We start from the raw sequence: 53,225 nt of genomic DNA, 5'->3' as shown, positions 1-53,225 counted from the left end.
ATCGGCATCGAAGCGCGGCTCCACCAGCGCCGAGCGCAGCAGCGCCACCGCCTGATCCCGGTTCTCGCTCAGGAACCGGGCCGAGACGCCCACCGCATCGGTGTTGGCCCGGAAGGAGAAGGTCGCCGCCAGATCGTCGCGCGCCGTGGCGAAGCCCTGCGCATCCAGATCGCCCGCGCCCTCCTCGATCAGCCCGGTCATCAGGTTCACCGCCCCGCGCTTGCCCGGTTGGTCGACGCTGGTGCCGCCCTTGAAGCGGATCTCCAGCGCGGTGAAGGGCAGCTCGTGCTCCTCCACCAGCCAGGCGGTGATGCCGCCGGGCGAGGTGACTTCCTTGATCTCGACTTCCGCCCGCAAGGGCAGGGCGAACAGGATCAGGGCCGCAGCCAGACGCAGCATCATTGGGTCTCTCCTTCAACCTGCGCCGGCACGGCAGCAGCGCCGCCCTGCACCGGAACCACCTGCTCGGGTTCGTCCTGCACCAGCCAGCCCGTCACCGCCTGCCTGCGGTCCAGCACCTCGCGCGCCGCCGCCAGCACCTCCTCCGGCGTCACCGCGTCGAGCACGGCGGGCCAGTCCTTCACGTCCTGCACCGTCAGCCCGGTGGTCAAAGCCTGACCGTAGCGCCGCGCCAGCCCGTCCACGTTGTCGCGCGCGTAGATGTCCGCGGCGCGGATCTGCACCTTGATCCGCTCGAAATCCTCCGGGTTCACCCCGTCCTCGAGGAATTGCGCGATCACCCCGTCCATCGCCTCCTCGGCCTCCTGCAACGACACCCCCGGCACCGGCACGATGGCGAGGCCGAAACTGCCCACGTCCAGCGAGCCGCCGTCATAGAAGGCCGTGGTATAGACCGCCTTGGCATCGCCGAACTGCAGCGCCTTGGCCAGAACCGAGGTCGTGCCGCTGCCGCCCAGCAATTCGGCCAGCAGCGTCAGCGCCGCCGCCTGTTTCTGGTCGCCCGCATTGCGCTCCGGCGCCAGATAGCTGCGGATCACGTAAGGCTGCGCCACGCGCGGATCGCTGAAGCTCAGCCGCCGCTCCGCCAGTTGCGGCGGCTCGGTCGGGCGCATCCGCGGCTGAAGGCCTTCCGTCGGCTGCAGCGGCCCGTAATGTTCCTCGGCCATCGCGCGCACCGCCTCGGGCGTCACGTCGCCCGCCACTACGAGGATCGCGTTGTTCGGCGCATAATACCGCTCGTAGAAGGCCAGCGCGTCGTCGCGGTCCAGCTGCTCCATCTCGTGACGCCAGCCGATGATCGGCACGCCGTAGCGGTGGTTCTGATACTGCGCCGCGCGCCGCTGCTCGCCGAACAGCGCATCCGGATCGCTGTCGGTGCGCTGGCTGCGCTCCTCCAGAATCACCTGCCGCTCGGTCGTCACGTCCTCCTCGGTCAGCTGGAGGTTCCGCATCCGGTCGGCCTCCATCTGCATCATCAGGTCCAGCCGATCCGCCGCAACCCGCTGGAAATAGGCCGTGTAATCCCAGGAGGTGAAGGCGTTGTCGTCACCGCCCTGCGCTTCCACCGTGTCGGAAAACTCGCCCGCCGCCATCGTGTCGGTGCCCTTGAACATCAGATGCTCGAGGAAATGCGCGATGCCGGAATGGCCCGCCGGCTCGTCCGCCGCGCCCACGCGATACCAGACCATATGCGTCACCACCGGGGCGCGGTGATCCTCGATCACCACCACCTCCATGCCGTTCTCCAGGGTGAAATCACTCACCGTCTCGGCCAGCACCGGCGAGGAAAGCGCGAGACCCGCAAAGGCGGCAAAGCCCAGTCGGCGCAGCAGCATCGAATATCCTTCCAGAAAGGTCAGCCCGTTCTGCCGTGCAAGCTACTGCCGGGGGCCGCTCACGCAAGCCCCGACCCCGCCGACCAACGGCCTTGTGAAGCCCGGCTCAGCCCGCCGCGCGGTCAAGCAGGTCGAGATAGAGCCGCGCGCTGCGCTCCGGGCTCAGCGCCTCGGCGACATAGTCGCGCGGCTTGTAGCCGGAAAGCCCGGCCCAGAACCCGTCGAACCGCTGTTCCATCTCGGCCAGGGTGAAGGTCTCGCCGCAGCGCCCGTCGAAATAGGGCACGGTCGAGGCCTTCAGCTCCGGCGGCGCGATCCGGCGCTCCTGCGGGTCGACCAGCTCGCCCTCGTCCCAGGCCAGCACCGGAATGCCCGAGGCCAGCGCCTCCTGATAGGCAAGGCCCTGGGTCTCGTGCTCGCAGAGGAACACCATCGCCCGTCCGCCGCTCAGCGCGGCGCGGAACTCCGCCAGCCGGTGCGCGCCATAGCGCAGCACCACATGGCTCAGCCCGCGCGCCGCCAGATGGCGCTGCAGGCGTTCCAGCACCAGCGGCGCCCGCTCCTCGCGATGCCAGCGGATCTTGTCGTAGATCACCACGTCATGCGTCTTCGGCGCCGCCGACAGGTCGGGCCAGTCCTGCAGCATGATCGGCACGAACATCGGCTGCACCCGGTCGCCCAGCTTCGGCCGCCAGATCCGGCAATACCACTCCGAGGGCTGGGTGAAGATGCGGATGTTGCAGCCCGCCGTCACCCGGTCCAGATCCTCGGGATAGGGCACGAAACCGGGGCCGAAGACCGCCGGGTTCGGCAGCTGCACCCGGTTGTAGACATCGGAAAAGCCGGCCATGCCGATCACCTGATCCGGATGCCGGCGGGCATGGGCGAAATCGTTGACATGCACCTCCATGCCCAGCGCCTCCAGCCCGCTGCGCAGGTTGCAGAAGGCGGTGTAGAAGCCGGTATAGAGCTGCCGACGCCGCAGGCTGCGATAGCCGGTGCGCGCCGCGAGATAGAGGCTCGACAGGCCCTGCCCGAAGGGCCGGTCCAGCGCCTTCACCTCGTAGCCGTGATAGAAGAGATCGATGCGACGTCTTGCGGTCATGATCCAAGGTCTTTGTAAAAAATGACTTTTGCTTCCCGGGGGAAGCGAGAAAGGATGATGGGGCTTTTGTCCCGAGGGGCAAGCCGGGCCGGCGCGCTTTCTCGCCGCGGCGCGGCTTTTCGCAGGGACGCGCCGCCGGGAAGGCGGATCAGCGCCTTCCGCAGGCGCTTCTCGCGTCCGTCACCCCGGTCAGGCGCAGAAAGTCTGCGGAGTTATTCTTCCACCGGCGGCGGCGGGGCCGAGACGTTGCGCACGCCGACGCTGCGCCAGCGCGCCAGCTCGGCCTGCTGGTCCAGCGACATCGGCCGGTAGGCCTTGTAATAGACGTTCACGTTGAACGCCCGCTCCAGAAGCCGGCCGTCGTTGCGCTGGCGGAAGGCGTAATCCTCGGTGGCCAGCACCTGCCGCACATTGCCCTCGACGCCGAAGCGCCCGGCCTGCGACACCAGCGTGGCGTCGCCCGCCGGGATGCCGCCGCCGGCCGAGGGGTTGCCGCCCAGCGCGATGATCGCATCGGCGGTCGGCGTCGGGTCGGTGCGGTTGGATGCGCCCAGCGTCGGCGTCGGCAGCGCCGCCAGATTCTCCGGCATCTGCAGGGGTTTCACCGGCTGGATGCCGAATTCGTCAGGCCCGTTGCCCGTCGCCCGGATGTTCATCAGCGAGTCATCATCCGAGCAGGCGCCGAGCATCAGCAAAGCCAGTCCCGCGACCGCAAAAGCGCCCCGTCCTGCCCGCATGCCTTGCCTCCTCAATCCATTCAAACCGTCTTTAGCGCAAAGCGCGCGCCCCGTCACGGGGTCTTTCCATCGCCTTTGCGACGCGCCGCAGCAGGCTTGCCGCCCCCCGCCTTGCCGCCCGTCTTCGCCTTGCCGCCCGGCTCGCCGGTGAACAGCACCAGCCCGATGGCGCCGGCGAAGATCGCGATGTCGGCGACGTTGAAGGCATAGGGATTCTCGAAGCCGCAGCAGGACATGTTCAGGAAATCCGCCACCGCGCCATAGAGCACCCGGTCGATCACATTGCCCAGCGCCCCGCCGATCAGGAGCCCGCCCGAGAGCCGCGCCAGCCTCGACGGGTTGCTGCGCGACACCCAGACCCAGACCCAGCCGGAGATCACCAGCGACACGACGATCAGCCCCCAGCGGATCAGGTCGCCCTCGCCGGCGCCTATGCCGAAGTTCACCCCCCGGTTCCAGGCCATGCGGAAGGTCAGGAACGGCGGGATGACGTCGATCCCGCCACGCTCGGCCAGGTTCAGCCCCCAGACCACGCCGACCTTGGTCAGCTGGTCCAGCACGAAGACGATCAGCGCGGTGAGCGCGGTCAGCCGCATCTCAGTGCCGGAAATGCCGCTGGCCGGTGAAGACCATCGCCAGCCCGGCCGCATCCGCCGCCGCGATCACCTCGGCGTCGCGCATCGACCCGCCCGGCTGGATCACCGCCACGGCGCCCGCTTCGGCCGCGGCCAGAAGCCCGTCCGCAAAGGGGAAGAACGCATCCGACGCCACCACCGACCCCACGGTCAAGGGCTGCGCCAGCCCCAGCCCCAGCGCCATGTCCTGCGCCTTGCGCGCCGCGATCCGCGTCGAATCCACCCGGCTCATCTGCCCCGCGCCGACGCCCACCGTCGCGCCATCATTGGCATAGATGATGGCGTTCGACTTCACATGCTTGGCGACGGTCCAGGCGAACAGCAGGTCGGCGAGCTCCGCCTCGGTCGGCTTGCGCTGGGTCACCACCTTCAGGTCCAGCGCGTCGACATGGCCCGAATCCCGGTCCTGCACCAGGAAGCCGCCGGCGACCTGCTTGAACATCAGCCCCTTCGCCATCGGGTCCGGCAGCCCCATCGTGGTCAGCAGCCGCAGGTTCTTCTTCGCCGAGAACACCTCGCGCGCCGCCGCATCGGCGCCCGGCGCGATCACCACCTCGGTGAAGATCTCGCAGATCTTCTCCGCCGTCGGCCCGTCGAGCGGCTGGTTCAGCGCGATGATCCCGCCGAAGGCCGAGGTCCGGTCGCAGTCGAAGGCGCGCTCATAGGCCTCGGCCAGCGTCGCCCCACGCGCCACGCCGCAGGGGTTGGCATGCTTCACGATCACGCAGGCCGGACCTTCCGAGGGGTCGAACTCCGCCACCAGCTCGAAGGCCGCGTCGGTGTCGTTGATGTTGTTGTAGGACAGCTCCTTGCCCTGCAGCTGCCGCGCCGTCGCCACGCCGGCCCGCCAGGTGCCGTCGGTGTAGAAGGCCGCCTTCTGATGCGGGTTCTCGCCATAGCGCAGCGTCGAGGCGAGCTGCCCGGCGAAGGCCCGCCGCCGCGGCGCCGGCTCCTTCAGCGCGCCGGCCATCCAGCCGGAAACCGCCGCATCATAGGCCGCGGTGCGCGAATAGGCCGTCAGCGCCAGCTTCTGCCGGAAGGCGAGCGAGGTCGCCCCGTCATTCGCCTTCATCTCGGCCAGCAGCGGCGCGTAATCGGCGATATCGGTCACCACGTTGACGAAGCGGTGGTTCTTCGCCGCGGCGCGGATCATCGCCGGCCCGCCGATGTCGATGTTCTCGATGCAATCGTCATAGGAGGCGCCCCGCGCCACCGCCGCCTCGAACGGATAGAGGTTCACCACCAGCAGGTCGATCGGCTCGATCCCGTGCGCGGCCATCGCCACCAGATGCTCGTCATCGTCGCGCAACGCCAAGAGACCGCCATGCACCATCGGGTGCAGCGTCTTCACCCGCCCGTCCATCATCTCGGGAAAGCCGGTCACCTCGGCCACGTCGCGCACCGCGAGCCCGGCCGTGCGCAGAGCCGAGGCGGTGCCGCCGGTGGAGATCAGCTCCACCCCCTGCGCCGCCAGCGCCTTTGCCAGATCCAGCAATCCGGTCTTGTCAGAGACAGAGAGCAGGGCGCGGCCAACGGGCACGAGGTTCGTCATCAGCTTTCTCCAGATCAGGGGCGGTCCGGCAGGTCTTCCCGGTCCAGGTCACGGATGGCCAGCGGAGTATCCTGTGCCTTCGCCAAGGTCCAGCCGATCCGGTCCTCAAAATCAACCGCCACGCCGGTGAGCACAATCTGTTTCGTCGCCCGCGGCTTCAGCCGCCCCCGCTGCAGATAGACCGAGGGCTCCAGCGTCAGACTGGCGCCCCCCTCGGGGCGGAACAGCCAGATTTCGCCGCTTTTCAGCGCAAGCGACACCACGCTGCCGCCCATCTCCAGCTCCGCCTCGACATCCGGGTGCAGGTGAAAACGCAGCGCATGGCGCACGCCGGCCCAGCCGCCGCGGGTCATCAGCTGCTCGAAGCGCTTGCGCTCCGCCCCGGTCAGCGCCGCCAGCGTGTCGGTCCCGCTCAATTGGCGACCATCCGCCGCAAGCAACAGGTCGCGCCGATGCGCCAGCCCATGCGTCGCCGACCAGCCGTCATGCGCCAGATGCAGGTGCTGCCCCTCCGGCGACAGGCTGCGGTCGGCGCGCAGCACCCGGGCGCGGTCGGCCATCGTCTCCTGCCCGCCGCTGGCCAGCCGCGAGGAGGAAAAACCCTCGATCGCCAGCGTCGAATGCGAGGGCGTCGCCCGCCCCGCCTTGCGCCAGGAGGGGCCGAAGGGCGCTCCCGCGCCGCAGCAGACGATCAGCGGCCGCCGCCCCGAGGTCAGCTCGAAGGCCAGGGTCGAGGCATGGCCCGACAGGCCCGGCGGCGGCGGGGCGGCGTCGACAATCACCGTGGTGCGCGCCGCCCCCAGCCGGGCGAAGCCCATCGCCAGTTCCAGTTGCGGCCCGCGCAGCACGGGCACCCCGGCCAGCGCCCGGTCCAGCTTGCCCTCGGCCCCGCGCCCGCCGCCGTGAAACCGCGCCAGCCCGCCATCGGCATGGCGCAGCGCCCGCAGCACCGGGACGATTCGCTGGATCGCCGAGCGATGCGCCGGCAGCGCCTCGCGCCCCGCGCCCTGCAGCGCCTGTTCGGCCCAGAGCAGCAGGGTCAGGATCTCCAGCAGTTCCTCGGGATTGCGGCTGGCGATGCCGCCCTCGGCGTCGATCTCGTCGGTGCAGTCGCGCGCCAGCGCCGTCACCGCCGGGTCGACATGCCGCTCCATCCCCTCCAGCGCCAGCCCGGCGTGGATCAGCCCGGCCAGAGCCTCGAAGCGCGGCAGGCCGGGCGCGGCCTTCGGCCAACGCCGCGCGAGGAACACCAACTGCCGCGTGGTGGCGCGCAGCCAGGCGTTCACCTCGGCCTCGTCGCGGCCCTGCAGCAGCAAGGGCGCATGGTTCACCCAGCGGATCAGCCGCCGCCCGGCCAGTTGCGGCTCCCAGCCCGGGCCGCGGCCCCGGCCATAGCGGGCGATCCATTCCGCGGTCCAGCGCTGCGCCCGGTCGCGCCCCGCCGCATCGCCCAGCGCCGCCAGATCATCAAGCCAGCCGAAGCCCTGCGCCTCGGCGGCGAAGGCGGAGCTCGGCGGCTCCACCTCCCACAGCGACTGGCGCGGCGCCTCGACCAGCTGGCCGGCAAGCAGGTAGGTTCCCGAAAGAAGCTGGCGGCCGCGGGCATAGGCGCCGATGCTGCGCGGCTCCGGCTGCGCCAGAAAGCCGCCCGAGGGCCGGGCATAGCCCGCCCGCAGCGCCGCAAGCCGGTTCATCAGCCGCGCCCTGCGCGCTGCAAACCCTTCCTTCTGGGTCACGCCTGCCATGCCTCACCCGCCCCGCAGTCCATCCCGCCCGGTTCCGGGTCTTTGCCCGACCATAGCCGCCCGGCTGCGACCTGTCACCGCAGAATGCGGCGTGGTCCGGCCGGGTTAACAGGTCGTGAACAGGAGTCGGAAAGTCATGCTATCCCAAAGGCTTGCCTGGATTTTCACGCGTGAAAATCAGCCCCGCCGCAGCCGCGCCATGAAGAACCCGTCCATCCCGCCGCGCTCGGCCCAGTAATCGGGCCGCAGCCGCAGCCCGCCCGCCCCGGTCCACCAGCCGGGCTCCACCCCGGCGATCTCGACCCGCTCCGCCACCAGCCCCGGATGCCGCGCCAAGGCCGCCTCCAGCTGCGCCTCCCCCTCCTCCGGCAGCAGCGAGCAGGTGCAATAGACCAGCCTCCCGCCCGGTTTCAGCATCCCGAGCCCCCGGTCGATCAGCGCCGCCTGAAGCTCCACCAGCGCGGCGATCTCGCTGCCATCCTTCACGAAAGGCAGGTCCGGATGTCGCCGGATCGTCCCGGTCGCCGAACAGGGCGCGTCCAAGAGGACGGCATCAAACAGCCCGCCGTCCCACTGCAACACATCCGCCGCGACCACCTCGGCCTCCAGCCCGCAGCGCGCCAGATTCTCCCGCAGCCGCCCCAGCCGCGGCGCGGAAATATCCACCGCCACCACCCCGGCCCCCGCCGCCGCCAGCTGCAAAGTCTTGCCCCCCGGCGCGGCGCAGAGATCGGCGACCCTCTCCCCCGGCGTCACCTCCAACAGCCGCGCCGCCAGCGCCGCCGCCGCGTCCTGCACCCACCAGTCGCCCGCCTCAAAGCCCGGCAGCGCCGAAACCTGCCCCGGCCCCGTCACCCGGGAGCTCCCGGTCGGCAACGCCTCCCCCGGCGCCTCCCGGCCCGGCTTCACCGACAGATCCAAGGGAGCACCCGCGGCCTGCACCGCCTCGATCGCCGACACGACCTCACGCCCCCACAGCCCCACCAGCGGCTTCCTGAGCCACATCGGCATCCGCTGCGGCGGCAGCCCGGCAAAGGCCTCCGGCTCCACCTTGCGCAGCACCGCGTTCACCAGCCCGGTCAGGTGCCCCGTCCGGTTGCCATGCCGCACCTGATCCACCGCCGAATGCACCACCCCATGCGGCGCGGCGCCCTCGACGGCAATCTCGACCACCGCCAGCCGCAGCACGTTCCGAACCGTCAGCGGCGGGCTCTTGCGCAGGAAGGGGGCCAGCACCCGGTCGGCCTGCTCCAGATGCCGCAGCACCGAACCGGCCAGCCGTTGCGCCCGCGCCCGCTCCTGCGGCGGGACGCCCGCCAGCGGCCCCTTGGGGTCGTCGAGCACCTGCCCCAGCATCTGCCCCTCGCCCAGAACGGCATCCAGAAGCGCCACCGCCGCGCCGCGCGCATCCATCGCCATCCCGCCGCTCCTTGTTTGGGTCCTGACGCGCGGTATATCATGACCCGAGAAGGCACAAGGAAGCGACCCATGTCCGAGGACCATCAGCCCCCCCTTCCCCCGCCGCCCAGCGCGCGCTGGCCGAGGCCGAGGAGCGCCGCCGGCAGGCCAAGGCGCTGGACCTGCCGAAAGAGCTCGGCGGCCGCGACGGCCCCGAAGCCGTGCGCTACGGCGACTGGGAGAAGAAGGGCATCGCCGTCGACTTCTGAGGCCTGCCCGATCCGCAGGCCGGCATGATCGCCGCTGCTTCGTCGGCGATGAAGCGCAGGGTGGAGCCCTTCAAGGCCACCACCCGACAGTTCGGCCCCGGGTCGCGCGCGCCGACAAGGGCATCGCCGTCGACCTCCGGGGCCTACTCGATCCGCAGATCGGCGTGATCGCCGGCGCCCTCGTCGGCGATGAAGCGGAGCGTCGAGCCCTTCAGGGCCACCACCTGACAGTTCGGCCCCAGATCGCGCGCGCCGAAGAACAGGTCGCGGCAGAACAGGCCGTCCCGCCAGCGCCAGGCCCCGGTCACCGGCTGGCCGAAGGCGCTGCCGGTGATGCCGCCGCCGGGCGAGACCTCCAGCGTCACGCCGAAGCGTTTCAGGGACTTGCCGGCGATCAGCCCGACGAAGGCCTCGCGCTCGCTCACCCTGTCGAAGCCCTCGGCCATCGCGGGCGTGGCCAGCGCCATGCATATCAGGATCGTTCGGATCATCGCAGCCTCCCTGTTGCCGCGCAGATTACGCGACACCGGTTAGCGCGGATGACTCAGAGCCCCAGCACGTCGATCATATTGTAGTGACCGGGGATCTTGTCCTGCCCCCAGAGCGCCGCCTTCAGCGCGCCGCGGGCGAAGATCGTCCGGTCGGTCGCCAGATGGCGCAGCACGATGCGCTCGCCCTCGGTCGCGAAGATCACGTCATGCTCGCCGACGATATCGCCGCCGCGGATCGAGGAGAAGCCGATGCTGCCCCGCTCGCGCGCCCCGGTGATGCCGTCGCGGGCGGCGACCTTGGCCTCGTCCAGCGTGACGCCGCGCCCCTCGGCCGCCGCGTCGCCCAGCATCAGCGCGGTGCCCGAGGGCGCGTCGACCTTCATGCGGTGATGCGCCTCGAGCACCTCGATGTCCCAGTCGGCATCCAGCGCCTCGGCCACCTTCTTCGTCAGCTGCACCAGAAGGTTGACGCCGAGGCTCATGTTGCCGGCCCGCACGATCACCGCGTGATGCGCCGCCCAGTCGAGCTTCTCCAGATGCGCGGGCTCCAGCCCCGTGGTGCCGATCACGTGCACCGCCCGGGCCTGCGCCGCCAGCGCCGCGAATTCGACCGTGGCCGCCGGCGAGGTGAAATCGATCACCGCCTGCGCCTTGGCGAAGGCCTCCAAGGGGTCGTCGGTGACGCTGACGCCGACCGCCGCGCCGCCCATCGCCTCGCCGATGTCGCGGCCGAGCCAGGCATTGCCCGCCCGCTCGACGCAGCCGACCAGCCGCGCCTTGTCCGAGGCGAGCACGGTGCGGACCAGCATCTGGCCCATGCGGCCCGAGGCCCCGGTGATGACGATACCCGGCAGATCGGTCATGGCAGTCCCCTCTTTTTTCGCCTCTCTAGCCGCTTCCACCGCGCCGCGCAAAGCCCGGCGTTGCGGGACGCGGCGAAAGCGCCTAAATGCACGCGCATGGCAAACAGACCCTCCTCCGGCTCCGGCCCGAACCAACGTCAGCTTCGCGTCGGCGAACTGATCCGCCGCACGCTGTCCGACGTGCTGAACCGGGGCGAGATCCACGATCCCGACCTCAACCGCATGTCGATCACGGTGGGCGAGGTGCGCTGCTCGAACGACCTCAAGATCGCCACGGTCCATGTCATGCCGCTGGGCGGCAGGAACGTCGACGAGGCGATCGCCGCGCTCAGCCGCAACAAGTGGGAGCTGCGCAAGGCGGTGTCGAAACAGCTGACGCTGAAATACGCCCCCGACCTGCGCTTCCGGCCCGACGACACCTTCGACCGGCTGGACGAGACGCGGCGGCTGTTCTCGGACGAGCAGGTGCAGCGCGACATCGCCGCCGAGGACGGTTCCGACGACGATCAGCCCAAGGACGATAGGGATGAGGCTTAGCATCCTCGGCGTCCTCCTGACGCTGCTGCTGCCTTCCATCGCCGAAGCCGCCTGCCGCGACATCGACTTCGACGGCCTGCCCTACACGATCTGCGAGGTCGGCATCGCCGACGACATCCGCCTGTTCCAGCAGGCGGCGGACGGGCGGCCCTATGGCAGCTTCGACCGGGTGAACGCGGCGCTGGCCGCCGAGGGCAAGCAGCTCGGCTTCGCGATGAACGCGGGCATGTATCACGCCGACCGCGCCCCGGTGGGGCTGATGATCGAGGATGGCGTCGAGCGCGCGCCCATCGTCACCGCCGAAGGGCCGGGCAACTTCGGCCTGCTGCCGAACGGCGTCTTCTGCATCGGCGAGCGCTTCGCGGTGATCGAATCCCGCGCCTTCGCCGCCGCGCCGCCCGCTTGCCGCTTCGCCAGCCAGTCGGGGCCCATGCTGGTGATCGACGGCGCGCTGCACCCGCGGTTCCTCGTGGACAGCACGTCGCTCTACATCCGCAACGGCGTCGGCGTCTCGGCGGATGGCCGGACCGCCACCTTCGCCATCTCCAACCGCCGCGTCACCTTCCACCAGTTCGGCCGCATGTTCCGCGACGGGCTGAAGCTGCCCGACGCGCTCTATTTCGACGGCTCGATCTCGCGGCTCTACGATGCGGGCAGGAACCGCTTCGACTGGGGCGGGCCGATGGGGCCGATGGTCGGCAGCGTCATTCCCAAGGGCTGACGCGCGCCGTTGACGCCGGCGCCCGGCTTCGATAGCAGGCGGCCTTCCGACAAAGGGGAATGAACATGGCACGCAAGCGCAAGGGCCGCGCCGTCTCGGGCTGGCTGGTGGTGGACAAGCCCGCCGGGATCACCTCGACCGCCGTGGTGAACAAGGTCCGCTGGGCCTTCGACGCGCAGAAGGCGGGCCATGCCGGCACGCTCGACCCCGACGCGACCGGCGTTCTGGCGGTGGCTTTGGGCGAGGCGACGAAGACCGTGCCCTACATCACCGACGCGCTGAAATGCTACCGGTTCCTCGTGCGGCTCGGGGTCTCCACCCGGACCGACGATGCCGAGGGCGAGGTGATCGCCACCTCCGACCTGCGCCCGGCGGATGACGAGATCGCGGCGGCGCTGGCGGCCTTCCGCGGTGAGATCATGCAGATCCCGCCGCAGTTCTCAGCGGTGAAGATCGACGGCGAACGCGCCTACGATCTGGCCCGCGACGGCGAGACGGTGGAGATCGCGGCGCGCGAGCTCTGGGTCGAGAGCCTCGAGATGATCGCCCGGCCCGACGCCGACCATGTCGAGCTGGAGATGGTCTGCGGCAAGGGCGGCTATGTCCGCGCCATCGCCCGCGATCTGGGCGCGGCGCTCGGCTGCCATGGCCATGTGCAGTGCCTGCGCCGCACCTGGTCCGGCCCCTTCGACGCCGAGGACGGCATCAGCCTCGATACGATCGACCGCCTCGCCCGCACGGAGGAGCTGGAAACCCACCTGCTGCCGCTGGAAAAGGGCCTCGCCGACCTGCCCGAACTGCCCTGCACCCCCGAGGGCGCGGTGCGGCTGCGCAACGGCAATCCGGGCATGGTGATCTCGGCGAACTGCGAATACGGCGACGAGGCCTGGGCCAGCTACCAGGGCCAGCCCATCGCCGTCGGCATCTACAAGGCGGGCGAGCTGCACCCGTCGCGGGTGTTCAACCTGTAGCGCGGATTCGGGGGGGTCTTTGCCCTGCCGCGCGACAGGGGTGGGGTGGAACCCCACCCTACGCCGGCTGTATCGCGGCTTCGGCCTAGCCGAAGCGCGGGGGTTTCTGGCGGTCGTGGTGGATGGTGACGATCTCCACCACATCGCCCCTGAGCCGATAGTGGATGCGATAGGGCAGCCCCGAGACCTGCAGCGCGCGGGTCGCCCCGTCGCCCCACTCCCGCCCGAGCAGGGGAAAGTCGGTCAGCATCTCGGCGCTCTGCCGGATGCGGTGGATGACCCCGAGCGCAGTGGACAAGCTGGCGGCAAAGGCGATGTAGGCTTGGATCTCCCGCAGGCGGCGTGCCGCCAAGGGCGCGAAGACGAGCCTCATTCCAGCCCGAGATCCTTCCAGAGCTGCGCGGCGGGGATGGCCTTGCCCGCATCGAGTTCGGCCAGACCTTCCGCGATCTCGGCCTGAAGCCAGGCCTCGTGACCGTCTTCCGGCCGCTCGTCAGGCTCTGCCGGCTTCAGCCAGCGATCCACTCCGGTCTGGGCAACGATGCGCATGTCGGTTTCTCCTGTCACGAAGATAGGCCGGTTGCGCCCCTCGGGCAAGCGCCACCCCGGGGGCGGCAGACGTTCCACCGCGCTGCGGAAATCCGGCCCATCCTCCCGGCCTCCCGCGGAAATGAGGGAAGCACGTCGTTCCGCTCCGGGCTAGGCTGGGCCGAGTCGCGGTTTCGCGACGGCTGCATCCGGAGGCTCCCATGACGAACGCGATCCGCACCACCAAGGGCCGGGGCCGGCTCTACGCATCCGTGCTGGAGACGGTCGGCGATACGCCCGCGATCCGCATCAACAACCTCGGGCCCGAGGGCGTCACGATCTATGTGAAGGCCGAGTTCTTCAACCCCGCCGGATCGGTGAAGGACCGCCTCGCGCTGAACATCATCGAGGCTGCCGAGCGCGAAGGCCGTCTTTCGCCCGGGCAGACCGTGGTCGAGGCGACCAGCGGCAATACCGGGATCGGCCTCGCCATGGTCTGCGCCCAGAAGGGCTATCCGCTTGTCATCACCATGGCAGACAGCTTTTCCATCGAGCGCCGCCGCCTGATGCGGCTTCTCGGCGCCAAGGTCGTGCTGACGCCGCGGGCGCAGAAGGGGCTCGGCATGTATCGCAAGGCGCAGGAGCTGGCCGAGGCGAATGGCTGGTTCCTCGCCAGCCAGTTCGAGACCACCGCCAATGCCGACATCCACGAATCCACCACCGCGCGCGAGATCCTGGCCGATTTCGACGGCCAGCGGCTCGACTATTTCGTGACCGGCTACGGCACCGGCGGCACGGTGAGCGGCGTCGGCCGGGTGCTGCGCGCCGAGCGGCCCGAGACGAAGATCATCCTGACCGAGCCCGCCAATGCCCAGCTCGTCGGCAGCGGCGTGGCGCAGGAGCGGGCGGTGGATGGCACGGTGGGCGCGACCCATCCGGCCTTCGAGCCGCATCCGATCCAGGGCTGGACCCCGGATTTCATCCCGCTGGTGCTGCAGGAGGCGCTGGACCGTGCCTTCTACGACCAGCTCATCCCCATCGCCGGGGCCGAGGGGGTGAAGGCGGCGCAGGATCTGGCGCGGCGCGAGGGCATCCTCACCGGCATCTCCGGCGGCTCCACCTTCGCCGTGGCGCTGAAGATGGCCGAGAGCGCCGCACCCGGCTCGGTCATCCTCTGCATGCTGCCCGACACCGGCGAGCGCTACATGACCACGCCGCTGTTCCAGAGCATCGCCGAGGACATGGACGAGGAGGAACTGGCGCTGTCGCGGTCAACTCCCGGCTATCAGCTGCCCTGAAGACTGGACCTCGCGCCGGATGCGGGCTACCTCCGCAACCGTCGGGAGGACCAGTGACCATGCAGAAGATCCAGATCGCCGAACGCCCGGACTGGCGCAAGGAGGCCGAAGAGCTCGGCTTCAGCTTTGCCGACATGCATGGCGAGCCCTATTGGGACGAAAGCTCGGCCTATGAATTCTCGCTGCGCGAGATCGAGGAGGATATCGAAGACCCCTCGACCGCGCTGCATGCCATGTGCCGCGAGGCGGTGGCCGAGATCGTGCGGAGCGAGGAGCTCTTGGAAAAGCTGGGCATTCCGGCCGAGCATTTCGATCTGGTGCGCGGAAGCTGGCAGGGCGGCGAGCCGGAGATCTACGGCCGCTTCGATCTGGCCTATGACGGCACGGGGCCTACGAAGCTGCTGGAATACAACGCCGACACCCCGACCTCGCTCTACGAGAGCGCCTCCTTCCAGTGGCGCTGGCTCGAGGCGCAGATTGAAGCCGGGGTGCTGCGCGAAACGGACGACCAGTTCAACGGCATCCACGAGGCGCTGGTCGAGCGGTTCAAGGCGCTCTTCGCGCCAGACACCGACCTGCATTTCACCGCCGTCGCCGGCAATCCCGAGGATTACGCCACCGTCGAGGCGATGGGCTGGGCCGCCCGCGCCGCCGGCATGGGGGCGCATTACACCGATCTCGACAAGATCGGCGTGACCAAGGAGGGCCAGTTCGCCGATGCCGAGGACCGGGTGATCGGCGTGCTGTTCAAGCTCTACCCCTGGGAAGACCTGCTGCGCGACGATTTCGCGAAACACCTGACCACCTCGGGCTGCCTGATGCTGGAACCGGCCTGGAAGGCGGTGGTGTCGAACAAGGGGCTCTTGCCGGTGCTCTGGCAGATGTTCGAGGGGCACCCGAACCTGCTGCCCGCCTTCTTCCATGACGACGTGGCAGGCGCGCTGCAGGGCGGCACTTCCACGGCGGCGGTGGCCGAGGCCTGGGGCCGGTCGCAGGACGCCTTCGCGCGGGGTCATGTGCTGAAACCCTTGTTCTCGCGCGAGGGGGCCTCCATCTCCATCGTGGAAGCAGGCAAGGTGACCGACCGCTCGTCCAATGCCGATTACGAGGCCCATCCGAAGATCGTGCAGGCCTATCATCCCTTGCCGGAATTCGACGGCTTCCGCCCGGTGATCGGGTCCTGGATCGTCGGCGAAGCCTGCTGCGGCATCGGTCTGCGCGAGGACCGGGGCCGGATCACCCAAGACCTGTCGCGGTTCAAGCCGCATTACATTCGCGACTGAAGGAGACCGCCATGCGCAAACGCTCGAGCCGTGTCGCTCTGGCCATCGTCGGAGCCGCCGCCTTCGCCCTCGCGGGCTGCCGCGAGGAGGAGGTGGAGGCCCAGGCCTTCCCCGACCTCGCCTCCTGCAAGGCCGAGGCCAACCGGGGCGGGCAGTTCTCCAGCGCCGATTGCGACGCCTCCTTCGCCGAGGCCGAGGAGATCCATGTGGAATCGGCGCCGCGCTATGACAGCCTGCAGGTCTGCGAGGAACAGCATGGCGTCGGCAATTGCGGCGACGAGAGCCAGGTGACCGGGTCGGGCGGGATGGGCGGCATCTTCATGCCGCTGCTGACCGGCTATCTGATCGGCTCGATGCTGAGCGGTGGCCGCGCGGCCCAGCCGCTCTACCGCACCTCCGATGGCCGTTTCACCAATGCGGCGGGCACCAGCACCTATTCCGGCAATTCGGGCCGCACCACGCTGGGCGCGAGCCAGTTCACCCGCCCCGCCGCCACCATCGGCCAGCCGCCGATGAGCCGCGCCACCGTCGCCCAGCGCGGCGGCTTCGGCGGCAGCGCGGCAGGCCGCAGCGCGGGGACCTGACCGGAGGCGCCGGCTTCGGGGGCATCGAGCCCCCTCGGCCGGCCCTGCCGGGGAATGACCTTCGGCGCGGCGCCCGGGGCGGGCCGGGGATGAGTATTTGGACCAAGAAGAAACCGCAGGGTTTCGCGGAGGACATGGGGTGATCACGCGGACGCATGTGAAGGGCGATGCGCCCTCGACCGCGGTCTATTCGGAGTGCGAGCGCTATCGCTATCTCCTGACCCGGACTTGGGAGCCAGCGGGGCGCAGGGCGCTGTTCATCATGCTGAACCCCTCGACCGCGACGGAATTCCAGAACGATCCGACGGTGGAGCGCTGCGAGCGGCGGGCGCGGACGCTGGGTTTCGGCGCCTTCCGGGTCTGCAACATCTTCGCCTGGCGCGACACCGATCCGAAGAAGATGCGCGCGGCGGCCGATCCGGTGGGCAATCCGGAGAATGACGCGGCCATCGCCGGATCGGCGCCCTGGGCCGACCAGATCGTCTGCGGCTGGGGCGCGCATGGCGCCTTCCTCGAACGCGGGCGGCAGGTGGAAGCCCTGCTGCGCGCCACCGGCCTGCCGCTGTTCCACCTGGGGCTGAACGCCGACGGCCAGCCGCGGCATCCGCTGTATATCGGCTACAGCCAGCAGCCGCAGCCCTGGCCGGAGCGGCCGGGCGAGACCGGCTGAGGCGGGTTGCGGAGGCGCGCGGAACCCGGCCGGTCCGGGGCGCGCGGGCGGCGGGGCTTGCGAAAGCGGCTTCCCTTCGGGGCGATTTTCAACTATAGGCGCGCATCCGCCGCTTTCGGCCGGATGCCAAGGGCCCTGCTGGACGACATCCCGGCTTGCGCCGTCACAATCCAGACACAGGAGTTTCCGATGTCGATCACTATCGAAGACAAAGCCCGCCTCATCAGCGAATACGCCACCAAAGAGGGCGACACCGGCTCGCCGGAAGTGCAGGTCGCGATCCTCTCGTCGCGGATCGCCACGCTGACCGAGCACTTCAAGTCGCACAAGAAAGACAACCACTCGCGTCGCGGGCTTCTGATGATGGTTGCGCAGCGCCGCAAGCTGCTCGACTACCTGAAGAAGAAGGACGAAGGCCGCTACACCGCGCTGATCGCGCGTCTCGGCCTGCGCCGCTGACTTCAAAGCGCGCCCTCCGGGGCGCGTTTTCCTTTCCGGTCGCAGGGCGCGCCCTGTGACGACGGTCCTCCCCATCGGGCTTCGTGGGACGGGCGGAATGAACGTCAGAAGCCACGGGCATACGGCCCGTTCGCAACACGGCCGGGCGGAGGGTCCCCCGGTCAGGATAGGATAGAGAATGTTCAACGTTACGAAAAAGTCGATCGAATGGGGCGGCGAGACGCTGACCCTCGAAACGGGCAAGATCGCCCGTCAGGCCGACGGATCGGTGATCGCCACCCTGGGCGAGACCTCCGTCATGGCCAACGTGACTTTCGCGAAAGCCGCGAAGCCGGGGCAGGATTTCTTCCCGCTCACGGTGCACTACCAGGAACGCTACTACGCGGCCGGCAAGGTGCCCGGCGGTTTCTTCAAGCGTGAGGCCCGCCCGTCGGAAAAAGAGACGCTGACCTCGCGCCTCATCGACCGCCCGATCCGCCCGCTGTTCGTCGACGGCTTCAAGAACGAAGTCCTCGTGATCGTCACCGTGCTGTCGCATGACCTGGTGAACGAGCCCGACATCCTCGGCATGATCGCGGCCTCCGCGGCTCTCACCATCTCGGGCGTGCCCTTCATGGGCCCGATCGGCGCGGCGCGCGTCGGCTTCGTCAATGGCGAATACAAGCTGAACCCCGATGTCGACGACATGCAGAAGCTGCGCGAGAACCCCGAGCAGCGGCTCGACCTCGTCATCGCCGGCACGAAAGACGCCGTGATGATGGTGGAATCCGAAGCCTACGAGCTGTCGGAAGCCGAGATGCTGGGCGCGGTGAAGTTCGGCCACGAGGCGATGCAGCCGGTGATCGACCTGATCCTCGACTTCGCCGAGGACGCCGCGAAAGAGCCCTTCGACTTCGAGCCGGCCGATTATTCGGCGCTCTACGCCAAGGTGAAGACCGCCGGCGAGACGCAGATGCGCGCCGCCTTCGCCATCAAGGACAAGCAGGAGCGCACCAACGCGATCTCCGCGGCTGCCGCGGCGATCAAGGCGAGCCTGTCGGAGGAGGAGCAGAAGGACGAGAACCTCGGTTCGGCGATCAAGAAGCTGGAAAGCTCGATCCTGCGTGGCGACATCATCAGCGGCGGCGCCCGGATCGACGGCCGCGACACCAAGACCGTCCGTCCGATCGTCTCGGAAACCGGCATCCTGCCGCGCACCCACGGCTCGGCGCTGTTCACCCGCGGCGAGACGCAAGGCCTGGTCATCACCACGCTGGGCACCGGCGAGGACGAGCAGATCATCGACGCGCTGCACGGCAATTCGCGCTCGAACTTCCTGCTGCACTACAACTTCCCGCCCTACTCGGTCGGTGAAGTCGGCCGCTTCGGCCCCCCCGGCCGCCGCGAGATCGGCCATGGCAAGCTCGCCTGGCGCGCGCTGCAGGCCGTGCTGCCCGCCGCGACCGATTTCCCCTACACGATCCGCGTCGTGTCGGAGATCACCGAGTCGAACGGCTCCTCCTCGATGGCTTCCGTCTGCGGCGGCTCGCTGTCGATGATGGATGCGGGCGTGCCGCTGAAGGCGCCGGTCGCCGGTGTGGCCATGGGCCTGATCCTCGAGGATGACGGCCGCTACGCCGTGCTGACCGACATCCTGGGCGACGAGGATCACCTCGGCGACATGGACTTCAAGGTTGCCGGCACCGAGAACGGCATCACCTCGCTGCAGATGGACATCAAGGTCGCGGGCATCACCCCCGAGATCATGGAACAGGCGCTGGCGCAGGCGAAGGACGGCCGTCTGCACATCCTGGGCGAGATGGCCAAGGCGCTGACCTCGGCGCAGGCCTTCAGCGAATACGCGCCCAAGATCGAGACCATGACCATCCCCACCGACAAGATCCGTGAAGTGATCGGTTCGGGCGGCAAGGTGATCCGCGAGATCGTGGAAACCTCGGGCGCCAAGGTCGACATCAACGACGACGGCATGATCAAGATCGCCTCGAACGACGCGAACGCGATCAAGCGGGCCTATGACATGATCTGGTCGATCGTGGCGGAGCCGGAGGAAGGCCAGATCTACACCGGCCGAGTGGTGAAACTGGTCGATTTCGGCGCCTTCGTGAACTTCTTCGGCAAGCGCGACGGTCTGGTGCATGTGTCGCAGATCGCCAACAAGCGCCTGCAGCACCCGAACGAGGTGCTGAAGGAAGGTCAGGAAGTGAAGGTGAAACTCCTCGGCTTCGACGACCGCGGCAAGGTCAAGCTCGGCATGAAGATGGTCGATCAGGAGACCGGGCAGGAAATCGCCCCGGAAGCCAAGACCGACGCCGAGGCGTAAGCGCCCGGTCCGGAACGACGAAGGCCCCGGAGCGATCCGGGGCCTTTTGCGTTGGAGCGCAAGCCGAGGCGGTGAGGGGACCTGCCTTCGGCGACATGAAGCCGGGTGAATACAACCCTGAGCCGAACCTCATTGCCAAGCTTGCGGTGGGTGGCTATCTGCTGCCTTTTGATGTTCAGCACGATCCTATGTGCCCTTGAAAGGTTTTGCCGTGACCGGGAAAAATTTCATGCCGCCCGAAAAGACGGGACGCGAGAAGCTGGCGCGAGAAGTGAGACGCCTTGGTCGCCAGATGGCCGGGCTGGTCCTGCCCTCCTGGGGTCATGTGGCGCGCCTGGCCCATGATCGGCAACGCAGCAAGACGGTCAGCGTGACAGATGGCCGGCAGGGATTGCAGGACGAACTGGCGGTCCTGCTGATCTATCAACCCAAGGGGCTGCTGGATTCGACCCTGTGGCAGATCCGCTGGATGGCCGCGCGGGGGGTATCGACCATCGTGGTCACCAACGCCCCCTTGAGCGCAACCGACCGGGACCGGCTGGCCGAAATCGCCCATCTGGTCATCGAGCGACCCAATGTGGGCTACGACTTTGGCGGCTATCGTGAGGGCATCCTGCAGGTGCTGGACCGCGGCATTCGCCCCCGGGCGCTTTATCTGATGAACGACAGCACGTGGTTTCCCCTGTCCGAGGACTCCGACGTTCTGGACCGCAGCCGCGCCGCACCCGAGGATCTATGGGGCCTGTTTGTTGATTTCGACATGCATATTCGGCACAAGGGCGACCTCTCAGCCCAACATTTACAGTCCTACTTCTACCGCTTCTCGGAGCGACTCATGCAGGATCCGGAATTTGAGCAGTATTGGCGCAAGATGTCGCTGGTAAGTGAAAAGCGCGTCGTGATCAAACTGCGCGAACTTGGTTTGACCCGGCATTTTTCCAAGCTGGGCTACTCGGTCGGAGGCCTGCACAGCTGGCGCGAGGTGGCCGAATTCCTACTGAGCCTGAATGATGAGAAGATGATGCGCGACATCCTGAATCATCAGGCACAGGTGAGCCGCAAAGATGCCCGGCTGCTCGACCCGCTTCTTCAAGACCCCAATCTGACGGCGCTGCAAATTCGCGATCAGCTTCGCGAAGATATCGACACAACCCGTCTCCTCGCTTTCGCTATCGGACTGCATCCCGCAGTCATGAAATCTCTGGGATTCCCGTTCCTAAAAAAGCTGCGAATACCTATGTTGGTCGCGAAGCGCTCCAAATTGGTCGAGCTCGGTCTACATGCCGCCTATCCTGAGGCAATCCGACGCGAGATCGAGATGTGGGACGTCGCAGAACGGGATTCGCGACCCTCGCCATAAATCAGGAGGCTCCCGGACAAGGACGAAGCCCCAGCGCCAGCGCCCCCATTTCCGGTGTACGCATGCCTCGCAACCACGGGCCCGCAGCAAGTCCCATAGGTTGTTAGCATTATGCTCCGGCCATAAGTGAAGCGCGTTCGCAAAACCGCCTTCCCGCTACGCGGCCGGATATCGCTCCGGCCGCGCCCTTTCAGGCGTTCGGCCGGAGCGGCCCCGCATCACCCCGGCTGCTTGGCAAACCGCAGGTAGGGCAGCTTGATGTCCAGGTCGCCGAAGCGGGCCTTGGCGTCCTCGTCGTTCAGCGTCAGCGCCACGATCACGTCCTGACCGGGCGCCCAGTTGGCCGGGGTCGCGATCGGCACGCCGTCGGTGGCCTGCACCGCATCGAGCGCGCGCAGGATCTCGGCGAAGTTGCGCCCCACCGACATCGGGTAGGAGATCGTCAGCCGCACCTTCTTGTCCGGCCCGATCAGATAGACCGTGCGCACCGTCGCGGTATGGGCCGGCGTGCGGCCATCGGGCAGATAGGCTTCGGCGGGCAGCATGTCATAGGCCTTGGCCACGGCGAGCGAGGTGTCGTCGATGATCGGGAAATCCGCCGGGGCGCCGCCGAAGCTCTCGATGTCGCGCTTCCACTTCTGGTGCTCGTCCACCGTATCGACCGAAACGCCGATCACCTTGGTGTTGCGCTTGGCGAACTCGCCGGCAAGCTGGGCGACCGCGCCGAACTCGGTGGTGCAGACCGGGGTGAAATCCTTGGGATGCGAGAAGATCAGGGCATAGCTCTCGCCGATCCACTCGTGGAAGCGGATCGTCCCCGCCGTCGACTCGGCGGTGAAATCGGGGGCAATGTCGTTGATGCGAATGGACATGGGTCTGGCTCCGTCTCTGGCGATGGGTTCCCCTGAGACCTATGCAGCCCGCCCGGGCTTTTCACCCCCGCCGTGCGGCAGGGACGGAGAGAGCGGCGGCATCCGTCGCAGGACTGGCCGACATAGACCAGATTTTCGCGCCTCCCGCAAATCCCGCGTCCCGGACACGGCATTTTGCACCGCCGCTTCCCTTGCCCCCGTGCACCGCGGGTGTCACCTTGGGCCAAACGGAGGTTCCCATGATCGAGAAACGCGACTTCTACATCGACGGCCGCTGGGTCGCTCCCGCCGCCCCGCGCGACTGCGCCGTCATCGACCCCTCCACCGAGGAGGCCTGCGCCACCATCAGCCTCGGCGACCGCGCCGACACCGATGCCGCCGTCGCCGCCGCCAAGGCGGCCTTCCCCGGCTGGGCCGCGACGCCCCCCGCCGAACGGCTCGCCTATGTCGAGGCGATCCTCGCGCAATACGAGGCACGCAAGGAAGAGATGGCGAAAGCCATCAGCCTCGAGATGGGCGCCCCCATCGACATGGCGCGCGACAGCCAGGCCCCCTGCCTGCCGTGGCACCTCACCAACTTCATCACCGCCTTCAAGGAGATGCAGTTCATCCGCCCGCTCGGCCCCCATGCGCCGAACGATCGGATCGCGCTGGAGCCGATCGGCGTCGTCGGCCTCATCACCCCGTGGAACTGGCCGATGAACCAGGTCACGCTGAAGGTGATCCCGGCGCTGCTCGCGGGCTGCACCTGCGTGCTGAAACCGTCGGAGGAATCGCCGCTCTCCTCGCTGCTCTTCGCCGAATTCGTGCATGACGCGGGGCTGCCGCCCGGCGTCTTCAACCTCGTGAACGGCGATGGCGCGGGCGTCGGCTCGCAGCTTTCCTCGCACCCGGATGTCGAGATGATCTCCTTCACCGGCTCCACCCGCGCCGGTCGGGCGATCTCGCTTGCCGCCGCCGAGACGATGAAGCGCGTGACGCTGGAACTGGGCGGCAAGGGCGCCAACCTGATCTTCGCCGATGCCGACGAAAAGGCGGTGGAGCGCGGCGCGAAGCATTGCTTCAACAACTCGGGCCAGAGCTGCAACGCCCCGACCCGGATGCTGGTCGAGCGCAGCTACTACGATCAGGCGGTGGAGATCGCCCGCGAGGTGGCCGAGAACACCAAGGTCGGCTCGGCGCATGAGCCCGGCGGCCATATCGGCCCGGTGGTGAACCAGCGGCAATACGACCAGATCCAGGCGATGATCCAGAAGGGCATCGACGAGGGCGCGCGTCTGGTGGCCGGCGGTCTCGGTCGCCCCGACAGGCTCAACCGCGGCTTCTACGTCCGGCCCACGGTCTTCGCCGATGTGGCGCCCGGCATGAGCATCGAGCGCGAGGAGATCTTCGGCCCGGTGCTGTCGATCATCCCCTTCGACACCGAAGAAGAGGCGGTGCGGATCGCCAATGACACGATCTACGGCCTGACCAACTACGTCCAGTCGCAGGACGGCGCCCGCCGCAACCGCCTCGCCCGCCAGCTCCGCTCGGGCATGGTCGAGATGAACGGCAAATCCCGCGGCGCCGGCGCGCCCTTCGGCGGGGTGAAATCCTCGGGCCGCGCCCGCGAGGGCGGGCACTGGGGTCTCGAGGAGTTCCTCGAGGTCAAGGCGATCTCCGGCTGGGACTCCGAGGCCGACTGGGCGGCGGAGTGATCCGCCGCGCCTTCCGGCGCTGACGGCCGCGCGGGGCGACCCGCGCGGCCCCGGTTAGCAAGGGGGCGTCAAAATGGGCAGGGCGCCGAGAAGGTGGCGCTCTTGCCGGTCTCGGGATGGCGGAAGCGCAGGCTCTCGGCATGCAGCATCAGTCGCGGAAATTCCCGCGCCGCGCCATCGGCATAGAGCGGGTCGCCGAGGATCGGGTGGCCGAGCGACTGCATGTGAACGCGCAGCTGATGGCTCCGCCCGGTCTGCGGCATCAGCCGCACCCTCGTTTCCCTGTGCAGATATTTCACCACCCGCCAGTCGGTCACCGCCGGCCGCCCGGTCTCGTGGTTCACGTGCTGGCGTGGCCGGTTGGGCCAGTCCACCGTCAAGGGCAGGTCTACCCGCCCCTCGCGCGGTTCCAGAAGCCCGGCGAGCCGGGCGACATAGACCTTCTTGGTCTGCCGCTTCTCGAACTGCTGGCCCAGCGCCCCCTGCGCCGATTTGGTCAGGGCGAAGACCATGACGCCGGAGGTGTCGCGATCCAGCCGGTGCACCAGCAGGATCTCGGGGAAGACGCCGCGCAGCCGTTCGATCAGGCAGTCGGCCTTGTCCTCGCCCTTGCCCGGCACCGACAGCAGCCCCGCCGGCTTGTCCACCACCACGACCTGCGAGTCGTGGTGCAGCAGGCTCAGCGGCACGTCCGGCGGGTTGTAGACATCCTGCGCCTGCAGCGACATCAGCGGCGCCCCCGCCCTGTGCCGAAGGTCGTCCCTCGCCCGATCCGCATCTCTGTTCCACCTTCTGCTGCCCGGCCACAGTTGCGGCGGCGGGGCGAAAGATCAAGCCCGGGAACTTCCCGCCGGCCTGTCGATTGATCCGGACAGCACAGGAGAACCGCCATGACCGCATCCCTCACCACCCGCGACCACAAAGAGATCCGCGCCTGGGCCGAGGCCCGCGACGGCCATCCGGCCAAGGTGGAGACCAAGGGCAAGGGCGGCATCCTGCGCATCGACTTCGGCGAGCCGGAGGACAGCCTGACCCGGATCGAGTGGGAGGAGTTCTTCGACATCTTCGACCAGAACGACCTCGATTTCCTCTATCAGGACAAGACCGCCGACGGCGGCACCAGCCGCTTCAACAAGTTCGTCGCGCGCGACTAATCCTCCGCCACCTGCGGCAGCCCATCGTCGAGGGCGTGATAGCCACCCTTGTCCGCCACATGGATATGGCGGGCAAGCCGGCCGTCGGTCGGCCCGTCGATGCAGCCCGCCTCGACCGAAAACGCGCCATCCGCCGCCCGGAACCACAGGCTGGAGCCGCAACCGGCGCAGAAACCGCGCACCCCGCCCCCCGCCGTCCGGTATTCCGCCAGCCCCTGCCGGTCTTCCCACTGCAGGCTCGCCTCCTCCGCATCGAAGGAGGCGGCGGAATGGCCGCTGAGGGTCCGGCACTGCCGGCAATGGCAGGCGGTGATCTCGCCCGCCGGCCCCGGCAGGGTGAAGCGCAGCGCGCCGCAGAGGCAGGAGGCCCGCAGCCGTTCCGGCCCCGCGCCGGGCGGCGGCGGCTGCCCTTCCGGACGATAGTAATCCCCCGCCGCCTCGGTGAAGATATGCTCCGCCGTCTCCAGCCCCGCGTCGCTGTCCAGCGCGGCGGGGGCGACGCTGATCCGGTCCTCGCCCTCCGGCTGCCAGAACAGGCTGGCGCCGCAGCGCCGGCAGAAGCCGCGCCGCGCCTCGGCGGAGGAGCGGAACCAGGCCAGCCCCTCGTCCCGCACCAGCCGGAAACGGTCATGCGGCACGGAGGTCGCCGCCCAGAAATGCCCCGACATCTTGCGGCATTGCGTGCAATGGCAGGCGATCACCGGGCGCAGCGGGCCCTCCACCTCGAAGGCCACGGCCCCGCAGAGGCAGGCCCCGCGCATCAGGCAGCGTCGCGGAACAGCCGGGCGAGGATCGCCTCCAGCCGCGTGGCGTCGGTCTCGGTGAAGGCGTCGGGCGTGTTGCTGTCGAGGTCGAGCACGCCCAGCAACTGCCCGGCGCCATTGCGGACCGGCAGCACGATCTCGGATCGCGTGGTCGAGGAGCAGGCGATATGGTCGGCGAAGGCCTCGACATCCGGCACGATCAGCGTCTCGCCGCTGCGCGCCACGGCCCCGCAGACCCCGCGCGAGAAGGGGATCACCAGACAGCCATGCCCGCCCTGATAGGGGCCGATCTTCAGCAATTCCGGCGCGGTGACGCGGTAGAAGCCGGTCCAGTCCGACAGCGGATGCGCATGGTGCAGCTCGCAGGCGATGGTGGCCATCAGCGCGACCGTGTCGGTCTCGCCGTGGCAGAGGGCGTCGAGGCTGGCGTCGAGGGCGTCGTAATCCATGATGGTCCTTGCTGGCGGAAGATCGCGGAACAGTAATCCGCCGCGCCGGAAACCGGAAGCCGCTTACCGGATGATAACCCCTTGGCGCTAGCCTGATCCGGCGCGCAGGAGGGGATGATGCTGGAAGCGGAGCAGAAGGGCGAGGCGCTGGTGGTCCGGGTGCTGGCCGACCGGATCGACGCGGCGGTTGCGGCGGAGTTCAAGGAGCGGATGCGCGACCTCGGCGGCGGCAGCGGCGACCGGGTGATCGTCGACCTGTCGCGGGTCGAATTCCTCGACAGCAGCGGGCTGGGGGCGATGGTCGCGGTGATGAAGCTGTTGGCCCCCGAACGGCGGCTGGAACTGGCGGGGCTGACGCCCGGGGTGCTGAAGCTCTTCCGCCTGACGCGGATGGACGGGGTGTTCATTCTCCATCCGACGGTCCCGACCGATCCGCAAGATGCGGCGTGACGGCGGGGAGACCGGGCTGGTGCTCGACAGTCACCCCCTCGCCGTGCGGGCCGCGCTGCGGCGGCTGCTCGACGCGCCGCCGCTGGACGGGCTGGACGAGGAGGCGCGGTGGCGGGCCGAACTGGTGCTGGCCGAGGTGCTGAACAATGTCGTGGTGCATGGTCAGCCGCGGGGGCGGATCGTCGTCCGGCTGCGGCTGGAGGGGGAGGCGCTGGCCTTTCGGATCTCCGACCAAGGCCTGCCGCTGCCCGGCGGCAGGCTGCCGAAAGGCGTGCTGCAGGCGCCCGACACCCTGTCGGAAGGCGGCTTCGGCTGGCCGCTGATCCGCGCCCTCGCCTCCGATCTGGAGTATCGCCGGGCCGAGGGGGTGAACCACCTCAGCTTCCGGATCGGCCCCGCCTGCCCGGGGCCGGAGCCTCCCCGGCGGGACGGGCTGCGACAGGCCGCGGCGGGAAAAGCCGGCGTGGTGGCGGCGGCTCTTGGAAATCCCTTTCAGGCCCCCTAGGCTCCCGGCAAAGGGGAGAGAATGATGCGTGATTTCCAGATGCCCGGCCGCTCGGCGGTCTTTGCCTGCAACGGGATGGCGGCCACCTCGCATCCGCTGGCCTCGAAGGTGATGATCGACACGCTGCAGGAGGGCGGCAACGCGGTCGATGCCGCCATCGCCGGCGCGGTGCTGCTGGGGATCTGCGAGCCGCAGATGACCGGGATCGGCGGCGACTGTTTCGTGCTACTGAAACCGGCCGGCGACGAGCGGATCGTGGCGCTGAACGGCTCGGGCCGCGCCCCCGCCGGGCTGTCGGCCGCGGCGCTGCGCGATCGCGGGCTCGGCGCGATGCCGATCCGCGGCATCGAGTCGGTGACCGTGCCGGGGGCGATGGACGCCTTCTGCCGGCTCGCCGCCGACTGGGGCCGGCTGGGGCTGGCACGGTCGCTCGCCCCGGCGATCCATTACGCCGAGGAGGGCGTGCCGGTGGCGCCGCGCGCCGCCTATGACTGGGCCGAGGCGGAGGCCGACCTGCAGGGCGCGGCGCGCGAATTCTACCTGTTGAACGGCCGCGCCCCGCAGCCCGGGCAGATGTTCCGCGCCCCCGGTCAGGCCGAGGTGCTGCGCCGGGTGGCGGCGCAGGGCCGCGCCGGCTTCTACGAGGGCGAGGTGGCCGAGGACATGGTGACCTCGCTGCGCGCCCTGGGCGGCAGCCACACGCTGCAGGATTTCGCCGCCACCGCCTGCGACTATGTCGACGCGGTCTCGGGCCCCTACAAGGGCGTCGACCTGGTCGAGCACCCGCCGAATGGCCAAGGCGCGACGGCGATCCTGATGCTGAACATCCTGTCCCATTTCGATCTGGCCGCGCTGGATCCCTTCGGCGCCGAGCGCGCCCATCTGGAGGCCGAGGCGACCAAGCTGGCCTATGACGCGCGCAACCGCTTCATCGCCGACGCCAACCACACCAGCCGGCTGGAGCACATGCTGGCGCCGGAGACCGCGGCCAAGCTCGCGGCGCTGATCGACCCGAAGCGGGCGATGGCCGCCGCCGCGCCGCTGACCGAGGCGGTGCATCGCGACACGGTCTATGTCACCGTGGTCGACCGCGACCGGATGGCGGTTTCGCTGATCTATTCGGTGTACTGGAGCTTCGGCGCCTGTCTCGCCTCGTCGAAATTCGGCGTCGGCTTCCAGAACCGCGGCGCCGGCTTCTCGCTGGAGCAAGGCCACCCGAACGAGGCGGCGGGCGGCAAGCGGCCGATGCACACCATCATCCCGGGCATGCTGCGCAAGGAGGGCCGGCTGACCATGCCCTTCGGGGTGATGGGCGGGTCCTACCAGCCCGCCGGCCATGTCCGCTTCATGACCAACATGATCGACTACGGCCTGCACCCGCAGGCCGCGATCGACGCGCCGCGCAGCTTCGCCGCGCCCGAAGGCATGAAGGTCGAGAACGGCTATGCCGAGGCGGTGAAGGCGCAGCTGACCGAGATGGGCCACAAGGTCATCCCGCCGGAGGAGCCGATCGGCGGGGCGCAGGCCATCCTGATCGGCGAGGACGGCGTACTGCAGGGCGCCTCCGACCCGCGCAAGGACGGCTGCGCCCTGGGCTACTGAGCCGGGGTCAGCGCGAGAACCAGCCCGCGTGATCGGCGCGGAGCTGGGCCTTCTGCACCTTGCCCATGGTGTTGCGCGGCAGCTCCGCCAGCACAACCGCCGCCTTCGGCTGCTTGTAGCGCGCCAGCCGGTCGGCGATCGAGGCCAGCACCGCCTCGGCGTCCAGCGTGACGCCGGGGCGCGGCACCAGCACGGCGAAGACCGCCTCGCCGAAATCCGGATGCGGCAGGCCGACGACCGCGCTTTCCAGCACCCCCGGCGCCTCGTCCAAGAGCAGCTCCACCTCCTTGGGATAGACGTTGAAGCCGCCCGAGATCACCAGATCCTTCTGGCGGCCGACGATCTGCACATAGCCCTCGGCATCGCGCATCCCCAGATCGCCGGTGATGAACCAGCCGTCCGGGCGCAGCTCCTCGGCGGTCTTCTCGGGCATCTGCCAGTAGCCGCCGAAGACATTGGGCCCGCGCACCTCGATCACCCCCACCTCGCCCGGCGCAACCTCGGCGCCCTCGGCCATGATCCGCAGCTCCACCCCCGGCAGCGGGAAGCCCACGGTGCCGGCCCGGCGCTCGCCGTCATAGGGGTTGGAGGTGTTCATGTTGGTCTCGGTCATGCCGTAGCGCTCGAGGATGCGGTGGCCGGTGCGCTCCTCGAAGGCCAGATGCGTCTCGGCCAAGAGCGGGGCCGAGCCGGAAATGAAGAGCCGCATGCCCTGCGTCAGTTCGCGGGCGAAACGCGGATCGTCCAGGAGCCGGGTGTAGAAGGTCGGCACCCCCATCATCGTGGTGGCCTGCGGCAGCAGCCGCAACACGGCGCCGAGATCGAAGCCCGGCAGGAAGATCATCGCGCCGCCGGTCAAGAGCAGCGTGTTGCAGGCGACGAAGAGCCCGTGGGTGTGGAAGATCGGCAGCGCATGCAGCAGCACATCGGCCTCGGTGAAGCGCCAGAGATCGGCCAGGACGGCGGCGTTGGACAGGAGGTTCGCATGGCTCAGCATCGCCCCCTTGGAGCGGCCGGTGGTGCCCGAGGTGTAGAGCAGCGCCGCCAGATCCTCCGGCGCGCGGTCGGCGGCGGTGATCGCCTCCGGCTGGCCCTCCGCCAGATCGCTCATCTCGCCCGAGCCGTCGGCGTTCAGCACCATCAGCCGGGCACCGTGGGCTGCGGCGACCGGGGCCAGAGCCTCGGCCTTCGTCCCGTCGCAGAGGAAGATCCGCGGCGTGGCATTGCCGAGGAAATAGTCGATCTCGCCCGCGGTATAGGCCGTGTTCAGCGGCAGGAAGACCGCCCCCAGCGCCACCGAGGCGCCATAGACCGCCAACGCCTCCGGGCTCTTGCCGACCTGCACCGCGATCCGGTCGCCCGGCTCCACCCCCGCCGCGCGCAGCGCATGGGCCTGCCGCGCCACGAGGCGCAGGAAGGCGTCGCCGCTGAGGCGGCTGCCGTCGGGCAGGATCAGGAGGTCGGAAGTGCGGCCCTCGAGCGGGGCGAAAAGGGCGTCGTAGAGCGGGTTTGGCATGTCTGGTCTCCTCCGGACCAGTCATGCACGGGGAGCGCAGGAGGCTCAACCCGTCAGAGAGCGAGACGTCAGAAGTTCGGCGTCACGCCGGGCAGGCGCAGCTCGGTCAGCAGGTCACGCACCTCCTGCCGGGCGGCGATGTTCGAGAGGTTCAGCGACTCCACCCCGGTGTCCTTGAGGTCGAGCAGCGTCAGGCCGCGCGGGAAGAGCTCGCGGAAGATCACCCGCTCGGAAAAGCCGGGGGCGACGCGGAAGCCGATGCGGCGCGACAGATCCTGCAGCGCCGCGCCGACCTTCTTCTTGTTGTGCATCTGCTGGGCGCCGAGACGGTTGCGCAGCACGATCCAGTCGACCGGCTTCAGCCCGGCCTGCGCCCGCAGCTGGCGCGCGTTCCAGACCATCTCGGCATAGATCGAGGGGCCCTTCACCTTGCCCGTCTCGGCGTCGATCCGCGCCAAGAGGTCGAAATCGACGAAACTGTCGTTCAGCGGCGTGATCAGCGTGTCGGCCAGCGAATGCGCGCCCTGGCTCAGGCGGGTGTGCGAGCCGGGGCAGTCGATGATGATGAAATCCGACACCGGCTCCAGCTCGGCCATGGCGGCGGTGAGCCGGCTGTCGGAGGCGGTCTCGCCCGGGGCGAGTTCGGCGGCGGCTTCGGGCAGGTCGCGGTAATCGGGGGTCGGCAGCGCCAGTTCGGAGCGGGCGAGGAAGGCGCGGCGGTTCTCGATGTAGCGGCCGAAACTGCGCTGGCGCAGGTCGAGGTCAAGCGCGCCGACGCGGAAACCGAGCCGGGCCAGCGCGGTGGCCACATGCATGCAGGTGGTGGACTTGCCGGAGCCGCCCTTTTCGTTCCCCACCACGATGATATGCGCCATGGCCCGCTCCCTCTCAGTCTGCTTCGCGAGCTACCGGCTGGACCGGAGGCGCGCAAGGGGGCGGCACGTCACGCGGGAGCAACCGACGCAGCCCTGCAACGCAAAAGGGCGCGCCGATGGCGCGCCCTTCGCGAAAACAGTCGTCGATGCTCAGAAACCGAGACCGGCGTACTTGTTCTTGAACTTCGACACGCGGCCGCCGGTGTCCATCAGACGCGCTGAGCCGCCGGTCCAGGCCGGGTGGGCAAGCGGGTCGATTTCCAGCGCCATCTGCTCGCCGGCCTTGCCCCAGGTCGAACGGACCTGGAACACGGAACCGTCGGTCATCTTCACGTCGATCATGTGGTAATCGGGGTGGATGTCTTTTCTCATCGGTCCGCTCCTTACGCGCTGGCGCTGTCTTTGGCTTTGTAGTTGGTGTCCTCGGAAATCCGGGCGGATTTGCCGCGACGGGTGCGGAGGTAGTAGAGCTTGGCGCGACGGACGCGGCCACGACGGACGACCTCGATGTTGTCGATGTTGGTCGAGTACAGCGGGAACACGCGCTCCACGCCTTCGCCGAACGAGATCTTGCGCACGGTGAACGAGGCCGAGATGGTCGCGCCGCCCTTGCGGCCGATCACGACGCCTTCGTAGTTCTGCACGCGCGAGCGGGTGCCCTCGGTCACCTTGTAGCCGACGCGGACGGTGTCGCCGGCCTTGAAATCCGGGATGGTCTTGCCGAGAGCGGCGATCTGCTCGGCTTCGATTTGGGCGATCAGGTTCATGCCTGGTCCTTTCAAAAGCTCAGGGTTTTTCCCTGACGTGATGCCGCCTCAGAGCTCTCGGTCTTCATTCGGGTCCCTACCGTGCTTGGCACAGTAAGCCCGCCAGAGGTCAGGCCTGCGTTCTTTGGTCAGCCTTTCGGCCATCGCCTTCCGCCAGGCGGCAATCTTCGCGTGGTGCCCGGACTGAAGAATCTCCGGTATCGCGCGGCCCTGCCAGACGGTCGGTTTCGTGAACTGCGGAAATTCAAGAAGTCCCTCAGAAAAGGATTCCTCTTCGGTGGACGCATGATTCCCGAGCACGCGGGGTATAAGCCGCACCGTCGCGTCAATCAAGGCCTGAGCCGCGATCTCGCCCCCGGTGAGAACGAAATCTCCCAAGGAAACTTCCTCGATTCCGTACTGCTCGATCACCCGCTCGTCGACGCCCTCGAACCGGCCGCAGAGGAGGGTCAGCCCCTCGCCCTCGGACCAGCGCTGCGCCATCGCTTGGGTGAAGGGTTTTCCCCGCGGCGACAGGTAGATGACCGGCCAGCGCGCCCGGTCCGGCGTGGCCTCGGCGGCCTGGTCCAGCGCCCGGGCCACCACATCGGCGCGCAGCACCATGCCGGCGCCGCCGCCGGCGGGCGTGTCGTCGACATTGCGGTGCTTGCCCTCGCCGAAGGTGCGCAGATCAAGGGTTTCCAGCTGCCAGAGCCCGAATTCCCGCGCCTTGCCGGTCAGCGACAGGTCCAGCGTGCCGGGGAAGGCCTCGGGGAACAGGGTGATGACCTTGGCCTTCCAGGCGCCCTTCACCTCGGGCGGGGCCATCAGGTCGCGCGGCTGCAGCGAGGCGCGGATCGACAGGCGGCCGTGCGACTTGGAGGGGGCTGGGTCTTCGGTCATGGCCGCGGAGCTCCGGACAGTGCGTGATCAGACGGGGGCGTGATCACTCGAGGCCTTCGGGCAGGTCGGCGACGATGCGGCCCGAGGCCAGATCGACGGTCGGCACGATGGCGCGGGTGAAGGGGATCAGCAGCGGCTCTTTCAGGGCGGGGCCGCCGACCTCCAGCAGGTCGGTGGCGCCGTGGTTGTGCACCGCGATCACCCGGCCCATCGCAGCGCCGCCGGTGTCGCGCACTTCCAGGCCGATCAGGTCGGCGTGGTAGAATTCGTCATCGCCAAGCGAGGGCAGCTTTTCCCTGCTGACGTAGAGGCTGGTGCCCTTCAGCGCATCGGCCTGCTCCTTGGTCGTGACCCCGGACAGCCGCGCGCCGACGCCGTTGGCGACCGGGCGGGTCAGGGTGACCTTGTAGCTGTGGGCGCCGTTCTCGGTGAACAGCGGGCCATAGGAGGCGATGTCGTCGGGGTCGGCGCAGAAGGATTTCAGCCGCACCTCGCCCTTGACGCCGAAGGATCCGGCGATGGCGCCGACGCAGATCAGGTCAGGGTTGGGCATGGGGAATCCTGCGCAAGAACCGGGTGGCCGCGAAGCACGGCCACCCGCATGTCATGGAAGAAGAACGATTATTCTTCAGCCGGCGCTTCGGCGCGGGCGGCTTTCTTCTTGGCCAGCTCGGCCATGCGCTTGCCCGGGACGGCGGCTTTGGGGTTGTTGCGGACGGTCTTCGCCATCAGGCCGGCGGCCTCGAGGAAGCGGGCGACGCGATCGGTCGGCTGGGCGCCCTGCGAGAGCCAGTGCTTGACGCGCTCGACGTCCATCTTGATGCGCTCTTCGCTGTCCTTGGCGAGCAGCGGGTTGTAGGTGCCCAGCTTCTCGAGGAAGCGGCCGTCGCGCGGCATCCGGCTGTCGGAGGCGACGATGGCGTAGTGCGGGCGCTTCTTGGAGCCGCCGCGGGCGAGACGGATTTTCATCGACATGGGTATTCTCCTGTTTGTCGTGGGACCGGGCAAGACCCGGTTATTGCTTGAGCTTTTCGTGATGCCTGATGACTTCGGAAATGATGAAGGTCAGGAATTTCTTGGCGAATTCGGGATCGAGATCCGCCTCTTTCGACAGCCACTCCAGCCGCTCGATCTGGCGCTCCTCGCGGGCGGGATCGGAGGGAGGGAGATCGTGTTCGGCCTTCAGACGGCCCACCGCCTGCGTCTGCTTGAAGCGTTCGGCAAGGGTGTAGACGAGGATCGCGTCGAGCCGGTCGATGCTGTCACGGTGGTCCCGCAACAATTCCTGCGCGCGCGTGGTGGCGTCGGTCATGCGGACCTCCGGGTGGGATTTGGGCCATGCACATCCGATGCACGGATGATGCACAGGCGATGCAGAGCACTGGTTACGACAAGCGGACGCGCGCCCCGGACGGGGAGCGGCGAAACGGGGGCGGCGGAGGGGGCGGTCATGGCCGCACCTCCACCGAGGCATGACGGTAGACGAGGCAGCTGACGCCCTCGGGGCATGGCGCCTCGGGGTCGGGCAGCGCGCCCAGCCGTTCGGCCAGGGCGATGGAGCGCAGGTTGGCCGGGTCGATGTAGCTGACGGCGGTCTTCCAGCCGAGCTTCTGGAAGGCGTAGCGGCGCGCGACCTCCGCGGCCTCGAAAGCGAGGCCTTTGCCCTCGTGCTCGCCGCCGAACATCGACCAGCCGAGCTCCGGCTCGGGCCAGCCCTCGGGGAACCAGGGGCCGGTCATGCCGATGGCGGTGTCGCTGCCGCGCGGGGTGACGAAGAACATGCCGTAGCCGCGCAGCACCCAATGGCCGACGGCATGGCCGAAGGAGCGCCAGGCCTTGTCGCGGCCGAGCGGTCCGCCGATCATGGCGGCGCGCTCGCTGGTCAGGAATTCGGCGTAGGCCTCCCAGTCGCGCGAGGCGGGCATGCGCAGGGTCAGCCGTTCGGTGGTGAGGGCGGGGGTGCCGGAGACGGTGATCATGCGTAGGCCTCCATCCCGCCATCCTCGACCGCCGGGTGACGGTAGAGATGCAGCGGGCCGTCCTCGTCGGAGATCACGCCTTCCAGCTGCGCGCCCATCCGCAGGGCCAGCGCGATGGAGCGGGCATTCTCGGGGGCGATGATGCAGGCGAGCGGGCCCATGCCCCAGACGGTGCCGGCGTAATCGCGTGCGGCCAGCGCCGCCTCATGGGCATAGCCGAGACCCTCGTGGCCTTCGTAGATGTGCCAGCCGAGCTCCGGCTCGTCGCGGCCGTCGTGGCGGATCACCCCGACGCGACCGACCAAGGCCCCGGCCTTCGTTTCGACCGACCAGAGACCGTAGCCGCGCAGCGCCCAGTGGCCGATGGTGGCGAGCAGGCTGCGCCAGCTGCCGCGCCGGTTCAGCGGGCCGCCGACATAGCGGCTGCTCTCGCTGCGGAAGGCGCGCTCCATCACGTCGAGATCGCTCTCGCGCGGTTCGCGCAGGATCAGCCGGGCGGTGGTGACGGTGGGGATGGCGAAGGGCAGGGACATCAGAGCGCCCTCAAATCGTGCAGGATCACCACGTCACCGGGCTCCGTGCCCGGCAGGTCACAGCGCTGACCGCCGATGCGCAGCGCCAGGGCGATGGAGCGGGTGTTCCCCGGCTCGATGTAATTCACCAGCCGGTCCCAACCGAAGCTCGTCCGAGCCCATTGCTTGACCGCCATCGCCGCCTCGGCCGCGACGCCGCGACCCTCGGCCTCGGGGGTGACGAACCAGCCAAGCTCGGGTTCGGGATAGCCCTCGGGCTGGTGGACGCCCACCTCGCCGACATAGGCGCCGTCATGATCGACGGCGAAGGGACCGAAGCCCATCAGCGACCACTGCGCCACCTCGGAGGCCCAGATGCGCCAGGCGGCGCGACGGTCGATCGGGCCGCCCTCCCAGACCGAACGGTCGGACGCATAGAACTCCGCGCGCGGGCCGAAATCGGCCAGCACGGGCATCCTGAGCGTCAGACGCGCGGTATGGAGGGTCGGCGCGATCATTTCTTCTTGCCGAAGCCGCCGAGGCCGGAGAGGCCCGGCGGGAGTTTCATGCCGCCGCCCATGCCGGGAAAGCCGCCCATGCCGGCGGGCATCTTGCCTTTCATCGCGGAAGCCGCGGCGGCAAGCTCGTCGGGCGAGAGCTGCGACGGGTCGGGCATGCCGCCACCCTTGCCCATCATCTGCTTGAGCGCATTCTTCATCATGCCGCCCTTGCCCATCTTCTTCATCATGTCGGCCATCTGCCGGTGCTGCTTCAGAAGCTTGTTCAGCTCCGACACTTCCATCCCGGCGCCGGCGGCGATGCGCTTCTTGCGGCTGGCCTGCAGGAGGTCGGGGTTCGACCGCTCCTTCTTGGTCATCGAGTTGATGAGGGCGATCTGGCGGCGCAGCATCTTGTCGTCGAAGCCCGCGTCGGCGGCGGCCTTCTGCATCTTGCCCATGCCGGGCAGCATGCCCATGACGCCCTGCATCCCGCCCATCTTCAGCATCTGGTCGAGCTGGCCCTTCAGGTCGTTCATGTTGAACAGACCCTTCTGGAACCGCTTCATCATCCGCTCGGCCTGTTCGGCCTCGAAGGTCTCCTGCGCCTTTTCCACCAGGGCGACGATGTCGCCCATGCCGAGGATGCGGCCCGCGACGCGCTCCGGCTCGAAGGCCTCGAGCGCATCCATCTTCTCGCCCAGACCGACGAAGCGGATCGGCTTGCCGGTGACGGCGCGCATCGAGAGCGCGGCGCCGCCGCGACCGTCGCCGTCCATCCGGGTGAGCACGACGCCGGTGATGCCGACCTTGCCGTCGAATTCGGTGGCGACGTTCACGGCGTCCTGACCCGTCAGGCCATCGACCACCAGCAGCGTCTCGCGCGGCTGGGCGATGTCGCGCACCGCCTGAACCTCGTCCATCAGCACTTCGTCGATGTGCAGGCGGCCCGCGGTGTCGAGCATCAGCACGTCATAGCCGCCCATCGCGGCCTGCGTCTTGGCGCGCTTGGCGATCTGCACCGCCGTCTCGCCCTTGACGATCGGCAGGCTGTCGACGCCGATCTGCAGGCCGAGGATCGCCAGCTGCTCCATCGCGGCGGGGCGGTTGGTGTCGAGCGAGGCCAGAAGCACGCGCTTGCCCTGCTTTTCATGCAGGCGCTTGGCGAGCTTGGCGGTGGTGGTGGTTTTCCCGGAGCCCTGCAGACCGACCATCAGCATCGTGGCGGGCGGGTTGTCGATCTTGAGCGCGTCGGCGGGGCCCTCACCGCGCAGCACGCTGACGAGTTCGTCATGCACGATCTTGACGACCTGCTGGCCCGGGGTCACCGATTTGGTGACGCCCTGCCCGGTCGCCTTGTCCTGCACCGCCTTCACGAAGTCGCGGGCCACCCCGAGCGAGACGTCGGCCTCGAGCAGCGCCACGCGGACCTCGCGCAGCGCGGTGGCCACATCGGCGTCGGTCAGCGCGCCCTGCTTGGTCAGGCGGTCGAAGACGCCGCCAAGACGTTCCGAAAGATTCTCGAACATGCCCGTCTCCTTTGACCTGTTGCACCCTGCCCCGATGTAGACCGGGACCGCTCAAACGACAACGTCACCCATGGGCGCAACGCGCTGATGGATGGCGATCCCGTGTATTCTCGGGACCGGAGCCTGTAACGGATCTCCGGGATTGAAGGGGCGCTTACGCCTCTCGGGCGCGGGAGTCAAGGTTTCGACGGGAAAGGGGTGGGCGCGCGCGGGAGCGGCGCGCGCCCGGGAACGACCTCAGTCGTTCAGGTCCTGCACGCGGGCGGTCAGTTCCGCCAGCGTGTAGTCGGCCGGGTTCAGGCCCAGCGCGGCGGCGAGCTGCAGCTTGCCGGCGTTGTTGGCGTCATCCGCCGCGGAGGCGCGGTTCTCGCCCGAGAGGATGTAGGCGGCGCGGGCCGGCTCGTCCGAGCGGCGGGCGGCGGCGAGCTGCGACAGCTCGGCGGGCGAGAAGCGGCCCGGCTCGACGCCGAGATCGGCTTCGAGCTGACGGTAGGCCGGCGAGGTCGTGCCTTCGGCCGTGGTGGCGCGGCTGGCTTCGGCGCGCGCCTGCGACAGGATGAAGGCGACCTGCTCCTCGTTCTGGCTGTTGATCGCGTTCTGCAGCGAGATCAGCTGCGAGGTGGTGAAGTCACCGGCATTCACGCCAGCCTGCGCGGCCAGTTGCTCGACGCCCGGATTGGCGGCCTGAGCCTGAGCCGCAGCGGTCGCGGCAACGAGAACGAGAGCGGTGGAGAGTGTCTTGAACGACATGATCGTGTCCTTGATCTGAGAGCCCCGCCTTGCGGCGACTCCCTCTTGTTTTCTGGGCGGCGCGGTCCGAAACTACCTGACCTGCCGCAGGGAAATCGGGGGGTCGTCTTGGCCTTCCCTGTTCCTGAAATCAAATTAGGCCTTTGCGCATCGGGGTTGTATTCGCAAGATTTGCCCCCTAGTCTGTTCATCAGCGCACAACACATTGCTGCGATTGGCTTCGGGAATTTTGCAATGACTTTCGAGAACTGGGACGAGATCCGCACGGCATTCCAGGTGGCCCGGCTGGGCACCGTCTCGGGCGCCGCCGAGGTTCTGGGCGTGCACCACGCCACGGTCATCCGCCACATCGATGCGCTGGAGCGACGGCTGGGCGCCAAGCTGTTCCAGCGCCACGCCCGCGGCTACACGCCGACCGAGGCGGGGCGCGATCTTCTGCTTGTGGCGCAGACCACCGAGGAGCAGTTCAGCCAGCTGTCGAGCCGGATCAAGGGACAGGGGGAATCCGTCTCGGGCGAGCTGGTGATCACCTCGCTGGCCAGCCTGTCGATGCTGCTGACCCCGGTGCTCGCCGCCTTCCAGGACCGCTACCCCGGCCTCGTGGTGCGCTTCCTCACCGACATGCGGGTGTTCCGGCTGGACTACGGCGAGGCGCATGTGGCGATCCGCGCCGGCGCCGCGCCGGAGGAGCCGGACAATGTGGTGCAGCCGCTGGTCCATCTCCACAACGCGCTCTACGCCTCGCGCAGCTATGTCGACCGTTATGGCCTGCCCGAGGGGCCGCAGGATTTCGCCGCGCATCGCTTCATCGGGGCCGACACGCCGCGCGCGCCGTTCCACCGCTGGCTGCGCGACCATGTGCCGGCCGAGAGCATGATCTACCGCGCCTCGGAGATGAGCGTACTGGAGGATGCCGTGCGGCAGGGCATCGGCATCGGCTTCCTGCCCAGCTTCCACGCCGTGGCCGACCCGGATCTGGTCGAGGTCATGGCGCCGCTGCCGGAATGGTCGACGCCGCTCTGGCTGGTGACCCATGTCGACCTGCACCGCACGTTGAAGGTGCAGAGCTTCCTGCAACATCTGAAGGAAGCGGCGAAGGGCTGGGACGAGTTCTGATCCGGGCGGGCTCCGGCCCGCCCCGCCGCCCGCGAGAACAGCAGATGCAAACCGCCCGCGGAACACCGCGGCGCGTTAGCCCAAAGTGCCCGGAGGGGCATAGGCCAAGGCCTTGAGATCTAAAGAGGAGAAGTGGTGCACCCGGAGCGATTCGAACGCCCGGCCCTCAGATTCGTAGTCTGATGCTCTATCCAGCTGAGCTACGGGTGCAGTGGGGGCGATTTAGCGGGCCGCGCCGGGCAATGCAAGAGCCTAATCGCGAAAACTTCACGCCTCTTCGGCAAGACCCGCACTTTTCGGCAGGCGGATCATGAATTCGGTGCCCTCGCCATCCGACTTCAGCAGATCGAGCCGCCCGCCATGGCCACGGATCAGCTCGGCCGAGATGGCGAGGCCAAGGCCGGAGCCGCCCTTGCGCGCCCCGCCCTGGAAGGCGGTGAACAGGTGCTCGCGCGCCTTGGGCGGCAGGCCGGGGCCGGTGTCGCCGACCCGGACCCACCATTCGGCCTCGCCCTCGCCGGCGGAGATCTCGATGGTGCCGGGCTGGCCGGTGGCGTCGATCGCCTGCCGGGCGTTGCGGATCAGGTTGGCCAGCACCCGGTGGAACTGCTCGGCATCGGCGCGGATCACCATGCCGGGTGCCACGTCGATCAGGCAGGAGATGTCGCCCTCGCCCAGCTGCTCGCCCTCGGCGATCTCCTCGACCAGACGGCGCAGCGGGAAGCGGGTGATCTGCGGCGGCGGTTCTTCGGCCCGGCCGAAGGTCAGCGTCGATTCGCAGAGCGAGACGGCGCGGCGGATCGAGCCCACCAGCTTGGGCGCGGCGCGGGCCACCACCGGATCGACCGAATCACCGATCCGGTCGGCGAAGAGCTGCGCCACGGTCAGGATGTTGCGCAGGTCGTGGCTGATCTTGGCCACCGCCCCGCCCAGCTGCGCCAGCCGCTCCTTCTGCTTCAGCGCGGTGGTGAGCTGGGTCTGCATCATCTGTAGCGCCTCCTCGGCCTCGCGCAGCTCGCGCACGCTGGCGGTGGGGGCGATGACGCGGCGCGCATCCTCCGGGGCCTCGGCATAGGCCGTCATGTGGCGCACCACGCGGCGGATCGGCAGCACCAAGAGGCGACGCACCGCGAGGAACAGCATCCCGGCGGTGACGATCGAGATCAGCGCCGAGAGCACCAGCACCCGCAGCCCGTATTCCAGCATCGCCTTGCGCAGCGGCCCACTCTCCATCGTCACCTCGATGAGCGAGCCGCCCTGCTGCACCGGGTCGCCGATCACGCGGATCACCCGGTTCTGCGGATCGGCGAGGCCCAAGAGCGCATCGCGGATCAGGCCGAAGGGCCCTACCAGCCGCAGGTCGTAGGTGGCGTGGATCGGCGCGGGAATGGGTGAGGACAGCACCAGCTGGCGCACCTCGTCGCGCCGCAGCACGACGTTGAAGACCTGCGCATTGGCCAGAAGCTCCTCTTCCAGCTCGGGCGTCATCATCTCGTCGGTGGTCAGCAGCGCCAGCGAGGCGATCTGCGCCTTTTCCAGCCGCAGGAGCAGGTAATCCTCGCGGAAGCGGGCGATGGAGGGCACGAAGATCAGCACCTCCGCCAGCATGACGAAGGCGACGGTCAGCATGAGGAACCGACCCGAGAGCGTATTCAGGAACGCCCCGTTGCGTCTCGTCACCACTGCCTTCCTTCCTGCCTCTTGCACGCGCTTCGCGGTGGCGCACCTCCGACCGGTCAGGGAAGGAAACGCTGGATCAGCCGGACGACGTGTTTCACCATAGGATTATCAAAGAGTTTAGGGGAAAAATAGGCTCCGGCAGCACGTTTGGAAACCTCGTTCAGGGTCGGATAGGGCAGCACCGCCCCGGTGAGGGCGGAAAGCTTGATCCGCGCCGAAATCGCCAGCGCCCAGAGGCCGATCAGCTCGCCCGCATGGGCGCCGACGATGGAGACCCCCACCGGCCTGCCGCCCACCACCATCAGCTTCAGCAGCCCCTCGGTCTGGTCCTCGGTCTGGGCGCGGTCGTTGTCGTGGAACGGCTGACGCAGCACGGTGAGCCGGTCGCCATGCGCCTCGCGCGCCTGCGCCTCGGTGAGGCCGACCTGCGCCAGTTCGGGCTCGGTATAGGTGGTCCAGGGGATATGCGCGGTCTTGGCTTTCGACGGCAGGCCGAAGACGATGGAGCGGATCACCACCCCGGCATGATAGCCCGCGACATGGGTGAACTGCATCCCCCCAGCGGCATCGCCCACCGCATAGACCCGGCGGTTCGTGCTGCGCAGATCGTCGCCCACGGTCACGCCCTTGTCGGTGAAGGCCACCCCGGCGGCCTCGAGGTTCAGCCGGTCGAGCGCCACCTTGCGCCCGGCGGCCACCAGCAGATGCGAGCCCGTCACCTGCCGCCCGTCGTCGAGCGTGACGCTGAGCCCCGGGGCGACCGAGGCCGCATGGACCCCCTCGATGATCTCCACCCCCTCGGCGCGCAGCCGCGCGAGGACGATGGCCGCGGTTTCGGGATCGTCCTTCGGCAGGGCCTTGCCGGCGATCACCGTCACCCGGCAGCCGAGCCTCTGATGCGCCTGCGCCATCTCCATGCCGATCGGCCCGCCGCCGATGATCACCAGATGCTCCGGCTTCTCGCGCAGCGCGAAGATCGTCTCGTTGGTATGGGCGGTCACGCTGTCGATGCCCGGGATCGGCGGCAGCGCGGGGCGCGAGCCGGTGGCGATGACGAAGCGGCGGGCGCGGATCGTGGTCTCGCCGACCTGCACCTCTTCGGGCGAGGTGAAGCGGGCCCAGTCGCGCAGCACGGTGACGCCGAGCTTCTCGAACCGCTCTTGGCTGTCGATCGGGGCGATGGTCTCGATCACCCGGAAGACGTGGTCTTTCACGGCAGAGAAGTCGATCTCGGGCTCCACCGGCGCGATGCCGAAGCCCGCGCCGCTGCGCATGGCCTGCGCATGTTTGGCCGCGGCGATCAGCGCCTTGGAAGGCACGCAGCCGGCGTTCAGGCAATCGCCGCCCATCTCGCCCGCCTCGATCAGCACGACGCGCGCGCCCATCTGCACTGCGCCGGCCGCCACCGACAGCCCGCCCGAGCCGCCGCCGATCACGCAGATGTCCGTCTCGATGCGGGGCATGGCTCAGACCTCTCTGCGGCGGAAATACTTGATGAGGATAGGCAGCGCCGAGAGCGCGGCAAGGCCGAGGATGGGGAAGAGCACCATCGGGGTGAACAGGATGCTCAGATCCGGCGCCTCGCCCCGCGCCAGCACCGCGCCGAGTCCGGTGCCGACCGAGGTCAGCACCAGACCGCCCGGCATGATGCCGAAGAAGGTTGTGATGGCGAAGCGGCTGAGCCGGACGTTGAGGAAGGCCGGGATCAGGTTGGCGAGGAAGAAGGGCAGCACAGGGGCGAGGCGCATGAGGAAGAGCACCGACCACTCGTTGTCTCGCAACCCCTCCTGCAGCCGCGCCACCGGCCCGCCGCGGCTTTGCAGCAGGCTGGCGAAACGCGCGCCATAGCCGGTGCGGGCGGCGAGGAAGATGCCGATGGCGCCGAGCGTCGCCGCCACCACATTGTAGAGCACGCCGGGAAACAGACCGAAGAGAAAGCCCCCCGTCAGGGTGAAGACCGTCGCCCCCGGCAGGCTGAAGGCGACGACCGCCATGTAGGCCAGCATGAAGCCCGCGACCGAGGCGAAGTAATGCGCGTTGCGGAAGGCGATCAGCGTGTCGTGACGCCGCGCCAGCGCCTCGAAGCTCAGTTGGTCGCGCAACAGGAAGGCGCCGACCACCGCCACCACGAGGATCACGAGGATCGGCAACCGGCTGAGAAACCCGCCCTTCGGCCGGTCGGAAGGTTTCGTCTCGCTCACCGGCGTCTCCTCTGGACAGTTGCGGCGAGGATGAGGCCGCGGGCGTTCCGGCGCCAGCCTCCTCACGCGGCCTTGATCGTTTTGCCGGGTTGCGCGAGGATCGGGAGCGCCTTTCCCTGCCGCATGGGCAAAATGTTGCAGGAATTCCCGCGCAGGCGAATTGACTTGGGCCTGCGCCGCCCGTAAAGACCGGGCTTCGAATTAACGTGGCCTGCGAATCCGCGAGTGTTCCGGCTGCACGTCTGATGGAGATCCGCGATGAAGCGCACTTTTCAACCGTCGAACCTGGTCCGTGCGCGTCGCCACGGGTTCCGTGCCCGCATGGCGACCAAGGGCGGCCGCCTCGTGCTGGCAGCCCGTCGCGCCAAGGGCCGGAAGAAGCTCTCGGCCTGATCGGCTTCCCGCAAGGGAGCTGTGAGATGACGCCGCCGGACAGCGAGGGAGCAGGCACTGCCGATCCCGCCGATGTCCCGGCGGCTTCCGCTTGTCTGCAGGTGCTGAAGAAGCGCGCCGATTTCCTGCGCGCCGCCTCGGCCAAGCGGCAGGGCACGCCCGGTTTCCTGCTTCAGGCGCGCAAGCGGGCCGAGGACGGGCCGATCCGCGTCGGTTTCACCTGCTCGAAGAAGCTCGGCAATGCCTTGGCCCGCAACCGCGCCAAGCGCCGGCTGCGCGAGATCGCGCGCTTCACCCTGCCCTCTGGCGGGCGCCCCGGCTGGGACTACGTGCTGGTCGGCCGCCCCAATGCCACGGCGGATCGGAATTTCGCCGCGATGCTGGCCGAGATGGACCGGGCGCTGCGCCAGATCCACGGATCATGACCCCGCTGGCGCATCTGGTGGCGCTGCCGGTGCGCGCCTACCGCCTGCTGCTGAGCCCCTGGGTCGGACATGGCTGCCGCTATCAGCCGACCTGTTCGGTCTATGCGATGCAGGCGCTGGAGCGGCATGGCGCGCTGAAGGGCGCCTGGCTCGCGGCGCGGCGGATCGGGCGCTGCCACCCCTGGGGCGGATCGGGCTACGACCCGGTGCCGGGGACCGATCCGGAGCATGACCGGCACGGTTGACCCCGGCGGCTTCTGTCGATTTGAGTATTTGGGCCAAGAAGAAGCAGGAAGCGCGCCATGCTGGACGAACAGGACGATATCCACCCGCTGTTCCACGGCGCGCCCTCCTCGACCGAGTTCCGCAAGCTGCGCAAACGGATCGTGCGCGAGGTGCGCGAGGCGATCGAGACCTATGGCATGATCGAGCGCGGCGCGCGCTGGCTGGTGTGCCTCTCGGGCGGCAAGGACAGCTATACCCTCTTGGCGGTGCTGCATGAATTGCAGTGGCGCGGGCTGCTGCCGGTGGAGCTTCTGGCCTGCAACCTCGATCAGGGCCAGCCGAACTTCCCGGCGACGGTGCTGCCGGAATTTCTCAGCCGCATGGGGGTGAAGCACCGGATCGAGTATCAGGACACCTATTCGGTGGTGATGGACAAGATCCCGCAGGGGCGCACCTTCTGCAGCCTCTGCTCGCGGCTGCGGCGCGGAAATCTCTATCGCATCGCACGGGAAGAGGGCTGTTCGGCGGTGGTGCTCGGCCATCATCGCGACGACATCCTCGAGACCTTCTTCATGAACCTGTTCCATGGCGGCAGGCTCGCCACCATGCCGCCGAAACTGGTGAACGAGGAGGGCGATCTCTTCCTCTACCGCCCGCTCGCCTTCGTCGCCGAGGCCGATTGCGAGAAATTCGCGAGGGCGATGAACTACCCGATCATTCCCTGCGACCTTTGCGGGTCGCAGGACGGGCTGCAGCGCCAGCAGGTGAAGGCGATTCTCGACGGCTGGGAGGCGCGCAGCCCCGGGCGGCGGCAGGTGATGTTCCGCGCGCTGATGAACGCGCGGCCCTCGCATCTTCTGGACCCGTCGCTGTTCGATTTCGCCGGGCTCGGCCTCGGAATTGAAGCAAATCCTCCGCAACTTTCGGGCGAGAATTAACGCTCGGGCTCGGCCAAACCGCTAGTCTCCGGCAAGCGGGGGCGACCCCCGGACAAGGGGGAGCGGGATGGGCAGTCGGGGCGAGCGTTTCATCTGGGTCGGCGGGCAGCTGCGGCGGCAGGAGGTGCTGGTCTTCCTGCCCGCGATGACGCTGCTCGCCTTCTGGGCCGGGGGCGAGAGGATGCTGATCCTCACCGCGCTGGGTCTGCCGGTCGTGCTGCTGCTGGCCCTGGTGCTGCCGGGCCGCAACGCGGCGGCGCCGGAGGGGCTCGGCGGGCTGGCGCAACGGCCGCAGATCATCGCCACGCTGGACGGGTTCCTTGGCGGCGCCGAGAGCGCCGGCTGGACCACGGCCTGCATCGTGGTGCAGATCGACGATCTCTGCTGCCTGCTGGAGCGCCATGGCCGCGCCGCCTGGACCGAGGTGATCGCGCGCAGCGCCGAACGGATCAGCGCCGCGCTGCGCCAGGGCGACAGCCTCGCCTGGCTGAGCGGCGGCAGCTTCGCCATCGCGCTGAGACATGTGCGCAGGCTGGAGGTCGAGGAGTTGATGCAGCTCGCCGTCCGGATGCAGGCGGCGCTCGCGCCACCGATCCATGCCGGTGCGGCCCGCCTTCAGGTGACCTGCTGCGTCGGCTTCTGCCCGGCCGACAGCGCGCCCTCCTCCAGTGGCCGCTCTCTGCTGGAGGCGGCGCAGATCGCGGCGGAGGAAGCGCGGCGCGCCGGTCCCGGCTCGATCCGCAGCTACGCCCCGGAGATGGCGGGTCTGCGCGCCAGCCGCTGCGCTCTGGCGGCAGAACTGCAGGCCGCGCTGGAGGAGGGCCAGATCCGGCCCTGGTTCCAGCCGCAGATCTGCACCGACACCGGGGCGATCAGCGGTTTCGAGGCGCTGGCGCGATGGCTGCACCCCAGGCGCGGCCTGCTGCATCCGGCCGACTTCCTCGACGGGCTGGTCGAGGCCGGGCTGGTCGAGCGGCTGGGCGAGGTGATGCTGCAGCAGTCGCTGCGGGCGCTGCAGGACTGGGACCGCGCCGGGCTCCGGGTGCCCACTGTCGGGGTGAATTTCTCGGCGGCGGAGCTGCGCAACCCGCGGCTGGTGGACAGGCTGCGCTGGGAGCTGGACCGTTTCGACCTGACGCCCGACCGGCTGTCGGTCGAGATCCTCGAGACCGTGGTGGCCGAGACCGACAGCGACATCGTGGTGCAGACCGTGGCCAGCCTGGCGCGGCTGGGCTGCGGCATCGACCTCGACGATTTCGGCACCGGCCATGCCTCGATCGGCAACATCCGCCGCTTCACCGTCCGGCGGCTGAAGGTGGACCGCAGCTTCATCAGCCGGGTCGACGAGGACCGCGACCAGCAGCGGATGCTGTCTGCCATCCTGTCGCTGGCGGAGCGGCTGGGGCTGGACACGCTGGCCGAGGGGGTGGAGACTCCGGGCGAGCACGCGATGGTGGCGCAGCTCGGCTGCGGCCATGTGCAGGGCTTCGGCATCGCCCGGCCGATGCCCTTCGAGGACACGCTGGACTGGATCGCGCGGCGGCAGGCGAGCCTGTCCAGCATGCCGCGGATCGGCCACCGCGCGGGGTGACGGACCATGTTGGCGACAACCGGCCGGAAACGGCGGAGCCCAGGGGCAAAGCGCCCCACATCTCTGCGATCCGGGGAAAACCGCTTGACCTTTCGTGCCCCCTTCTGTTGAACGACCGCACCTCTGAACAGGAAGCGCGTGCCGTCGATGGACGATCAGAACAAGAACCTCATCCTAGCAACCGCTCTCAGTTTCCTCGTGATCCTGGGCTGGTTCTTCCTCTTCCCGCCGCCGGAGGAGCCTGTCGTCGACCCCAACGCGCCGACCGTCGCCGCGACCGAGGCCGTACCGGGCCAGGCCGTGACTCCCTCGGCCGTGCCGGATGCGCCGCTGTCGCCGGTGGCCCCGGACGCCGTGCTGCCCGAGACCCCGCGCGTGGCCATCGACACGCCGCGGCTGCAGGGCTCGATCTCGCTGCTCGGCGGCCGGATCGACGACCTGTCGCTGAAGACCTACCGCGAAACCCTCGACCCGGCCTCGGACATCGTCCGGCTGCTGTCGCCAGTCGGCCAGCCCAACGCCTATTACGCGCTCTACGGCTGGACCCCGGGCGGCGCGCTCGGCTTCGAGGATGTTCCGGGCGCCAACACCACCTGGACGCTCGTCGAGGGCGAGACGCTGGGCGTCGGCGCCCCCGTGACCCTGCGCTGGGACAATGGCTCCGGCCTCGTCTTCACCCGGCGGATCTCGGTCGACGACCATTACATGTTCAGCATCGACCAGAGCGTGCAGAACACCACCGGCGAGGCGGTGAGCCTTGCCTCCTATGGCATCGTGGCGCGCCATGGCGAGCCGCTGAACCTGCAGAATTTCTTCGTGCTGCACGAGGGCGTGGTCGGCCGCACCGATGGCGAGCTGGCCGAGACCAAGTATGACGACGTGGCCGAGCTGCCGCAGGTCGCCCGCGAGGGCGCGCTGGCCGAAGTGCGCGAGGCCTCGACCGACGGCTGGATCGGCTTCACCGACAAGTACTGGATGACGACGCTGATCCCGACCCAGGGCAAGCCCTTCACCAGCGTCACGAAATACGTCCCCGGCGCCGACATCTACCAGACCGAGACCCGCGAGCCGCTGCTGACCGTGGCGCCCGGCGCGACGGTGGAAACCAACTCGCGGCTCTTCGCCGGGGCGAAGGAATGGGTCACCATCCGCGCCTACCAGAATGACGGCGCGCTGGAGGGGGCTCCGGCCAGTGCCTCGGCGACCCCGATCCCGGGCTTCGTCGACTCGATCGACTGGGGCTGGTTCTTCTTCTTCACCAAGCCGATCTTCGCCGTGCTGCACTGGCTGAACGCCCAGATCGGCAACATGGGTCTCGCGATCATCGCCCTGACCCTGGTGCTGAAGGCGCTGGTGCTGCCGCTGTCCTACAAATCCTACGTCTCGATGGCGCGGATGAAGGAGCTGCAGCCCGAGATGGAAGCGCTGCGCGAGCGCGCCGGCGACGACAAGCAGCTGATGCAGCGCGAGATGATGCGGCTCTACAAGGAAAAGAAGGTGAACCCCGCCGCGGGCTGCCTGCCGATCCTGATCCAGATCCCGATCTTCTTCTCGCTCTACAAGGTGATCTTCGTCACCATCGAACTGCGGCACGCGCCGTTCTTCGGCTGGCTGAAGGACCTCTCGGCCCCGGATCCGTCGTCGATCTTCAACTTCTTCGGCCTCGCCCCCTGGGCCGCGCCTGAGCCGGGCAGCACGCTCGCGCTGATCTTCATCGGCGTGCTGCCGATCCTGCTCGGCATCTCGATGTGGCTGCAGCAGAAACTGAACCCGGCGCCCACCGATCAGGCGCAGGCGATGATCTTCGCCTGGATGCCTTGGGTCTTCATGTTCATGCTGGGCCACTTCGCTTCGGGCCTGGTGCTCTACTGGATCACCAACAACCTGATCACCTTCACCCAGCAGAACCTGATCATGCGCAGCCATGGCGCGAAGCCCGACATCTTCGGCAACATCAAGGCGGGGTTCAAGAAAAAGCCCGCGGTCGCCAAGGCGGCGAATGACGCCAAGCCGCCGAAGACCCCCCCCGGCAAGAAATGATCCGGCTGGCCCATATCTGCCGCCACCCGATCAAGGCACACGGACGCGAGGATCTCGCGTCCGTTCTGCTTTCGGCCGGGGCCTGCCTGCCCTTCGACCGGCACTGGGCCGTGGCGCATGAGGCGGCGAAGCTGGAAGCCGGCTGGAACCCCTGCGCCAACTTCACCCGCGGGGCCAAAGCTCCGGCGCTGATGGCGATCACAGCGGCGCTGGAGGAGGACAGCCTGACCGTCACGCTGCGCCACCCCGAGCGGCCCGACCTGCGCTTCCGCCCCGACGATCCGGCGGATCTGCCGGGGTTCCTCGACTGGGTCCGCCCGCTCTGCCCGCCCGAGCGGGCGCAGCCGGCGCGGATCGTCAGCGCCGGGCGCGGCATGACCGACAGTGAGTTTCCGTCGGTCGCCGTGCTGTCGCTGGCCTCGCTGCGCGACCTTTCGGCGAAGATGGGGCAGGATCTGTCGATCCACCGCTGGCGTGGCAACCTCTGGCTGGAGCATCTGCCGGCCTGGGGCGAGTTCAGCCTGATCGGGCGGGAGCTTCGGATCGGCGACGCCGTGCTGCGGGTGGAGGAGCGGATCACCCGCTGCCGCGCGACGATGGCCGACCCGGACACCGGGCGGATCGACGGCGACACGCTGACCGCCCTGGCGGAGAATTACGGGCACCGGGATTTTGGCGTCTACGCCACGGTGCTGCATGGCGGCCGGATCGCCCTCAATGATACAGTGGAGCTGCGATGACCACCCTGCCCTTCCCCCTCGCCGAAGAGCCCGAAACCGCCGCGCGCGAAGCCGGGCGGCTGCTGTTCGCCGGGCCGGTCGATTTCGTGAAGGGCGTGGTCGCCATGCCCGGCCTGCCGCCCGCCGACCGGCTGGAGGTCTGCTTCGCCGGGCGCTCCAACGTCGGCAAGTCCAGCCTGATCAACGCGCTGACTGGTCGCAAGTCGCTTGCCCGCGCCTCGAACACGCCGGGGCGGACGCAGGAGATCAACTATTTCGCCCTGGGGGAGGAGCGCTATCTGGTCGACCTTCCCGGCTACGGCTATGCCGAGGCGCCGCTGCCGATCGTCGAGAAATGGCAGCGGCTGCTGAAGAGCTATCTCGCCGGCCGCCAGACCCTGCGCCGCGCCTTCGTGCTGGTCGACACCCGCCATGGCGTGAAGCCGGTGGATGACGAGATCATGCAGCTCTTGGACCGCTCGGCCGTGACCTTCCAGGTGGTGATGACCAAGGCCGACAAGGTGAGCCGGGCGGAACGGATGGCGATCCTAGACCAGGTGCGCGGCGCGCTGGCGAAACATCCGGCCGCCTATCCGGAGCTGGTGGTCACCAGCTCGGAAAAGGGCGACGGGATCGAGACGCTGCGGGCGATCATCGCGACGCTGGAGTAACCGCCCGGGGCCGGGGCTCAGACGTGCTGCGCCCCGTTCACCTCGATCTCCGCGCCGGAGATGTAGCTCGACTGCGGCGAGCAGAGGAACCAGACCACATCCGCCACCTCGCTCGGCTGGCCCAGCCGCTGCATCGGCAGCTTCTCGACGATCTTGTCGGTGCCCGGCGACAGGATCGCCGTCTCGACCTCGCCCGGGGCGATGGCGTTGACCCGGACGCCCAACGGTCCGAAGTCATGCGCCATCTCGCGGGTCAGCGCCGCCAGCGCCGCCTTCGAGGTGGCATAGGCCGCCCCGGCGAAAGGATGCACCCGGCTGCCGGCGATCGAGGTCACGTTGACGATCGAACCCTTCGCCGCCGCCAGCTCGTCCTGCAAGCCGCGCGCCAGCACGACGCAGGAGAAGAAGTTCACGTGGAACACATGGCCCCAGGTGCGCAGATCGGTATCCAGCGTGGTCAGCCGCGCCCCGTCGGAGCCCTTGGGCGAGATCCCAGCATTGTTGACCAGCGCATGCAGCTTGCCGTCGATCTTGCCCTTGATGGTCTCGATCGCGGCGATGGTCTTGTTCGGGTCGGCCAGATCGATCTGGATGTGATTCTCCTCGCCGCCCGGCCAGGGACAGCGCGGATCGAAGGGCTGCCGCGAGCAGGTCAGCACCCGCCAGCCTTCTGAGGAAAACCGCTTCACCGTGGCATGGCCGATCCCCCGGCTTGCCCCCGTCAGAACCAGCGTCTTCTGCTCGCCCATGATCACCCCCGTCTTCGCGGCGACCCTACGCCTGCCGCCGGGATTTGCAAGGCAAGGCGCCTTGGCAGGGGGGGGCAAAGACGTTACCAAAAGCGCGAACCAAGGATCCCGCCTCATGAAGAAGCAGTTAGCCAACATGCGTGACTCCATCGCCACCGCCCGAACGCTCTCCGAGGCCCTGCCCTATCTGCAGCGCTATGCCGGCGCCGTTGTGGTGGTGAAGTTCGGCGGCAACGCCATGGGCGACGAGGAGGCGATGGCCGAATTCGCCCGCGACATCGTGCTGATGCGTCAGGTCGGCGTGAACCCGGTGGTGGTGCATGGCGGCGGGCCGATGATCAACGACCTGCTCGGCCGGCTCGGCATCAAGTCGGAATTCGTCCGCGGCAAGCGGGTGACCGACAAGGCCACTGTCGAGGTCGTGGAGATGGTGCTCTCGGGCCTCGTCAACAAGCGCATCGTGCAGGCGATCAACGATCAGGGCGGGCGGGCCGTCGGCATCTCGGGCAAGGACGACGACCTGATGGTCTGCGTCGCCGACGATCCGGAGCTGGGCTTCGTCGGCAAGCCGGTGGAGATGAACGTGCAGGTGCTGCGCGATCTCTACGGCGCGGGCATCATCCCGGTGGTAGCGCCGGTAGCGACCGGAATGGAGGACAACGAGACCTTCAACGTGAACGGCGACACCGCGGCGGGCGCGATCGCCGGGGCGCTGCAGGCCGACCGGCTGATCCTGCTGACCGATGTCGCCGGGGTGAAGGATGAGACCGGCGCGGTGGTGACGCAGCTCTCGCCCGAGCAGGTGCGCGACCTGACCGAGCGCGGCGTGATCGCCGGCGGCATGATCCCCAAGACGGAAACCGCGCTGGCGGCGCTGGAAGCGGGGGTGCGCGCGGTGGTCATCCTCGACGGGCGCATCCCCAACGCCTGCCTGCTCGAGCTCTTCCACCGACCATGGCGCGGGCTCGCTGATCCGCTCGCTGCCGCCCCGGGTGAAGCCGCGCGGCGCCGCCTGATGCTGGCGCGGATCGAGGCGCTGGCCGAGGCCCAGGCGCTGTCGATCCTCGGCGGCTTTGCGGCCCGGCCCGACGATCCGCTGCCGAAAGGCACGGCGACGGTGCTGCTCCTCGGCCCGCGCGAGCCCGGCTTCTGGGCGCATCTGACGGCGGAGCCCGAGTGGCGGGATGGCCGCCCTGACCCGATTGACCGCTGGTCGCGCCGGGTGATCGGGCGGATCGCCTGCGACCTGGGGGCCAAGGCGCTCTTTCCCTTCGGCGGCCCGCCCTATGCGCCCTTCTACCGATGGGCGCTGCGCAGCGGGCGCGCGCATGTCTCGCCGATCCGGCTTCTGGTGCATGACGAGGCCGGGCTCTTCGTCTCCTACCGCGGCGCGCTGGCGCTGCGCGAGGCGCTGCCCCTGCCCCCGCCGCCACCCTCTCCCTGCGAGGGCTGCGCCCGGCCCTGCCTCACCGCCTGCCCCGCCGGGGCGCTGTCATCCGCGGGCTACGACCTCGACCGTTGCCACGGCTGGCTCGCCACCGCACTCGGCGCGGATTGTCTCACCCACGGTTGTGCCGCAAGGCGCGCTTGCCCCCGGTCGCAGGCCTATGCAAGAGTGGCGGACCAATCCGCTTATCACATGGGGCAATTCCACCGATGACCAAGCGCCTGATCCTGATCCGCCACGCGAAATCGGCCTGGGACGACCCGCTTGTCCCCGACCACGAGCGACCGCTGAACCCGCGCGGCATCGCCGCCGCCAGCGACCTGGGGCAATGGCTCGCCTCGCGCGGCTACGTGCCGGAGGAAGTTCTCTGCTCCGACGCGCTGCGCACCCAGCAAACCTGGGCGGGCATTGCCGCCGCCCTGCCCGGCGCGCCCGCGCCGGTGCTGAAGCCCGCGCTCTATCAGGCCGGGCCGGACGTGATGCTGGCGGTGCTGCGCCACGCGACGGCGAAGACCGTCTGCATCCTCGGCCACAATCCCGGCATCGCCGAATTCGCGCATCGGCTGGTGAAGCACGCGCCGCTGAACACCGAGTTCCAGCGCTACCCGACCGGCGCGACGCTGGTCGCCGATTTCGGCGAGCTGGACTGGGCCGAGGTCGGCTACGGCCAGGCCGAGCCGGCCGATTTCATCGTGCCGCGCGAACTGGTCGCCTGAGATTTTCTGTCTCTAAATATCCTCGGGGGGTGCGGGGGGCAAACAGCCCCCCGCCCTTTCCGCGAGAGCGACGCCCGCCGCTCAGGCCCCGCCCGGCGCGCCCGAGAAGCTGACCGTCACATCCTCGTCGCGGGCGATGAACTGGCAGGCCAGCCGGTAGGGCGGCGGCAGGTCGCGCACCTCGGCATCCTC

60 protein-coding genes, 1 tRNA gene and 2 pseudogenes (1 of these 63 running past the window's edge) are annotated in these 53,225 nt (G+C 68.7%); 28 read left to right on the top strand and 35 right to left on the bottom strand.

Annotated features, from left to right (window positions below):
- The 8 genes from C5F48_RS01560 to C5F48_RS01525 form a co-directional block, all read right to left on the bottom strand.
- On the bottom strand, positions 1-402 hold the start of the coding sequence (locus C5F48_RS01560; protein ID WP_107662146.1) for a M16 family metallopeptidase. Its footprint begins 906 nt before the window's first position; 402 of the gene's 1,308 nt are visible here — the first part of the coding sequence; it begins with the start codon at positions 400-402; the stop codon falls past the left edge of the window.
- On the bottom strand, positions 399-1,796 hold the full coding sequence (locus tag C5F48_RS01555) for a M16 family metallopeptidase (RefSeq protein WP_170139533.1): 1,398 nt from the start codon (positions 1,794-1,796) through the stop codon (positions 399-401). The genes C5F48_RS01560 and C5F48_RS01555 overlap by 4 nt, the downstream gene beginning before the upstream one ends.
- Positions 1,797-1,902: 106 nt before the next feature.
- Positions 1,903-2,901 carry a glycosyltransferase gene (locus tag C5F48_RS01550; RefSeq protein WP_107662145.1) on the bottom strand — a complete coding sequence of 333 codons (999 nt, stop codon included), beginning with the start codon at positions 2,899-2,901 and terminating at the stop codon, positions 1,903-1,905.
- A 212-nt stretch (positions 2,902-3,113) separates the two neighbouring features.
- Positions 3,114-3,638, bottom strand: coding sequence for a DUF3035 domain-containing protein (locus C5F48_RS01545; protein ID WP_107662144.1), 525 nt, complete (start codon positions 3,636-3,638; stop codon positions 3,114-3,116).
- 53 nt (positions 3,639-3,691) lie between these two features.
- Positions 3,692-4,234, bottom strand: a complete 543-nt coding sequence (gene lspA, locus C5F48_RS01540; protein ID WP_107662143.1) for a signal peptidase II — start codon at positions 4,232-4,234, stop codon at positions 3,692-3,694.
- A 1-nt stretch (position 4,235) separates the two neighbouring features.
- Positions 4,236-5,825: a bifunctional phosphoribosylaminoimidazolecarboxamide formyltransferase/IMP cyclohydrolase gene (gene purH / locus C5F48_RS01535; protein WP_107662142.1), complete on the bottom strand. Its 1,590-nt coding sequence runs from the start codon at positions 5,823-5,825 to the stop codon at positions 4,236-4,238.
- A 14-nt stretch (positions 5,826-5,839) separates the two neighbouring features.
- Positions 5,840-7,570, bottom strand: coding sequence for a heparinase II/III family protein (locus C5F48_RS01530; protein WP_245941213.1), 1,731 nt, complete (start codon positions 7,568-7,570; stop codon positions 5,840-5,842).
- A 177-nt stretch (positions 7,571-7,747) separates the two neighbouring features.
- Entirely contained in the window at positions 7,748-8,989 is a 1,242-nt protein-coding gene (locus C5F48_RS01525; RefSeq protein WP_107662140.1) for an RsmB/NOP family class I SAM-dependent RNA methyltransferase, read from the bottom strand.
- A 116-nt stretch (positions 8,990-9,105) separates the two neighbouring features.
- Here C5F48_RS01525 and C5F48_RS01520 point away from each other — a divergent pair, with 116 nt between their 5' ends.
- Positions 9,106-9,237, top strand: a complete 132-nt coding sequence (locus C5F48_RS01520; protein ID WP_107662173.1) for a DUF1674 domain-containing protein — start codon at positions 9,106-9,108, stop codon at positions 9,235-9,237.
- 143 nt (positions 9,238-9,380) lie between these two features.
- Here C5F48_RS01520 and C5F48_RS01515 read toward each other — a convergent pair whose 3' ends face one another.
- Positions 9,381-9,728 carry a dihydrodipicolinate reductase gene (locus C5F48_RS01515; protein WP_107662139.1) on the bottom strand — a complete coding sequence of 116 codons (348 nt, stop codon included), beginning with the start codon at positions 9,726-9,728 and terminating at the stop codon, positions 9,381-9,383.
- A gap of 53 nt (positions 9,729-9,781) precedes the next feature.
- Positions 9,782-10,591 carry a 4-hydroxy-tetrahydrodipicolinate reductase gene (gene dapB, locus C5F48_RS01510; protein ID WP_107662138.1) on the bottom strand — a complete coding sequence of 270 codons (810 nt, stop codon included), beginning with the start codon at positions 10,589-10,591 and terminating at the stop codon, positions 9,782-9,784.
- A 96-nt stretch (positions 10,592-10,687) separates the two neighbouring features.
- Here dapB and rbfA point away from each other — a divergent pair, with 96 nt between their 5' ends.
- The 3 genes from rbfA (at position 10,688) to truB (ending at position 12,820) form a co-directional block, all read left to right on the top strand.
- Positions 10,688-11,128, top strand: coding sequence for a 30S ribosome-binding factor RbfA (gene rbfA / locus C5F48_RS01505; protein WP_107662137.1), 441 nt, complete (start codon positions 10,688-10,690; stop codon positions 11,126-11,128).
- Positions 11,118-11,849 carry a phosphodiester glycosidase family protein gene (locus tag C5F48_RS01500; protein WP_107662136.1) on the top strand — a complete coding sequence of 244 codons (732 nt, stop codon included), beginning with the start codon at positions 11,118-11,120 and terminating at the stop codon, positions 11,847-11,849. Before rbfA ends, C5F48_RS01500 begins: the two co-directional genes overlap by 11 nt.
- 65 nt (positions 11,850-11,914) lie before the next feature.
- Positions 11,915-12,820: a tRNA pseudouridine(55) synthase TruB gene (gene truB, locus C5F48_RS01495; protein ID WP_107662135.1), complete on the top strand. Its 906-nt coding sequence runs from the start codon at positions 11,915-11,917 to the stop codon at positions 12,818-12,820.
- Between the two features lie 85 nt (positions 12,821-12,905).
- Here the strand turns inward: truB and C5F48_RS01490 are convergent, their stop codons facing one another.
- Together C5F48_RS01490 and C5F48_RS01485 are read right to left on the bottom strand one after the other, a co-directional pair.
- Complete coding sequence (locus tag C5F48_RS01490) at positions 12,906-13,193, bottom strand: type II toxin-antitoxin system RelE/ParE family toxin (RefSeq protein ID WP_107662134.1); 288 nt, start codon at positions 13,191-13,193, stop codon at positions 12,906-12,908.
- A complete protein-coding gene (locus C5F48_RS01485) occupies positions 13,190-13,369 on the bottom strand; it encodes a hypothetical protein (protein ID WP_107662133.1) in 180 nt (59 codons plus the stop codon). Before C5F48_RS01485 ends, C5F48_RS01490 begins: the two co-directional genes overlap by 4 nt.
- A 200-nt stretch (positions 13,370-13,569) precedes the next feature.
- Here C5F48_RS01485 and C5F48_RS01480 point away from each other — a divergent pair, with 200 nt between their 5' ends.
- The 7 genes from C5F48_RS01480 to C5F48_RS01450 all read left to right on the top strand — a co-directional run bounded on the left by C5F48_RS01480 (position 13,570) and on the right by C5F48_RS01450 (position 21,322).
- On the top strand, positions 13,570-14,646 hold the full coding sequence (locus C5F48_RS01480; protein WP_107662132.1) for a PLP-dependent cysteine synthase family protein: 1,077 nt from the start codon (positions 13,570-13,572) through the stop codon (positions 14,644-14,646).
- Between the two features lie 59 nt (positions 14,647-14,705).
- Complete coding sequence (locus C5F48_RS01475) at positions 14,706-15,929, top strand: glutathionylspermidine synthase family protein (protein ID WP_107662131.1); 1,224 nt, start codon at positions 14,706-14,708, stop codon at positions 15,927-15,929.
- An 11-nt stretch (positions 15,930-15,940) separates the two neighbouring features.
- Complete coding sequence (locus C5F48_RS01470; protein WP_107662130.1) at positions 15,941-16,513, top strand: DUF1190 domain-containing protein; 573 nt, start codon at positions 15,941-15,943, stop codon at positions 16,511-16,513.
- Positions 16,514-16,652: 139 nt separating this feature from the next.
- Positions 16,653-17,183, top strand: a complete 531-nt coding sequence (locus C5F48_RS01465; RefSeq protein ID WP_107662129.1) for a DUF1643 domain-containing protein — start codon at positions 16,653-16,655, stop codon at positions 17,181-17,183.
- Between the two features lie 189 nt (positions 17,184-17,372).
- A complete protein-coding gene (gene rpsO / locus C5F48_RS01460) occupies positions 17,373-17,642 on the top strand; it encodes a 30S ribosomal protein S15 (protein ID WP_107662128.1) in 270 nt (89 codons plus the stop codon).
- 178 nt (positions 17,643-17,820) lie between these two features.
- Positions 17,821-19,962, top strand: coding sequence for a polyribonucleotide nucleotidyltransferase (gene pnp / locus C5F48_RS01455; protein ID WP_107662127.1), 2,142 nt, complete (start codon positions 17,821-17,823; stop codon positions 19,960-19,962).
- 211 nt (positions 19,963-20,173) lie between these two features.
- Positions 20,174-21,322 (top strand): rhamnan synthesis F family protein, encoded by a 1,149-nt coding sequence (locus C5F48_RS01450; RefSeq protein WP_146603638.1) that lies wholly within the window; start codon positions 20,174-20,176, stop codon positions 21,320-21,322.
- A gap of 218 nt (positions 21,323-21,540) precedes the next feature.
- Here the strand turns inward: C5F48_RS01450 and C5F48_RS01445 are convergent, their stop codons facing one another.
- Positions 21,541-22,194, bottom strand: coding sequence for a peroxiredoxin (locus C5F48_RS01445; protein WP_107662125.1), 654 nt, complete (start codon positions 22,192-22,194; stop codon positions 21,541-21,543).
- A gap of 239 nt (positions 22,195-22,433) precedes the next feature.
- Here C5F48_RS01445 and C5F48_RS01440 point away from each other — a divergent pair, with 239 nt between their 5' ends.
- Positions 22,434-23,891: an aldehyde dehydrogenase family protein gene (locus C5F48_RS01440; protein WP_107662124.1), complete on the top strand. Its 1,458-nt coding sequence runs from the start codon at positions 22,434-22,436 to the stop codon at positions 23,889-23,891.
- Positions 23,892-23,959: 68 nt separating this feature from the next.
- On the opposite strand, the gene C5F48_RS01435 is transcribed toward C5F48_RS01440, so the two are convergent.
- Complete coding sequence (locus tag C5F48_RS01435) at positions 23,960-24,619, bottom strand: RluA family pseudouridine synthase (protein WP_107662123.1); 660 nt, start codon at positions 24,617-24,619, stop codon at positions 23,960-23,962.
- 162 nt (positions 24,620-24,781) lie between these two features.
- Here C5F48_RS01435 and C5F48_RS01430 point away from each other — a divergent pair, with 162 nt between their 5' ends.
- On the top strand, positions 24,782-25,045 hold the full coding sequence (locus C5F48_RS01430) for a hypothetical protein (RefSeq protein WP_107662122.1): 264 nt from the start codon (positions 24,782-24,784) through the stop codon (positions 25,043-25,045).
- Here the strand turns inward: C5F48_RS01430 and C5F48_RS26360 are convergent.
- Both C5F48_RS26360 and msrC read right to left on the bottom strand, forming a co-directional pair.
- Positions 25,042-25,806 carry a GFA family protein gene (locus C5F48_RS26360; RefSeq protein WP_111467233.1) on the bottom strand — a complete coding sequence of 255 codons (765 nt, stop codon included), beginning with the start codon at positions 25,804-25,806 and terminating at the stop codon, positions 25,042-25,044. The genes C5F48_RS01430 and C5F48_RS26360 overlap by 4 nt on opposite strands.
- Positions 25,806-26,258 carry a free L-methionine (R)-S-oxide reductase MsrC gene (gene msrC / locus C5F48_RS01420; protein WP_107662121.1) on the bottom strand — a complete coding sequence of 151 codons (453 nt, stop codon included), beginning with the start codon at positions 26,256-26,258 and terminating at the stop codon, positions 25,806-25,808. Before msrC ends, C5F48_RS26360 begins: the two co-directional genes overlap by 1 nt.
- A gap of 114 nt (positions 26,259-26,372) precedes the next feature.
- On the opposite strand from msrC, the gene C5F48_RS01415 reads away from it, so the two are divergent.
- Genes C5F48_RS01415 through C5F48_RS01405 form a run of 3 tightly spaced genes read left to right on the top strand, consistent with a single transcriptional unit; the run spans position 26,373 to position 28,815 of the window.
- Entirely contained in the window at positions 26,373-26,708 is a 336-nt protein-coding gene (locus C5F48_RS01415) for an STAS domain-containing protein (RefSeq protein ID WP_107662120.1), read from the top strand.
- The gene (locus tag C5F48_RS01410; RefSeq protein ID WP_107662119.1) at positions 26,698-27,213 is read left to right on the top strand and encodes an ATP-binding protein; all 516 of its coding nucleotides are present in this window, start codon (positions 26,698-26,700) and stop codon (positions 27,211-27,213) included. Before C5F48_RS01415 ends, C5F48_RS01410 begins: the two co-directional genes overlap by 11 nt.
- A 24-nt stretch (positions 27,214-27,237) precedes the next feature.
- Positions 27,238-28,815: a gamma-glutamyltransferase family protein gene (locus tag C5F48_RS01405; protein ID WP_107662172.1), complete on the top strand. Its 1,578-nt coding sequence runs from the start codon at positions 27,238-27,240 to the stop codon at positions 28,813-28,815.
- 7 nt (positions 28,816-28,822) lie between these two features.
- Here C5F48_RS01405 and C5F48_RS01400 read toward each other — a convergent pair whose 3' ends face one another.
- From C5F48_RS01400 to C5F48_RS01340, 13 genes are all read right to left on the bottom strand, one after another.
- Positions 28,823-30,331, bottom strand: a complete 1,509-nt coding sequence (locus C5F48_RS01400; protein WP_107662118.1) for a malonate--CoA ligase — start codon at positions 30,329-30,331, stop codon at positions 28,823-28,825.
- A 68-nt stretch (positions 30,332-30,399) separates the two neighbouring features.
- On the bottom strand, positions 30,400-31,206 hold the full coding sequence (locus C5F48_RS01395; RefSeq protein ID WP_107662117.1) for a division plane positioning ATPase MipZ: 807 nt from the start codon (positions 31,204-31,206) through the stop codon (positions 30,400-30,402).
- A 150-nt stretch (positions 31,207-31,356) separates the two neighbouring features.
- A complete protein-coding gene (gene rpmE, locus C5F48_RS01390; protein ID WP_107662116.1) occupies positions 31,357-31,578 on the bottom strand; it encodes a 50S ribosomal protein L31 in 222 nt (73 codons plus the stop codon).
- 11 nt (positions 31,579-31,589) lie between these two features.
- Positions 31,590-31,973, bottom strand: a complete 384-nt coding sequence (gene rplS, locus C5F48_RS01385) for a 50S ribosomal protein L19 (protein ID WP_107662115.1) — start codon at positions 31,971-31,973, stop codon at positions 31,590-31,592.
- Between the two features lie 48 nt (positions 31,974-32,021).
- On the bottom strand, positions 32,022-32,780 hold the full coding sequence (gene trmD / locus C5F48_RS01380) for a tRNA (guanosine(37)-N1)-methyltransferase TrmD (protein ID WP_373454320.1): 759 nt from the start codon (positions 32,778-32,780) through the stop codon (positions 32,022-32,024).
- 118 nt (positions 32,781-32,898) lie between these two features.
- Positions 32,899-33,408: a ribosome maturation factor RimM gene (gene rimM / locus C5F48_RS01375; protein WP_107662113.1), complete on the bottom strand. Its 510-nt coding sequence runs from the start codon at positions 33,406-33,408 to the stop codon at positions 32,899-32,901.
- A 68-nt stretch (positions 33,409-33,476) separates the two neighbouring features.
- Complete coding sequence (rpsP, locus tag C5F48_RS01370) at positions 33,477-33,830, bottom strand: 30S ribosomal protein S16 (protein ID WP_107662112.1); 354 nt, start codon at positions 33,828-33,830, stop codon at positions 33,477-33,479.
- Positions 33,831-33,870: 40 nt separating this feature from the next.
- Positions 33,871-34,167 (bottom strand): chorismate mutase, encoded by a 297-nt coding sequence (locus tag C5F48_RS01365; protein WP_107662111.1) that lies wholly within the window; start codon positions 34,165-34,167, stop codon positions 33,871-33,873.
- A 136-nt stretch (positions 34,168-34,303) separates the two neighbouring features.
- Entirely contained in the window at positions 34,304-34,834 is a 531-nt protein-coding gene (locus C5F48_RS01360; protein WP_107662110.1) for a GNAT family N-acetyltransferase, read from the bottom strand.
- Positions 34,831-35,367 carry a GNAT family N-acetyltransferase gene (locus C5F48_RS01355; RefSeq protein WP_107662109.1) on the bottom strand — a complete coding sequence of 179 codons (537 nt, stop codon included), beginning with the start codon at positions 35,365-35,367 and terminating at the stop codon, positions 34,831-34,833. The genes C5F48_RS01360 and C5F48_RS01355 overlap by 4 nt, the downstream gene beginning before the upstream one ends.
- Positions 35,367-35,864: a GNAT family N-acetyltransferase gene (locus tag C5F48_RS01350; protein WP_107662108.1), complete on the bottom strand. Its 498-nt coding sequence runs from the start codon at positions 35,862-35,864 to the stop codon at positions 35,367-35,369. The genes C5F48_RS01355 and C5F48_RS01350 overlap by 1 nt, the downstream gene beginning before the upstream one ends.
- Positions 35,861-37,372 (bottom strand): signal recognition particle protein, encoded by a 1,512-nt coding sequence (ffh, locus tag C5F48_RS01345; RefSeq protein ID WP_107662107.1) that lies wholly within the window; start codon positions 37,370-37,372, stop codon positions 35,861-35,863. The genes C5F48_RS01350 and ffh overlap by 4 nt, the downstream gene beginning before the upstream one ends.
- 237 nt (positions 37,373-37,609) lie before the next feature.
- Positions 37,610-38,122, bottom strand: coding sequence for a hypothetical protein (locus tag C5F48_RS01340; RefSeq protein WP_107662106.1), 513 nt, complete (start codon positions 38,120-38,122; stop codon positions 37,610-37,612).
- A gap of 234 nt (positions 38,123-38,356) precedes the next feature.
- Between C5F48_RS01340 and C5F48_RS01335 the strand changes: the two genes are divergently transcribed.
- Entirely contained in the window at positions 38,357-39,238 is an 882-nt protein-coding gene (locus C5F48_RS01335; protein ID WP_107662105.1) for a LysR family transcriptional regulator, read from the top strand.
- A gap of 133 nt (positions 39,239-39,371) precedes the next feature.
- Here C5F48_RS01335 and C5F48_RS01330 read toward each other — a convergent pair.
- From C5F48_RS01330 to C5F48_RS01315, 4 genes are all read right to left on the bottom strand, one after another.
- A tRNA-Arg gene (locus C5F48_RS01330) sits at positions 39,372-39,448 on the bottom strand.
- Positions 39,449-39,505: 57 nt separating this feature from the next.
- Positions 39,506-40,867: a sensor histidine kinase gene (locus C5F48_RS01325; protein WP_107662171.1), complete on the bottom strand. Its 1,362-nt coding sequence runs from the start codon at positions 40,865-40,867 to the stop codon at positions 39,506-39,508.
- A gap of 107 nt (positions 40,868-40,974) precedes the next feature.
- Positions 40,975-42,381, bottom strand: coding sequence for a dihydrolipoyl dehydrogenase family protein (locus C5F48_RS01320; protein WP_107662104.1), 1,407 nt, complete (start codon positions 42,379-42,381; stop codon positions 40,975-40,977).
- A gap of 3 nt (positions 42,382-42,384) precedes the next feature.
- The gene (locus C5F48_RS01315; RefSeq protein ID WP_245941215.1) at positions 42,385-43,119 is read right to left on the bottom strand and encodes a TVP38/TMEM64 family protein; all 735 of its coding nucleotides are present in this window, start codon (positions 43,117-43,119) and stop codon (positions 42,385-42,387) included.
- 258 nt (positions 43,120-43,377) lie between these two features.
- Between C5F48_RS01315 and rpmH the strand changes: the two genes are divergently transcribed.
- From rpmH to yihA, 8 genes are all read left to right on the top strand, one after another.
- Complete coding sequence (gene rpmH / locus C5F48_RS01310; RefSeq protein WP_008032609.1) at positions 43,378-43,512, top strand: 50S ribosomal protein L34; 135 nt, start codon at positions 43,378-43,380, stop codon at positions 43,510-43,512.
- Positions 43,513-43,538: 26 nt separating this feature from the next.
- On the top strand, positions 43,539-43,937 hold the full coding sequence (gene rnpA / locus C5F48_RS01305) for a ribonuclease P protein component (RefSeq protein WP_107662103.1): 399 nt from the start codon (positions 43,539-43,541) through the stop codon (positions 43,935-43,937).
- Positions 43,934-44,182: a membrane protein insertion efficiency factor YidD gene (gene yidD / locus C5F48_RS01300; protein ID WP_107662102.1), complete on the top strand. Its 249-nt coding sequence runs from the start codon at positions 43,934-43,936 to the stop codon at positions 44,180-44,182. Before rnpA ends, yidD begins: the two co-directional genes overlap by 4 nt.
- A 57-nt stretch (positions 44,183-44,239) precedes the next feature.
- Positions 44,240-45,100, top strand: coding sequence for a tRNA 2-thiocytidine(32) synthetase TtcA (ttcA, locus tag C5F48_RS01295; RefSeq protein ID WP_107662101.1), 861 nt, complete (start codon positions 44,240-44,242; stop codon positions 45,098-45,100).
- 67 nt (positions 45,101-45,167) lie between these two features.
- Complete coding sequence (locus tag C5F48_RS01290; RefSeq protein WP_107662100.1) at positions 45,168-46,691, top strand: GGDEF domain-containing phosphodiesterase; 1,524 nt, start codon at positions 45,168-45,170, stop codon at positions 46,689-46,691.
- 147 nt (positions 46,692-46,838) lie between these two features.
- Positions 46,839-48,731, top strand: a complete 1,893-nt coding sequence (gene yidC / locus C5F48_RS01285) for a membrane protein insertase YidC (RefSeq protein WP_107662099.1) — start codon at positions 46,839-46,841, stop codon at positions 48,729-48,731.
- On the top strand, positions 48,728-49,471 hold the full coding sequence (locus C5F48_RS01280; RefSeq protein WP_107662098.1) for an MOSC domain-containing protein: 744 nt from the start codon (positions 48,728-48,730) through the stop codon (positions 49,469-49,471). Before yidC ends, C5F48_RS01280 begins: the two co-directional genes overlap by 4 nt.
- Entirely contained in the window at positions 49,468-50,121 is a 654-nt protein-coding gene (gene yihA, locus C5F48_RS01275) for a ribosome biogenesis GTP-binding protein YihA/YsxC (RefSeq protein ID WP_107662097.1), read from the top strand. Before C5F48_RS01280 ends, yihA begins: the two co-directional genes overlap by 4 nt.
- Before the next feature lie 17 nt (positions 50,122-50,138).
- Here yihA and C5F48_RS01270 read toward each other — a convergent pair whose 3' ends face one another.
- Positions 50,139-50,870, bottom strand: a complete 732-nt coding sequence (locus C5F48_RS01270) for an SDR family oxidoreductase (RefSeq protein WP_107662169.1) — start codon at positions 50,868-50,870, stop codon at positions 50,139-50,141.
- Between the two features lie 115 nt (positions 50,871-50,985).
- Between C5F48_RS01270 and argB the strand changes: the two are divergent.
- The 3 genes and pseudogenes from argB (at position 50,986) to C5F48_RS01255 (ending at position 53,033) form a co-directional block, all read left to right on the top strand.
- A pseudogene (gene argB / locus C5F48_RS01265) lies at positions 50,986-51,886 on the top strand (acetylglutamate kinase).
- Positions 51,886-52,530, top strand: a complete 645-nt coding sequence (locus tag C5F48_RS01260) for a ferredoxin (RefSeq protein WP_107662096.1) — start codon at positions 51,886-51,888, stop codon at positions 52,528-52,530. The pseudogene argB and the gene C5F48_RS01260 overlap by 1 nt, the downstream one beginning before the upstream one ends.
- Positions 52,527-53,033, top strand: coding sequence for a SixA phosphatase family protein (locus C5F48_RS01255; protein WP_107662095.1), 507 nt, complete (start codon positions 52,527-52,529; stop codon positions 53,031-53,033). Before C5F48_RS01260 ends, C5F48_RS01255 begins: the two co-directional genes overlap by 4 nt.
- Before the next feature lie 81 nt (positions 53,034-53,114).
- Here C5F48_RS01255 and C5F48_RS01250 read toward each other — a convergent pair.
- Positions 53,115-53,225, bottom strand: a pseudogene (locus tag C5F48_RS01250) (ferredoxin); the annotation flags it as partial.

It is taken from the genome of Cereibacter changlensis JA139, assembly GCF_003034985.1.
Taxonomy (GTDB): domain Bacteria; phylum Pseudomonadota; class Alphaproteobacteria; order Rhodobacterales; family Rhodobacteraceae; genus Cereibacter; species Cereibacter changlensis.
This window is presented reverse-complemented; position numbering and strand designations above follow the sequence as displayed.

Excerpts from the sequence above, each read along its gene's own strand:
- C5F48_RS01290 (WP_107662100.1), top strand. The coding sequence starts at position 45,168 with ATGGGCAGTCGGGGCGAGCGTTTCATCTGGGTCGGCGGGCAGCTGCGG.
- pnp (WP_107662127.1), top strand. The coding sequence starts at position 17,821 with ATGTTCAACGTTACGAAAAAGTCGATCGAATGGGGCGGCGAGACGCTG.
- C5F48_RS01500 (WP_107662136.1), top strand. The coding sequence starts at position 11,118 with ATGAGGCTTAGCATCCTCGGCGTCCTCCTGACGCTGCTGCTGCCTTCC.
- C5F48_RS01440 (WP_107662124.1), top strand. The coding sequence starts at position 22,434 with ATGATCGAGAAACGCGACTTCTACATCGACGGCCGCTGGGTCGCTCCC.
- truB (WP_107662135.1), top strand. The coding sequence starts at position 11,915 with ATGGCACGCAAGCGCAAGGGCCGCGCCGTCTCGGGCTGGCTGGTGGTG.
- C5F48_RS01280 (WP_107662098.1), top strand. The coding sequence starts at position 48,728 with ATGATCCGGCTGGCCCATATCTGCCGCCACCCGATCAAGGCACACGGA.
- rpsO (WP_107662128.1), top strand. The coding sequence starts at position 17,373 with ATGTCGATCACTATCGAAGACAAAGCCCGCCTCATCAGCGAATACGCC.
- C5F48_RS01355 (WP_107662109.1), bottom strand. The coding sequence starts at position 35,367 with ATGTCCCTGCCCTTCGCCATCCCCACCGTCACCACCGCCCGGCTGATC.
- rbfA (WP_107662137.1), top strand. The coding sequence starts at position 10,688 with ATGGCAAACAGACCCTCCTCCGGCTCCGGCCCGAACCAACGTCAGCTT.
- C5F48_RS01415 (WP_107662120.1), top strand. The coding sequence starts at position 26,373 with ATGATGCTGGAAGCGGAGCAGAAGGGCGAGGCGCTGGTGGTCCGGGTG.
- C5F48_RS01545 (WP_107662144.1), bottom strand. The coding sequence starts at position 3,638 with ATGCGGGCAGGACGGGGCGCTTTTGCGGTCGCGGGACTGGCTTTGCTG.
- C5F48_RS01405 (WP_107662172.1), top strand. The coding sequence starts at position 27,238 with ATGCGTGATTTCCAGATGCCCGGCCGCTCGGCGGTCTTTGCCTGCAAC.
- rimM (WP_107662113.1), bottom strand. The coding sequence starts at position 33,408 with ATGCCCAACCCTGACCTGATCTGCGTCGGCGCCATCGCCGGATCCTTC.
- C5F48_RS01400 (WP_107662118.1), bottom strand. The coding sequence starts at position 30,331 with ATGCCAAACCCGCTCTACGACGCCCTTTTCGCCCCGCTCGAGGGCCGC.
- C5F48_RS01410 (WP_107662119.1), top strand. The coding sequence starts at position 26,698 with ATGCGGCGTGACGGCGGGGAGACCGGGCTGGTGCTCGACAGTCACCCC.
- C5F48_RS01430 (WP_107662122.1), top strand. The coding sequence starts at position 24,782 with ATGACCGCATCCCTCACCACCCGCGACCACAAAGAGATCCGCGCCTGG.
- yidD (WP_107662102.1), top strand. The coding sequence starts at position 43,934 with ATGACCCCGCTGGCGCATCTGGTGGCGCTGCCGGTGCGCGCCTACCGC.
- C5F48_RS01550 (WP_107662145.1), bottom strand. The coding sequence starts at position 2,901 with ATGACCGCAAGACGTCGCATCGATCTCTTCTATCACGGCTACGAGGTG.
- trmD (WP_373454320.1), bottom strand. The coding sequence starts at position 32,780 with ATGGCCCCGCCCGAGGTGAAGGGCGCCTGGAAGGCCAAGGTCATCACC.
- C5F48_RS01480 (WP_107662132.1), top strand. The coding sequence starts at position 13,570 with ATGACGAACGCGATCCGCACCACCAAGGGCCGGGGCCGGCTCTACGCA.
- C5F48_RS01445 (WP_107662125.1), bottom strand. The coding sequence starts at position 22,194 with ATGTCCATTCGCATCAACGACATTGCCCCCGATTTCACCGCCGAGTCG.
- C5F48_RS01435 (WP_107662123.1), bottom strand. The coding sequence starts at position 24,619 with ATGTCGCTGCAGGCGCAGGATGTCTACAACCCGCCGGACGTGCCGCTG.
- C5F48_RS01320 (WP_107662104.1), bottom strand. The coding sequence starts at position 42,381 with ATGCCCCGCATCGAGACGGACATCTGCGTGATCGGCGGCGGCTCGGGC.
- C5F48_RS01325 (WP_107662171.1), bottom strand. The coding sequence starts at position 40,867 with ATGCTGACCGTCGCCTTCGTCATGCTGGCGGAGGTGCTGATCTTCGTG.
- rnpA (WP_107662103.1), top strand. The coding sequence starts at position 43,539 with ATGACGCCGCCGGACAGCGAGGGAGCAGGCACTGCCGATCCCGCCGAT.
- C5F48_RS01525 (WP_107662140.1), bottom strand. The coding sequence starts at position 8,989 with ATGGCGATGGATGCGCGCGGCGCGGCGGTGGCGCTTCTGGATGCCGTT.
- C5F48_RS01470 (WP_107662130.1), top strand. The coding sequence starts at position 15,941 with ATGCGCAAACGCTCGAGCCGTGTCGCTCTGGCCATCGTCGGAGCCGCC.
- C5F48_RS26360 (WP_111467233.1), bottom strand. The coding sequence starts at position 25,806 with ATGCGCGGGGCCTGCCTCTGCGGGGCCGTGGCCTTCGAGGTGGAGGGC.
- C5F48_RS01360 (WP_107662110.1), bottom strand. The coding sequence starts at position 34,834 with ATGATCACCGTCTCCGGCACCCCCGCCCTCACCACCGAACGGCTGACC.
- rpsP (WP_107662112.1), bottom strand. The coding sequence starts at position 33,830 with ATGTCGATGAAAATCCGTCTCGCCCGCGGCGGCTCCAAGAAGCGCCCG.
- C5F48_RS01340 (WP_107662106.1), bottom strand. The coding sequence starts at position 38,122 with ATGTCGTTCAAGACACTCTCCACCGCTCTCGTTCTCGTTGCCGCGACC.
- rpmE (WP_107662116.1), bottom strand. The coding sequence starts at position 31,578 with ATGAGAAAAGACATCCACCCCGATTACCACATGATCGACGTGAAGATG.
- purH (WP_107662142.1), bottom strand. The coding sequence starts at position 5,825 with ATGACGAACCTCGTGCCCGTTGGCCGCGCCCTGCTCTCTGTCTCTGAC.
- rpmH (WP_008032609.1), top strand. The coding sequence starts at position 43,378 with ATGAAGCGCACTTTTCAACCGTCGAACCTGGTCCGTGCGCGTCGCCAC.
- C5F48_RS01555 (WP_170139533.1), bottom strand. The coding sequence starts at position 1,796 with ATGCTGCTGCGCCGACTGGGCTTTGCCGCCTTTGCGGGTCTCGCGCTT.
- yidC (WP_107662099.1), top strand. The coding sequence starts at position 46,839 with ATGGACGATCAGAACAAGAACCTCATCCTAGCAACCGCTCTCAGTTTC.
- ttcA (WP_107662101.1), top strand. The coding sequence starts at position 44,240 with ATGCTGGACGAACAGGACGATATCCACCCGCTGTTCCACGGCGCGCCC.
- C5F48_RS01350 (WP_107662108.1), bottom strand. The coding sequence starts at position 35,864 with ATGATCGCGCCGACCCTCCATACCGCGCGTCTGACGCTCAGGATGCCC.
- C5F48_RS01255 (WP_107662095.1), top strand. The coding sequence starts at position 52,527 with ATGACCAAGCGCCTGATCCTGATCCGCCACGCGAAATCGGCCTGGGAC.
- C5F48_RS01530 (WP_245941213.1), bottom strand. The coding sequence starts at position 7,570 with ATGGCAGGCGTGACCCAGAAGGAAGGGTTTGCAGCGCGCAGGGCGCGG.
- C5F48_RS01395 (WP_107662117.1), bottom strand. The coding sequence starts at position 31,206 with ATGGCGCATATCATCGTGGTGGGGAACGAAAAGGGCGGCTCCGGCAAG.
- rplS (WP_107662115.1), bottom strand. The coding sequence starts at position 31,973 with ATGAACCTGATCGCCCAAATCGAAGCCGAGCAGATCGCCGCTCTCGGC.
- C5F48_RS01485 (WP_107662133.1), bottom strand. The coding sequence starts at position 13,369 with ATGCGCATCGTTGCCCAGACCGGAGTGGATCGCTGGCTGAAGCCGGCA.
- msrC (WP_107662121.1), bottom strand. The coding sequence starts at position 26,258 with ATGGATTACGACGCCCTCGACGCCAGCCTCGACGCCCTCTGCCACGGC.
- lspA (WP_107662143.1), bottom strand. The coding sequence starts at position 4,234 with ATGCGGCTGACCGCGCTCACCGCGCTGATCGTCTTCGTGCTGGACCAG.
- dapB (WP_107662138.1), bottom strand. The coding sequence starts at position 10,591 with ATGACCGATCTGCCGGGTATCGTCATCACCGGGGCCTCGGGCCGCATG.
- C5F48_RS01270 (WP_107662169.1), bottom strand. The coding sequence starts at position 50,870 with ATGGGCGAGCAGAAGACGCTGGTTCTGACGGGGGCAAGCCGGGGGATC.
- C5F48_RS01335 (WP_107662105.1), top strand. The coding sequence starts at position 38,357 with ATGACTTTCGAGAACTGGGACGAGATCCGCACGGCATTCCAGGTGGCC.
- C5F48_RS01365 (WP_107662111.1), bottom strand. The coding sequence starts at position 34,167 with ATGACCGACGCCACCACGCGCGCGCAGGAATTGTTGCGGGACCACCGT.
- C5F48_RS01260 (WP_107662096.1), top strand. The coding sequence starts at position 51,886 with ATGCTGGCGCGGATCGAGGCGCTGGCCGAGGCCCAGGCGCTGTCGATC.
- ffh (WP_107662107.1), bottom strand. The coding sequence starts at position 37,372 with ATGTTCGAGAATCTTTCGGAACGTCTTGGCGGCGTCTTCGACCGCCTG.
- C5F48_RS01515 (WP_107662139.1), bottom strand. The coding sequence starts at position 9,728 with ATGATCCGAACGATCCTGATATGCATGGCGCTGGCCACGCCCGCGATG.
- yihA (WP_107662097.1), top strand. The coding sequence starts at position 49,468 with ATGACCACCCTGCCCTTCCCCCTCGCCGAAGAGCCCGAAACCGCCGCG.
- C5F48_RS01475 (WP_107662131.1), top strand. The coding sequence starts at position 14,706 with ATGCAGAAGATCCAGATCGCCGAACGCCCGGACTGGCGCAAGGAGGCC.
- C5F48_RS01490 (WP_107662134.1), bottom strand. The coding sequence starts at position 13,193 with ATGAGGCTCGTCTTCGCGCCCTTGGCGGCACGCCGCCTGCGGGAGATC.